59 protein-coding genes and 2 tRNA genes (1 of these 61 cut by a window edge) are annotated in these 54,365 nt (G+C 58.5%); 34 read left to right on the top strand and 27 right to left on the bottom strand.

Going from position 1 to position 54,365, the window contains the following annotated elements; translation table 11 throughout:
* Positions 1–208: 208 nt before the first annotated feature.
* Positions 209–649: a YkgJ family cysteine cluster protein gene (locus ACWKV5_RS08765; protein ID WP_123435589.1), complete on the top strand. Its 441-nt coding sequence runs from the start codon at positions 209–211 to the stop codon at positions 647–649.
* Between the two features lie 187 nt (positions 650–836).
* On the opposite strand, the gene typA is transcribed toward ACWKV5_RS08765, so the two are convergent.
* Both typA and thiI read right to left on the bottom strand, forming a co-directional pair.
* Positions 837–2,657 carry a translational GTPase TypA gene (gene typA / locus ACWKV5_RS08760; protein WP_090176728.1) on the bottom strand — a complete coding sequence of 607 codons (1,821 nt, stop codon included), beginning with the start codon at positions 2,655–2,657 and terminating at the stop codon, positions 837–839.
* A gap of 139 nt (positions 2,658–2,796) precedes the next feature.
* The gene (gene thiI, locus ACWKV5_RS08755; RefSeq protein ID WP_483840964.1) at positions 2,797–4,251 is read right to left on the bottom strand and encodes a tRNA uracil 4-sulfurtransferase ThiI; all 1,455 of its coding nucleotides are present in this window, start codon (positions 4,249–4,251) and stop codon (positions 2,797–2,799) included.
* Positions 4,252–4,581: 330 nt separating this feature from the next.
* Here thiI and glnA point away from each other — a divergent pair, with 330 nt between their 5' ends.
* The 7 genes from glnA to ntrC all read left to right on the top strand — a co-directional run bounded on the left by glnA (position 4,582) and on the right by ntrC (position 11,331).
* On the top strand, positions 4,582–5,988 hold the full coding sequence (gene glnA / locus ACWKV5_RS08750) for a type I glutamate--ammonia ligase (RefSeq protein WP_483840963.1): 1,407 nt from the start codon (positions 4,582–4,584) through the stop codon (positions 5,986–5,988).
* 195 nt (positions 5,989–6,183) lie between these two features.
* Complete coding sequence (locus ACWKV5_RS08745; protein WP_483840962.1) at positions 6,184–6,792, top strand: hypothetical protein; 609 nt, start codon at positions 6,184–6,186, stop codon at positions 6,790–6,792.
* Positions 6,793–7,006: 214 nt separating this feature from the next.
* Positions 7,007–7,429 (top strand): cupin domain-containing protein, encoded by a 423-nt coding sequence (locus tag ACWKV5_RS08740; RefSeq protein WP_483840961.1) that lies wholly within the window; start codon positions 7,007–7,009, stop codon positions 7,427–7,429.
* 26 nt (positions 7,430–7,455) lie between these two features.
* The gene (locus tag ACWKV5_RS08735) at positions 7,456–7,965 is read left to right on the top strand and encodes a DUF4124 domain-containing protein (protein ID WP_483840960.1); all 510 of its coding nucleotides are present in this window, start codon (positions 7,456–7,458) and stop codon (positions 7,963–7,965) included.
* The gene (locus tag ACWKV5_RS08730) at positions 7,962–8,582 is read left to right on the top strand and encodes a DUF4124 domain-containing protein (protein ID WP_483840959.1); all 621 of its coding nucleotides are present in this window, start codon (positions 7,962–7,964) and stop codon (positions 8,580–8,582) included. The genes ACWKV5_RS08735 and ACWKV5_RS08730 overlap by 4 nt, the downstream gene beginning before the upstream one ends.
* Before the next feature lie 230 nt (positions 8,583–8,812).
* Positions 8,813–9,898, top strand: coding sequence for a nitrogen regulation protein NR(II) (gene glnL, locus ACWKV5_RS08725; protein WP_008024908.1), 1,086 nt, complete (start codon positions 8,813–8,815; stop codon positions 9,896–9,898).
* The gene (gene ntrC, locus ACWKV5_RS08720; RefSeq protein WP_027922162.1) at positions 9,895–11,331 is read left to right on the top strand and encodes a nitrogen regulation protein NR(I); all 1,437 of its coding nucleotides are present in this window, start codon (positions 9,895–9,897) and stop codon (positions 11,329–11,331) included. Before glnL ends, ntrC begins: the two co-directional genes overlap by 4 nt.
* Positions 11,332–11,945: 614 nt before the next feature.
* Here ntrC and ACWKV5_RS08715 read toward each other — a convergent pair.
* Positions 11,946–12,386 (bottom strand): hypothetical protein, encoded by a 441-nt coding sequence (locus ACWKV5_RS08715; protein WP_483840958.1) that lies wholly within the window; start codon positions 12,384–12,386, stop codon positions 11,946–11,948.
* Between ACWKV5_RS08715 and ACWKV5_RS08710 the strand changes: the two genes are divergently transcribed.
* Positions 12,385–12,840 (top strand): tRNA (cytidine(34)-2'-O)-methyltransferase, encoded by a 456-nt coding sequence (locus ACWKV5_RS08710; RefSeq protein ID WP_123435449.1) that lies wholly within the window; start codon positions 12,385–12,387, stop codon positions 12,838–12,840. The genes ACWKV5_RS08715 and ACWKV5_RS08710 overlap by 2 nt on opposite strands.
* Before the next feature lie 131 nt (positions 12,841–12,971).
* On the opposite strand, the gene secB is transcribed toward ACWKV5_RS08710, so the two are convergent.
* Genes secB through ACWKV5_RS08695 form a run of 3 tightly spaced genes read right to left on the bottom strand, consistent with a single transcriptional unit; the run spans position 12,972 to position 14,174 of the window.
* The gene (gene secB / locus ACWKV5_RS08705) at positions 12,972–13,463 is read right to left on the bottom strand and encodes a protein-export chaperone SecB (RefSeq protein ID WP_077432292.1); all 492 of its coding nucleotides are present in this window, start codon (positions 13,461–13,463) and stop codon (positions 12,972–12,974) included.
* A gap of 41 nt (positions 13,464–13,504) precedes the next feature.
* Entirely contained in the window at positions 13,505–13,759 is a 255-nt protein-coding gene (grxC, locus tag ACWKV5_RS08700; protein WP_008149430.1) for a glutaredoxin 3, read from the bottom strand.
* Between the two features lies 1 nt (position 13,760).
* A complete protein-coding gene (locus tag ACWKV5_RS08695) occupies positions 13,761–14,174 on the bottom strand; it encodes a rhodanese-like domain-containing protein (protein ID WP_027922167.1) in 414 nt (137 codons plus the stop codon).
* A gap of 154 nt (positions 14,175–14,328) precedes the next feature.
* On the opposite strand from ACWKV5_RS08695, the gene gpmI reads away from it, so the two are divergent.
* The 4 genes from gpmI (at position 14,329) to ACWKV5_RS08675 (ending at position 19,528) form a co-directional block, all read left to right on the top strand.
* Positions 14,329–15,858, top strand: a complete 1,530-nt coding sequence (gpmI, locus tag ACWKV5_RS08690; protein ID WP_483840957.1) for a 2,3-bisphosphoglycerate-independent phosphoglycerate mutase — start codon at positions 14,329–14,331, stop codon at positions 15,856–15,858.
* A gap of 241 nt (positions 15,859–16,099) precedes the next feature.
* A complete protein-coding gene (locus ACWKV5_RS08685) occupies positions 16,100–17,398 on the top strand; it encodes a murein hydrolase activator EnvC family protein (RefSeq protein ID WP_483840956.1) in 1,299 nt (432 codons plus the stop codon).
* A 32-nt stretch (positions 17,399–17,430) separates the two neighbouring features.
* Positions 17,431–18,750 (top strand): S41 family peptidase, encoded by a 1,320-nt coding sequence (locus tag ACWKV5_RS08680; RefSeq protein ID WP_483840955.1) that lies wholly within the window; start codon positions 17,431–17,433, stop codon positions 18,748–18,750.
* A gap of 1 nt (position 18,751) precedes the next feature.
* Positions 18,752–19,528 carry a divergent polysaccharide deacetylase family protein gene (locus ACWKV5_RS08675; RefSeq protein WP_483840954.1) on the top strand — a complete coding sequence of 259 codons (777 nt, stop codon included), beginning with the start codon at positions 18,752–18,754 and terminating at the stop codon, positions 19,526–19,528.
* A gap of 127 nt (positions 19,529–19,655) precedes the next feature.
* Here the strand turns inward: ACWKV5_RS08675 and ACWKV5_RS08670 are convergent, their stop codons facing one another.
* The 7 genes from ACWKV5_RS08670 to ACWKV5_RS08640 form a co-directional block, all read right to left on the bottom strand.
* The gene (locus ACWKV5_RS08670) at positions 19,656–20,411 is read right to left on the bottom strand and encodes a substrate-binding periplasmic protein (RefSeq protein WP_483840953.1); all 756 of its coding nucleotides are present in this window, start codon (positions 20,409–20,411) and stop codon (positions 19,656–19,658) included.
* 77 nt (positions 20,412–20,488) lie between these two features.
* Positions 20,489–21,259 carry an imidazole glycerol phosphate synthase subunit HisF gene (hisF, locus tag ACWKV5_RS08665; protein WP_007897430.1) on the bottom strand — a complete coding sequence of 257 codons (771 nt, stop codon included), beginning with the start codon at positions 21,257–21,259 and terminating at the stop codon, positions 20,489–20,491.
* Between the two features lie 9 nt (positions 21,260–21,268).
* The gene (gene hisA, locus ACWKV5_RS08660; RefSeq protein WP_017336056.1) at positions 21,269–22,006 is read right to left on the bottom strand and encodes a 1-(5-phosphoribosyl)-5-[(5-phosphoribosylamino)methylideneamino]imidazole-4-carboxamide isomerase; all 738 of its coding nucleotides are present in this window, start codon (positions 22,004–22,006) and stop codon (positions 21,269–21,271) included.
* Positions 22,007–22,048: 42 nt separating this feature from the next.
* On the bottom strand, positions 22,049–22,306 hold the full coding sequence (locus ACWKV5_RS08655) for a DUF2164 domain-containing protein (protein WP_050682512.1): 258 nt from the start codon (positions 22,304–22,306) through the stop codon (positions 22,049–22,051).
* On the bottom strand, positions 22,307–22,945 hold the full coding sequence (gene hisH, locus ACWKV5_RS08650) for an imidazole glycerol phosphate synthase subunit HisH (protein WP_310266503.1): 639 nt from the start codon (positions 22,943–22,945) through the stop codon (positions 22,307–22,309).
* The gene (gene hisB / locus ACWKV5_RS08645; protein ID WP_003218037.1) at positions 22,945–23,538 is read right to left on the bottom strand and encodes an imidazoleglycerol-phosphate dehydratase HisB; all 594 of its coding nucleotides are present in this window, start codon (positions 23,536–23,538) and stop codon (positions 22,945–22,947) included. The genes hisH and hisB overlap by 1 nt, the downstream gene beginning before the upstream one ends.
* 269 nt (positions 23,539–23,807) lie before the next feature.
* On the bottom strand, positions 23,808–25,472 hold the full coding sequence (locus ACWKV5_RS08640) for an OFA family MFS transporter (RefSeq protein WP_483840952.1): 1,665 nt from the start codon (positions 25,470–25,472) through the stop codon (positions 23,808–23,810).
* 222 nt (positions 25,473–25,694) lie between these two features.
* On the opposite strand from ACWKV5_RS08640, the gene ACWKV5_RS08635 reads away from it, so the two are divergent.
* The 6 genes from ACWKV5_RS08635 (at position 25,695) to ACWKV5_RS08610 (ending at position 30,718) form a co-directional block, all read left to right on the top strand.
* Entirely contained in the window at positions 25,695–26,099 is a 405-nt protein-coding gene (locus ACWKV5_RS08635; protein WP_483840951.1) for an acetyl-CoA sensor PanZ family protein, read from the top strand.
* Positions 26,100–26,178: 79 nt separating this feature from the next.
* Positions 26,179–28,404 (top strand): AsmA family protein, encoded by a 2,226-nt coding sequence (locus tag ACWKV5_RS08630; protein WP_483840950.1) that lies wholly within the window; start codon positions 26,179–26,181, stop codon positions 28,402–28,404.
* Positions 28,401–29,468 carry an A/G-specific adenine glycosylase gene (gene mutY / locus ACWKV5_RS08625; protein ID WP_483840949.1) on the top strand — a complete coding sequence of 356 codons (1,068 nt, stop codon included), beginning with the start codon at positions 28,401–28,403 and terminating at the stop codon, positions 29,466–29,468. Before ACWKV5_RS08630 ends, mutY begins: the two co-directional genes overlap by 4 nt.
* Complete coding sequence (locus ACWKV5_RS08620; protein ID WP_010464608.1) at positions 29,465–29,737, top strand: oxidative damage protection protein; 273 nt, start codon at positions 29,465–29,467, stop codon at positions 29,735–29,737. The genes mutY and ACWKV5_RS08620 overlap by 4 nt, the downstream gene beginning before the upstream one ends.
* Positions 29,738–29,840: 103 nt before the next feature.
* Positions 29,841–29,916: transfer RNA gene (locus ACWKV5_RS08615), tRNA-Phe, on the top strand.
* A 340-nt stretch (positions 29,917–30,256) separates the two neighbouring features.
* A complete protein-coding gene (locus ACWKV5_RS08610; protein ID WP_483840948.1) occupies positions 30,257–30,718 on the top strand; it encodes a DUF4234 domain-containing protein in 462 nt (153 codons plus the stop codon).
* Positions 30,719–30,774: 56 nt separating this feature from the next.
* Here ACWKV5_RS08610 and ACWKV5_RS08605 read toward each other — a convergent pair whose 3' ends face one another.
* The gene (locus ACWKV5_RS08605; protein WP_483840947.1) at positions 30,775–31,221 is read right to left on the bottom strand and encodes a carboxypeptidase regulatory-like domain-containing protein; all 447 of its coding nucleotides are present in this window, start codon (positions 31,219–31,221) and stop codon (positions 30,775–30,777) included.
* A 264-nt stretch (positions 31,222–31,485) separates the two neighbouring features.
* Between ACWKV5_RS08605 and ACWKV5_RS08600 the strand changes: the two genes are divergently transcribed.
* From ACWKV5_RS08600 to ACWKV5_RS08585, 4 genes are all read left to right on the top strand, one after another.
* The gene (locus ACWKV5_RS08600) at positions 31,486–32,544 is read left to right on the top strand and encodes a PDDEXK nuclease domain-containing protein (protein WP_483841185.1); all 1,059 of its coding nucleotides are present in this window, start codon (positions 31,486–31,488) and stop codon (positions 32,542–32,544) included.
* A gap of 69 nt (positions 32,545–32,613) precedes the next feature.
* On the top strand, positions 32,614–33,588 hold the full coding sequence (locus ACWKV5_RS08595; protein WP_483840946.1) for an alpha/beta hydrolase family protein: 975 nt from the start codon (positions 32,614–32,616) through the stop codon (positions 33,586–33,588).
* A gap of 30 nt (positions 33,589–33,618) precedes the next feature.
* On the top strand, positions 33,619–34,035 hold the full coding sequence (locus ACWKV5_RS08590; protein WP_483840945.1) for a hypothetical protein: 417 nt from the start codon (positions 33,619–33,621) through the stop codon (positions 34,033–34,035).
* Positions 34,036–34,041: 6 nt separating this feature from the next.
* Positions 34,042–34,494: a hypothetical protein gene (locus ACWKV5_RS08585; protein ID WP_483840944.1), complete on the top strand. Its 453-nt coding sequence runs from the start codon at positions 34,042–34,044 to the stop codon at positions 34,492–34,494.
* A gap of 76 nt (positions 34,495–34,570) precedes the next feature.
* Here ACWKV5_RS08585 and ACWKV5_RS08580 read toward each other — a convergent pair whose 3' ends face one another.
* On the bottom strand, positions 34,571–34,897 hold the full coding sequence (locus tag ACWKV5_RS08580; protein ID WP_027922187.1) for a hypothetical protein: 327 nt from the start codon (positions 34,895–34,897) through the stop codon (positions 34,571–34,573).
* A 379-nt stretch (positions 34,898–35,276) separates the two neighbouring features.
* On the bottom strand, positions 35,277–36,668 hold the full coding sequence (gabP, locus tag ACWKV5_RS08575; protein ID WP_027922188.1) for a GABA permease: 1,392 nt from the start codon (positions 36,666–36,668) through the stop codon (positions 35,277–35,279).
* A 552-nt stretch (positions 36,669–37,220) separates the two neighbouring features.
* Between gabP and ACWKV5_RS08570 the strand changes: the two genes are divergently transcribed.
* The 9 genes from ACWKV5_RS08570 to ACWKV5_RS08530 all read left to right on the top strand — a co-directional run bounded on the left by ACWKV5_RS08570 (position 37,221) and on the right by ACWKV5_RS08530 (position 44,439).
* Positions 37,221–37,994, top strand: a complete 774-nt coding sequence (locus ACWKV5_RS08570) for an ABC transporter ATP-binding protein (protein ID WP_483840943.1) — start codon at positions 37,221–37,223, stop codon at positions 37,992–37,994.
* A gap of 13 nt (positions 37,995–38,007) precedes the next feature.
* Complete coding sequence (locus ACWKV5_RS08565) at positions 38,008–38,754, top strand: ABC transporter substrate-binding protein (protein ID WP_140668107.1); 747 nt, start codon at positions 38,008–38,010, stop codon at positions 38,752–38,754.
* A gap of 78 nt (positions 38,755–38,832) precedes the next feature.
* A complete protein-coding gene (locus tag ACWKV5_RS08560; protein WP_483840942.1) occupies positions 38,833–39,528 on the top strand; it encodes an ABC transporter permease in 696 nt (231 codons plus the stop codon).
* The gene (locus tag ACWKV5_RS08555; RefSeq protein WP_123435418.1) at positions 39,525–40,214 is read left to right on the top strand and encodes an ABC transporter permease; all 690 of its coding nucleotides are present in this window, start codon (positions 39,525–39,527) and stop codon (positions 40,212–40,214) included. The genes ACWKV5_RS08560 and ACWKV5_RS08555 overlap by 4 nt, the downstream gene beginning before the upstream one ends.
* Positions 40,195–41,427, top strand: coding sequence for a methyltransferase (locus ACWKV5_RS08550; RefSeq protein WP_483840941.1), 1,233 nt, complete (start codon positions 40,195–40,197; stop codon positions 41,425–41,427). The genes ACWKV5_RS08555 and ACWKV5_RS08550 overlap by 20 nt, the downstream gene beginning before the upstream one ends.
* Positions 41,428–41,770: 343 nt before the next feature.
* Positions 41,771–42,595: an FkbM family methyltransferase gene (locus ACWKV5_RS08545; protein WP_483840940.1), complete on the top strand. Its 825-nt coding sequence runs from the start codon at positions 41,771–41,773 to the stop codon at positions 42,593–42,595.
* A gap of 77 nt (positions 42,596–42,672) precedes the next feature.
* Positions 42,673–42,748, top strand: a tRNA-Thr gene (locus ACWKV5_RS08540).
* Positions 42,749–42,935: 187 nt separating this feature from the next.
* Positions 42,936–43,148: a hypothetical protein gene (locus tag ACWKV5_RS08535; RefSeq protein WP_483840939.1), complete on the top strand. Its 213-nt coding sequence runs from the start codon at positions 42,936–42,938 to the stop codon at positions 43,146–43,148.
* Between the two features lie 301 nt (positions 43,149–43,449).
* Entirely contained in the window at positions 43,450–44,439 is a 990-nt protein-coding gene (locus ACWKV5_RS08530) for an Abi family protein (protein ID WP_483840938.1), read from the top strand.
* A 73-nt stretch (positions 44,440–44,512) separates the two neighbouring features.
* Here the strand turns inward: ACWKV5_RS08530 and ACWKV5_RS08525 are convergent, their stop codons facing one another.
* From ACWKV5_RS08525 to ACWKV5_RS08515, 3 genes are read right to left on the bottom strand one after another with little or no spacing between them, the layout of a single operon-like run.
* Positions 44,513–45,223: an SDR family NAD(P)-dependent oxidoreductase gene (locus ACWKV5_RS08525; protein WP_483840937.1), complete on the bottom strand. Its 711-nt coding sequence runs from the start codon at positions 45,221–45,223 to the stop codon at positions 44,513–44,515.
* Positions 45,224–45,267: 44 nt separating this feature from the next.
* Complete coding sequence (locus tag ACWKV5_RS08520) at positions 45,268–45,924, bottom strand: DsbA family oxidoreductase (protein ID WP_483840936.1); 657 nt, start codon at positions 45,922–45,924, stop codon at positions 45,268–45,270.
* Positions 45,921–46,142 (bottom strand): tautomerase family protein, encoded by a 222-nt coding sequence (locus ACWKV5_RS08515; protein WP_046031263.1) that lies wholly within the window; start codon positions 46,140–46,142, stop codon positions 45,921–45,923. Before ACWKV5_RS08515 ends, ACWKV5_RS08520 begins: the two co-directional genes overlap by 4 nt.
* Positions 46,143–46,369: 227 nt before the next feature.
* Here ACWKV5_RS08515 and ACWKV5_RS08510 point away from each other — a divergent pair, with 227 nt between their 5' ends.
* Positions 46,370–46,573 carry a hypothetical protein gene (locus tag ACWKV5_RS08510; protein WP_483840935.1) on the top strand — a complete coding sequence of 68 codons (204 nt, stop codon included), beginning with the start codon at positions 46,370–46,372 and terminating at the stop codon, positions 46,571–46,573.
* A 61-nt stretch (positions 46,574–46,634) separates the two neighbouring features.
* On the opposite strand, the gene ACWKV5_RS08505 is transcribed toward ACWKV5_RS08510, so the two are convergent.
* Genes ACWKV5_RS08505 through ACWKV5_RS08490 form a run of 4 tightly spaced genes read right to left on the bottom strand, consistent with a single transcriptional unit; the run spans position 46,635 to position 50,761 of the window.
* Entirely contained in the window at positions 46,635–47,408 is a 774-nt protein-coding gene (locus tag ACWKV5_RS08505; protein WP_483840934.1) for a DeoR/GlpR family DNA-binding transcription regulator, read from the bottom strand.
* Between the two features lie 55 nt (positions 47,409–47,463).
* Positions 47,464–48,465, bottom strand: a complete 1,002-nt coding sequence (gene pdxA, locus ACWKV5_RS08500) for a 4-hydroxythreonine-4-phosphate dehydrogenase PdxA (RefSeq protein ID WP_046031370.1) — start codon at positions 48,463–48,465, stop codon at positions 47,464–47,466.
* Between the two features lie 5 nt (positions 48,466–48,470).
* The gene (locus ACWKV5_RS08495; protein ID WP_483840933.1) at positions 48,471–49,751 is read right to left on the bottom strand and encodes a four-carbon acid sugar kinase family protein; all 1,281 of its coding nucleotides are present in this window, start codon (positions 49,749–49,751) and stop codon (positions 48,471–48,473) included.
* A complete protein-coding gene (locus ACWKV5_RS08490) occupies positions 49,748–50,761 on the bottom strand; it encodes a 2-keto-3-deoxygluconate permease (RefSeq protein ID WP_077432267.1) in 1,014 nt (337 codons plus the stop codon). Before ACWKV5_RS08490 ends, ACWKV5_RS08495 begins: the two co-directional genes overlap by 4 nt.
* A 1,137-nt stretch (positions 50,762–51,898) precedes the next feature.
* Between ACWKV5_RS08490 and ACWKV5_RS08485 the strand changes: the two genes are divergently transcribed.
* Positions 51,899–52,825 (top strand): LysR family transcriptional regulator, encoded by a 927-nt coding sequence (locus ACWKV5_RS08485; RefSeq protein WP_483840932.1) that lies wholly within the window; start codon positions 51,899–51,901, stop codon positions 52,823–52,825.
* Here ACWKV5_RS08485 and ACWKV5_RS08480 read toward each other — a convergent pair.
* The 4 genes in view from ACWKV5_RS08480 to ACWKV5_RS08465 are tightly spaced (at most 46 nt apart) and all read right to left on the bottom strand, a layout consistent with a single transcriptional unit that may run on beyond the window.
* Positions 52,742–53,059, bottom strand: coding sequence for an AzlD domain-containing protein (locus tag ACWKV5_RS08480; protein WP_483840931.1), 318 nt, complete (start codon positions 53,057–53,059; stop codon positions 52,742–52,744). The genes ACWKV5_RS08485 and ACWKV5_RS08480 overlap by 84 nt on opposite strands.
* Positions 53,038–53,757: an AzlC family ABC transporter permease gene (locus ACWKV5_RS08475; RefSeq protein WP_046031272.1), complete on the bottom strand. Its 720-nt coding sequence runs from the start codon at positions 53,755–53,757 to the stop codon at positions 53,038–53,040. Before ACWKV5_RS08475 ends, ACWKV5_RS08480 begins: the two co-directional genes overlap by 22 nt.
* Positions 53,754–54,167 (bottom strand): GNAT family N-acetyltransferase, encoded by a 414-nt coding sequence (locus tag ACWKV5_RS08470; RefSeq protein WP_483841184.1) that lies wholly within the window; start codon positions 54,165–54,167, stop codon positions 53,754–53,756. Before ACWKV5_RS08470 ends, ACWKV5_RS08475 begins: the two co-directional genes overlap by 4 nt.
* A 46-nt stretch (positions 54,168–54,213) precedes the next feature.
* Positions 54,214–54,365, bottom strand: the 3' portion of a protein-coding gene (locus tag ACWKV5_RS08465) for a 2OG-Fe dioxygenase family protein (RefSeq protein ID WP_483840930.1). The gene runs 598 nt beyond the window's last position; only the last 152 of its 750 coding nucleotides appear in the window; its start codon lies off the right edge, out of view; the stop codon is at positions 54,214–54,216.

Below are 54,365 nucleotides of genomic sequence, written 5' to 3'. Positions count from 1 at the left end.
CGCTGGGGGCTCTGGTTCGGCAGTTTTTCCTGATAGTGCGAGATAGCTCGGCATTACATTGTCGTGTGCCTGAATCAATGCAGGGGCCGTGCCGGATTAACGGTGCTTTTTGGCTGGTACAGAAAAAATCTGGCGAAAGGTTGTTCAAAAATCCACCAGTCCCGGTATGATCGCGCGCCCTGATGCACGTAGCTGGTAACAACCGATGATGAAGCCCAACCTGATCGCCGCCGCTGAGATCGATCGCCTCGATACCTGGGCCAAGTACTCTGCGCCGATGTGCGGTTCCTGCGTGTCCAGTTGCTGCACGCTGCCGGTCGAGGTCAAGATCAAGGATCTGATCCGTATCGGCATCGTCGACGAATTCGAGCGCGGCGAGCCGGCGAAGAACATCGCCAAGCGTCTGCAGAAGGAAGGGATCGTCGAGCGTTACAGCCAGAAGACCGAGATCTTCACCCTCCAGCGCATGAGTAACAACGACTGCCTGTACCTGGATCGTAAGAGCCGTCTGTGCACTATTTATGAAAAGCGCCCGGATACCTGCCGCAATCACCCGAAAATCGGTCCGCGGCCTGGGTATTGCGCGTACAAACCGAAAGAAGTGGTGCGCGAGACCAGCGAGAGCCGTCGGCCGCTCGATAAGTTCTAACCAAAAATCTTCGTTGTCTGACAGGTCCTCTTCGCGAGCAGGCTCGCTCCCACATTGAAATGCGCTCCCCAGTGGGAGCGAGCCTGCTCGCGAAGGGGCCAGCGCAAACACTACACATACCCCAGACAAACAAAAACGCCCCCGACCTTGCGGTCGGGGGCGTTTTTTTGTCAGCTAACTAAATGACTTAGTTACCGGACTTCTTCGCAGCGCGGGTACGCTCGCTTTCGCCCAGGATCTTCTTGCGAAGACGGATGGACTTAGGAGTGACTTCGCACAATTCGTCTTCTTGAACGAATTCCAGAGCCTGCTCCAGAGTGAAGCGGATAGGCGGAACCAGAGCGATGGTTTCGTCTTTACCCGAAGCACGCATGTTGTCGAGCTTCTTGCCTTTGGTTGGGTTGACGCCCAGGTCGTTGTCGCGGCTGTTGATGCCGACGATTTGACCTTCGTACACGTCTTCACCGTGACCCAGGAACAGTTTGCCGCGAGCTTGCAGGGTTTCCAGCGAGTAAGTCAGAGCCTTACCGGTAGCAACCGACACCAGCACGCCGTTCTGACGGCCGGACATGTCGCCGGACTTCATCACGTCGTAACGGTCGAAGATCGAGGTCAGGATGCCTGCACCGGAGGTCAGGGTCAGGAACTCGTTACGGAAACCGATCAGGCCACGAGCCGGGATGTTGTACTCAAGGCGCACACGGCCCTTGCCATCCGGAACCATGTTGGTCAGGTCGCCTTTACGGATACCGATCTGTTCCATGATCGAACCTTGCGATTCTTCTGGCAGGTCGATGGTCACGTTTTCGTACGGTTCGTGCTTCACGCCGTCAACCATGCGGATGATCACTTCCGGACGACCAACACCCATTTCGAAGCCTTCGCGACGCATGGTTTCGATCAGTACCGAGAGGTGCAGCTCACCACGGCCGGAGACTTTGAACTTGTCGGCGGTGTCGCCTTCTTCAACGCGCAGGGCAACGTTGTAGAGCAGTTCCTTGTCCAGACGTTCCTTGATGTTACGGGAAGTCACGAACTTGCCTTCTTTACCGCAGAAAGGCGAGTCGTTTACCTGGAAGGTCATGGAAACGGTTGGTTCGTCAACGGTCAGCGGCTTCATCGCTTCGACGTTCAGTGGGTCGCACAGAGTGTCGGAGATGAACAGCTGGTCGAAGCCGCTGATGCAGACGATGTCGCCGGCAGCTGCTTCTTCAACGTCGATACGGTGCAGACCGTGGTGACCCATCAGCTTCAGGATACGACCGTTGCGCTTCTTGCCGTCGGCGTCGATAGCGACAACCGGAGTGTTCGGCTTGATGCGGCCACGAGCGATACGGCCAACGCCGATAACACCCAGGAAGCTGTTGTAGTCCAGAGCGGAGATTTGCATCTGGAACGGACCATCGCGGTCGACTTTCGGCGCAGGTACGTTGTCGACGATCGACTGGTACAGCGGGGTCATGTCTTCAGCCATGTCGGTGTGTTCCAGACCGGCAATGCCGTTCAGGGCCGAGGCGTAGACGACTTTGAAGTCCAGCTGTTCTTCGGTAGCACCGAGGTTGTCGAACAGGTCGAAGATCTGGTCCAGAACCCAGTCCGGACGCGCGCCTGGACGGTCAACCTTGTTGATGACCACGATTGGACGCAGGCCGGCTTCGAAAGCCTTCTTGGTCACGAAACGGGTTTGCGGCATAGGGCCGTCTTGAGCGTCAACCAGCAGCAGAACGGAGTCAACCATCGACATTACGCGTTCAACTTCGCCGCCGAAGTCGGCGTGGCCCGGGGTATCCACGATGTTGATGTGGTAGCCGTTCCAGTTGATGGCGGTGTTTTTCGCCAGAATGGTAATACCGCGCTCTTTCTCCTGGTCGTTGGAGTCCATCACGCGCTCGTCGTTGAGCTCGTTGCGCTCCAGGGTGCCGGATTGACGCAAGAGTTTGTCTACCAGGGTGGTTTTACCATGGTCAACGTGAGCAATGATGGCGATGTTGCGTAGATTTTCGATCACTTGTGTATCTCGATCAGAGGATTCGGTGTGCTGACAAGTCTTGGCAGCGATTAACAGTAGAGTCAGGCCTTGCCGTTACAGCTTGACGGCAGAGTCGGGGGGCCGGTGACGCAGGCCACAGGCATACAGCCCCGGGCTCTTAGCTCGGTCGATAAACGCGCACATTGGCATGCCCCTCACTGAGCAAATGGTGGGCATGCAGGCGACTCATCACGCCTTTGTCGCAATACAGCAGGTACTGGCGAGTAGGGTCCAGTTCCTTGAAACGAGCGTTCAATGCATAGAAAGGCATCGCTTGTACCTCGATACCAGCCAGGGCCAGCGGATCATCTTCAGCGGCATCCGGGTGACGGATGTCGATGATGATTTGCCCCGCCAGCGCTTCGCTGACTTCTTCAATCTGCAAGTCCTGGCCCAATTCGTCGATTACGCGATCGATCGGCACCAGTTTGGCGTTCTCGAGCGCACGCTCAAGGACCGCCATGTCGAATTCTTTCTCTTCATGCTCCACGCGCGGACGCTTGGCGTGGGTCTTTGGGTTCACCGAGATGACCCCGCAGTATTCCGGCATGTGCTTGGCGAAATCGGCAGTCCCGATTTCGTTGGCCAGGTCGATGATGTCCTGCTTGTGACTGGCGATCAGCGGACGCAAGACCAGCTTGTCGGTCACGCAGTCGATCACGGACAGGTTCGGCAACGTCTGGCTCGACACCTGGGAAATCGCTTCACCGGTGACCAGCGCTTCAATCTCCAGCCGATCAGCAATACGGGAAGCAGCGCGCAACATCATACGCTTCAAAACTACACCCATATGACTGTTATCGACTTTCCCGAGAATTTCTCCCAGAACTTCCTCGAACGGCACACTGACAAATAACACGCGTTGGGAGCTTCCGTACTTCTTCCAGATGAAGTGCGCGACTTCCATGACGCCCAGTTCATGGGCCCTTCCGCCCAGATTGAAGAAGCAGAAATGGCTCATCAGGCCACGGCGCATGATCTGGTACGCCGCCACGGTGGAGTCGAAGCCGCCGGACATCAGCACAAGCGTCTGTTCCAGTGCACCCAGCGGATAACCGCCGATGCTGTTGTGCTGGTTGTGGATCACAAACAACCGTTTGTCGCGAATTTCGATGCGAACTTCGATTTCCGGCGCTTTCAGCGAGATTCCGGCGGCGCCGCACTGACGACGCAGTTGGCTGCCGACGTATTTTTCGACGTCCATCGAGCTGAATTCGTGCTTGCCGGCGCGCTTGCAGCGCACCGAAAAGATCTTTCCGGCCAGGGACTCACCGAAGTGCTGCTCGCACTTGGCGACGATGTCGTCGAAATCGCCCAACGGGTATTCATCGACCTGCAGGAAATGCGCGATGCCCGGCATGCAGCTCAGGCGCTCGGTCATCTCCTTCAGGGCTTTGGGCTCGCTGACGCGGGTTTCCAGCTCGAGATTGTCCCACACACCGTTCACCACCACGGCCGGGTCCAGGTCGCGGAGCACGGTGCGGATATTTTTAGCCAATTGGCGGATGAAACGCATCCGTACCGGGCGGCTCTTGATGGTGATCTCGGGGAAGACTTTTACGATTAGTTTCATGAAAACAGCGCGCGCTGGGCCAGCCGAAAAAGGGGGGCGCGGATTATAGCGGAAATTGCTCAAGGTTTAACCAGTTAATGTGCAGAAGGTTTTGCGCGCACCAAAACGGGTCATTTATGGATTTTAACGCTACATTGTAGGGCGAGATTTCTCCTCCGAACTCGCCTTGTGCCTTTATAAGCGTGAAATTGGGGCAAAAAACCCATGGTGGGGCACTGGCATGCAATTTGCTCCCTTGTGAGGCAGGTTGCCTTGGCAGAGTATTCGCGCCGGCATCACCCACATTCCAAGGGCATCCACTACCAAGCCCGAAGCCACCCGGAGGACACTATGTCGAAGTCGGTTCAACTCATCAAAGATCATGACGTCAAATGGATTGATCTGCGCTTCACGGACACCAAAGGCACTCAGCACCACGTGACCATGCCGGCTCGCGACGCGCTGGATGACGCTTTCTTCGAAGAAGGCAAAATGTTCGACGGCTCCTCCATCGCTGGCTGGAAAGGCATCGAAGCCTCCGACATGATCCTGCTGCCGGACGACAGCACTGCCGTCCTCGACCCGTTCACCGAAGACCCAACGCTGATTCTGGTCTGCAACGTGATCGACCCTTCGACCATGCAAGGCTATGACCGTGACCCACGCGCCATCGCCCATCGCGCCGAGGAATACCTGAAGTCGACCGGTATCGGCGATACAGTATTCGTTGGCCCGGAGCCAGAGTTCTTTATCTTTGATCAAGTGAAGTTCAAGTCGGACATCTCCGGCTCGATGTTCAAAATCTTCTCGGAACAAGGCTCGTGGATGTCCGACCAGGACATCGAAGGCGGCAACCATGGCCACCGTCCAGGTATCAAAGGCGGTTACTTCCCGGTTCCACCGTTTGACCACGACCACGAAATCCGTACCTCCATGTGCAATGCCATGGAAGAAATGGGCCTGACCATCGAAGTTCACCACCACGAAGTGGCGACTGCCGGCCAGAACGAAATCGGTGTGAAGTTCAACACCCTGGTTGCCAAGGCTGACGAAGTTCAGACCCTGAAGTACTGCGTACACAACGTTGCAGTTGCTTACGGCCGCACCGCGACCTTCATGCCTAAGCCTCTGTACGGCGACAACGGTTCGGGTATGCACGTTCACCTGTCCATCGCCAAAGATGGCAAGAACACCTTCGCTGGCGAAGGCTATGCCGGCCTGTCCGACACCGCCCTGTACTTCATCGGCGGCATCATCAAGCACGGTAAGGCCCTGAACGGCTTCACCAACCCGTCGACCAACTCCTACAAGCGTCTGGTCCCAGGTTTCGAAGCACCGGTAATGCTGGCCTACTCGGCTCGCAACCGTTCCGCTTCGATCCGTATTCCTTACGTGTCCAGCCCTCGCGCTCGCCGTATCGAAGCCCGCTTCCCGGATCCAGCAGCTAACCCGTACCTGGGCTTCGCTGCACTGTTGATGGCTGGCCTGGACGGCATCCAGAACAAGATCCACCCAGGCGATGCTGCTGACAAAAACCTGTACGACCTGCCGCCTGAAGAGGCGAAAGAGATCCCACAAGTTTGCGGCAGCCTGAAAGAAGCCCTGGAAGAGCTGGACAAAGGTCGCGCGTTCCTGACCAAAGGCGGCGTGTTCTCCGATGACTTCATCGACGCTTACATCGCTCTGAAAAGCGAAGAAGAAATCAAGGTCCGCACCTTCGTACACCCACTGGAATATGAGCTGTACTACAGCTGCTGATCCGGTAGCGCCTGCACACGCGGCGTAACAAATTGGCCTCCTTTGGGAGGCCTTTTTATTTGTAAAAAAAACAAGCACTTGGATTGAGAACAGAGCGCTCGCCGGGGTTAAACCCAGAAGCGCACCCGCCAATGGGTTCGCCAATCGCACGCAACCCTCTACCATCCGCCGCATTCTCTCCCTGCGGTTTTTGCGATGAACCTTCCCCGCACCAATTTTTTCTCGTTAACGCTGTTGCTCTGCGTCCTGACCGGCACTCAAGCCGCTGAAAGCCTCTTGCCTGCCGACGCTCACGAAGAAGCATGGCGCGTAGTGAAACCAGATCCGGACGCCCCGCTAGTCAGTGCGCGCCTGAACGGTCAAGCGAGCCACGGAAACAAAACCAGCGCAGCCATGCTGCAAGTCAGCTGTTATCGCTCTCCCGTGCGCCGCCCTGTTATCACACTGCTGACCTCGACGGATGAGCTGGGCTTCAACCCCGATGCCTTTGAAGGCCCTGACGCCCGATCCACCGGCCCCTTGAGCCTCAAAACGGGAATACTTGCGCCCCGCGACTATTCGATAAACGGCTTTTACACGAGTGCGCTTCCGCCATCAGACAAATTGCTCTTCAACTTTTACATGCCAACCAATCGGCAAGGGTTGAATGACTGGACCCACAAAGGCGCGCGGGGCCAATCGCTGACGCTGACACTACCGTCAACGATAAAAGGTGATCCACCGCTGACCGCCAGGTTTGTCCTGCCGCAAGACGACAGCAAATTGCGCAAGATAATCGGGCCTTGCATGAAAGATTCTGAATGAGCCTTCCAGGGCGACCGGGTGCAGTGGATGAGGTGATTTTTTTGAACGCCGCGTAGATTGCCTGATGGTTACGCGGCCAGTTTCAGACGTTTTTTTTGACGCATTTTCCAACAATAAAATTCGCCTTCCCCTCGGCCGCACGCAGTATCTTGCGGCATCAATCGCTGTGAATGATTCGCAGCCTGTCCACGGAATGGACTCAAAGGAAGGATCGATGAAAACCTACTCACTCAGGACAATACTGGTCGTGCTCGGCGCCCTTACCCTGCAGGGCTGCAGCACCACGGCCGAGCCCACGAAAATCGAACGAGAAATCCTGCTCAAGAGCAGTCAGTCGTGGGACAACTCACCTTACATGCGCTATCTGGATGCCACACCCGAGCTGACCGTGCTCAAACTCAAGATACCGGCCAACACCCAACTGCCCTGGCACATCCACCCTATTCCCAATGCGGGCTATGTCCTCTCCGGCGAGCTGATTATCGAGAGCAGGGACAACGGCCAGACCACACGCGTCAAACAAGGTGAAGCCGTGGCGGAAATGGTCGATATTGCCCATCGCGGGGTCACCGGCGATGAACCGGTAGAACTTATTGTGTTCTATGCTGGCAGCGAAGGTATTCCACTGTCGGAGTAAATCCTTGCTGCTCACAGGGAGTCTGAATGCGGCCACTTTTAATGCTTTTGCTGCTGTTCTTCGTCTATCCCGTGACGGCCCAAATCTACAAATACACCGACGCCGACGGCAACACCGCCTACAGCAATCAACCGCCCGATGGCGTCACGGCCCAGCCGGTTGAATTGCCGCCGCTCAATAGTGTTGAGCGCCAGCCACCTCCTGCACCGCCTACCGACACCGTAAACAATCGGCAGCCTCACAGCGCCTATGAGGTGCTGCAACTGACTGGCTTGCCCACCGAGGAAGCCCTGCGCGCCAATAACGGTACCTTCACCGTCAGCGTCCTAATCAAGCCGCGCCTGCAAGCACCGCATCTGTTGCGATTGCTGCTGGATGGCCAGCCGTATGGGCAATCGAGCAATGTGCCGATCTTGCAACTGGTGAACATCGACCGGGGTGAACACAGCCTGGCGGTGCAGGTGATCAATGGCGAGGAGGTCCTGCAGCAAAGTCCGAGCGTCACGTTCACCGTGCAACGGGTGCACAAGCCATGAAGCTGTGGCTGCTGATCGCCTGTTTGATCGCCTTCCCGGTGTCGGCTGAGGTCTTCACTTACGTCGACGCCCAAGGCAATCGCGCCTTCACCGACCAGCCACAACACGGCAACGCCAAACGCGTGCCGCTGGCGACCAGCAACCGCATGGCTGCCCAACCCTCCACTGGGAAACCGCTGATCGCCGCGAACCCGCCCGACGAGCAAGCACTGTTTCACTACGACTTGCTGCGCATTCTGGTGCCGGAGCCGGACGCGACGATCCGCAGCAATGCCGGCGAAATTATTGTCAGCGTCACCAATGAACCCGGTCTGCAACCGGGTCATCGCTACCGCCTGCTGCTAGACGGCCAACCCACCGCCGAACCCGGCCCGAGCCCGGTTTTCCCCCTGACCAATATCGATCGCGGCAGCCACAACCTGTCAGTGGAAATCCTCGACGAACAAGGCCGCACCATCGAACGCACGGCCAATCAGCCCTTCCACATGCTGCGCACCTCACTCGCACAACAACGCCGGGTCAAACCCTGCACCCTCGCCGACTACGGCCAACGGCCGGAATGCCCCCTCGAAGACAAACCGGAAGAAGAAAAAAATCCCTTCCTGCGTTTGTTCTAACGTCGTTCAGCTTTGCGCACTATATTGGTGCGATAGGGTGCACCGTACCCACATCGCAACCCATTTTGGTTCGAAAGTACCCGCGAAAGCTGGCAGAACGCCACGCAAACGAGCGTCAAACGCCCGTTTCAGGCCTTAATTGCTTCTTTTCGGAGCCTTGGTTTGGTTTTTGCATTTTCCCCGCATCAGCGCTTGTTTCTCGCGCACGCTCCGCTCCAAAAGAGGTCCTGATGACCATTAGCGACGCACTACACCGCTTGCTACTCGACAACCTGACCACCGCCACCATCCTGCTCGACGCCGAACTGCGCCTCGAGTACATGAACCCGGCGGCGGAGATGCTGCTGGCCATCAGCGGCCAGCGCAGTCATGGGCAGTTCATCAGCGAGTTGTTCACCGAATCCACCGAAGCGCTGAATTCCCTGCGCCAGGCGGTCGAGCAGGCGCACCCGTTCACCAAACGCGAAGCGATGCTCACCGCCCTCACCGGCCAGACCCTGACCGTCGATTACGCGGTCACGCCGATCCTGGCCAACGGCGCCACCATGCTGTTGCTGGAAGTTCATCCCCGTGACCGCCTGCTGCGGATCACCAAGGAAGAGGCGCAGTTGTCGAAGCAGGAAACCAGCAAGATGCTGGTGCGTGGTCTCGCCCATGAAATCAAGAATCCGCTGGGCGGGATTCGCGGCGCCGCGCAATTACTCGCGCGCGAACTGCCCGAAGAAAGCCTGCGCGATTACACCAACGTGATCATTGAAGAAGCCGACCGCCTGCGAAACCTCGTCGACCGCATGCTCGGCTCGAACAAGTTGCCGTCGCTGGCCATGTGCAACGTCCACGAAGTGCTGGAGCGCGTCTGCCATCTCGTGGAAGCCGAAAGCCAAGGCTGCATCACCTTGGTGCGCGACTACGACCCAAGCATTCCGGATGTGTTGATCGACCGCGAACAAATGATTCAGGCGGTGCTGAACATCGTGCGCAACGCGATGCAGGCCATCAGCAGCCAGAACGAGCTGCGCCTTGGCCGCATCAGCCTGCGCACCCGCGCCATGCGCCAGTTCACCATCGGCCACGTGCGCCATCGCCTGGTGACCAAGATCGAAATTATCGACAACGGTCCGGGCATTCCTGCGGAACTGCAGGAAACCATCTTCTTTCCCATGGTCAGCGGTCGTCCGGACGGTACCGGGCTGGGCCTGGCCATTACCCAGAACATCATCAGCCAGCACCAGGGCTTGATCGAATGTGACAGCCACCCAGGCCACACCACTTTCTCGATCTTTCTGCCACTGGAACAAGGAGCCACATCGACATGAGCCGTAGTGAAACCGTGTGGATCGTCGATGACGACCGTTCTATCCGTTGGGTCCTGGAAAAAGCCTTGCAGCAGGAAGGCATGACCACGCAAAGCTTCGACAGCGCCGATGGCGTGATGAGCCGCCTGGCGCGCCAGCAACCGGACGTGATCATCTCTGACATCCGCATGCCGGGTGCCAGCGGCCTGGACCTCCTGGCACGGATTCGCGAGCAGCACCCACGGTTGCCGGTCATCATCATGACCGCTCACTCCGATCTGGACAGCGCTGTCGCGTCCTATCAGGGTGGCGCGTTCGAATACCTGCCCAAGCCGTTCGATGTCGATGAAGCCGTTTCCCTGGTCAAGCGCGCCAATCAGCACGCTCAGGAACAGCAAGGCCTGGAAGTCCCGGTCGCCCTGACCCGTACCCCGGAAATCATCGGCGAAGCACCGGCGATGCAGGAAGTGTTTCGCGCTATCGGGCGCTTGAGCCACTCCAACATCACCGTGCTGATCAACGGCGAATCCGGGACCGGTAAAGAGCTGGTCGCACACGCCCTGCACCGTCACAGCCCACGGGCGGCCTCGCCGTTCATCGCGCTGAACATGGCGGCGATTCCAAAGGACTTGATGGAGTCCGAGCTGTTCGGCCACGAAAAAGGCGCGTTCACCGGCGCAGCCAACCTGCGTCGCGGTCGCTTTGAACAGGCGGACGGCGGCACGCTGTTCCTTGATGAAATCGGCGACATGCCGGCCGACACCCAGACCCGTTTGCTGCGGGTACTGGCCGACGGCGAGTTCTACCGCGTTGGCGGTCATGTGCCGGTGAAGGTCGATGTGCGAATCATCGCCGCCACTCACCAGAATCTGGAAACCCTGGTGCACGCCGGGAAATTCCGTGAGGACTTGTTCCACCGCCTCAACGTGATCCGCATCCACATTCCGCGCCTGTCGGACCGCCGCGAAGACATCCCGACTCTCGCCAAGCACTTCCTCAGCCGCGCCGCGCAAGAACTGGCGGTCGAACCGAAGCTGCTGAAAAGTGAAACCGAGGAATACCTGAAGAACCTGCCGTGGGGCGGCAACGTCCGTCAGCTGGAGAACACGTGCCGCTGGATCACGGTGATGGCATCGGGTCGCGAAGTGCATATCAGCGACCTGCCGCCTGAGCTGCTGAGCCTGCCGCAGGATTCGGCGCCGGTGACCAACTGGGAACAAGCGCTGCGCCAGTGGGCCGATCAGGCGTTGGCGCGTGGTCAGTCGAGCCTGCTGGACACCGCCGTGCCGGCTTTCGAGCGGATCATGATCGAGACCGCCCTCAAACACACCGCCGGCCGCCGCCGCGATGCTGCGGTCTTGTTGGGTTGGGGGCGTAATACCCTGACGCGCAAGATCAAGGAATTGGGGATGAAGGTGGATGGCGGGGATGATGATGAGGGAGATGAGGGTTAAGCAACCTTCAGCTCTTCGCTGAAAGTTACATCCATTCGCGAGCAGGCTCGCTCCCACAGTGGATTTTCAGTGTTTTCACCTTCGAGTGAACACCACCGAACCCTGTGGGAGCGAGCCTGCTCGCGAAGGGGTCATTTAATCCAACATTGAAGCTGACTGGACCACCGCTTTCGCGAGCAGGCTCACTCCTACATTTAGAGCTTTATGCACCGACTGAATGCACCGTGAACCGCAATCGCGCACAAACACTGATCCATCACCCCATCGCCTTTCGCAATCGAACCCCTATCGAAAAAACACGAAAGCCCCGGAATACGGGGCTTTCGACGTTTCTGCGCGGCTTTCTGTTTCAACTTGTTAAAAACTGGCACGCCACCTGCAATAGTCCATTCAGTGATTCAGTTCACTACCCGGTTTCGGGGACCTTGGTACAGGCAGGCCGGGGATTCCCCTCTTTACATCGGGCTCACACCGCACACGCGACGAGCCCACCCGTTTTGGGGCCCTTGATACAGGCAGGTCAGGGGTTCCTTCTTTACACCGGGCTCACGACGCAATGCGTGAGCCCCGCCGTTTTGGGAACCTTGGTACAGGCAGGCCGGGGATTCCCTCTTTTATTGCTCCCGGAGATGGATCTCCAGCCGCCAGCGGTCATCGACCTCGCTACCGGCCCATTCGCCTTGCAGCGGCCGGGCGGCCACTACCGACAGCAACAACCCCCCATCACTCAAACGAACTCGCCAATTGACGTTTTTATCGTCAAGCCTGAGCTGACCTTTCTGCGCTTTGCCTTCAGCCTCGAACAGCAGCGCGAGGCTACCGTCGACAAACTCGCCGTGGCTCTTGGGTTCGTTGTTGAACCACACGACCAGGCCGTCGCTGGTGACCTCCACTTGCTGCAAGACAGTCGGGTCGGGCGCGGTCAGGCGACCGATCATCAGCCCCACCATCATCCCGACAATCGCCAACGAACCGAGCACGCGCGGGAATAGTTTCGAACGAGGGTCCTTTGGCGGCGTAGAATGCCCGTCATCTTTACCTTCGGAGCCGTGCATGTTTCACGTCATCCTTTTTCAACCAGAAATTCCGCCGAATACCGGCAACGTTATCAGGCTGTGCGCCAACAGTGGCTGCCACCTGCATTTGATCGAGCCGCTAGGCTTCGAGATGGACGACAAGCGCCTGCGCCGGGCCGGCCTCGACTACCACGAGTACGCCACCCTGCAACGCCACGCCGACCTCGCCAGCTGCCTGGAGAGCCTTGGCCATCCGCGGTTGTTCGCCTTCACCACCAAGGGTTCGCGACCGTTCCACGATGCCAGCTTCGCCGAGGGCGATGCCTTCCTGTTCGGTCCTGAAAGCCGCGGCTTGCCGCCTGAAGTGCTCGACGCCCTGCCCGGCGAACAACGCCTGCGTTTGCCGATGCGTGAAGGTTGCCGCAGCCTGAACCTGTCCAACACCGTGGCCGTCGCCGTGTATGAAGGCTGGCGCCAGCTCGGTTTCAAATAACAGCGCATAACAAATGTGGGAGCGAGCCTGCTCGCGAAAGCGGCGTGCCAGGCGACGTTACTGTCATCTGACACTCCCTATTCGCGAGCAGGCTCGCTCCCACATCAATATTGCTTTGGTGCTTCGAACGCTTACTGAACGGTCGGAGTCTCGCCAGCAGCCTGCATGCGTTGCAGTTCTTGTGCGTACAGCGCGTCGAAGTTCACCGGTGCCAGCATCAGGGCCGGGAACGAGCCACGGGTGACCAGGCTGTCCAGGGTTTCGCGAGCGTACGGGAACAGGATGTTCGGGCAGAACGCGCCAAGGGTGTGGCTCATCGAAGCGTCGTCCAGGTTCTTGATCAGGAAGATCCCGGCCTGTTGCACTTCAGCGATGAATGCCACTTCGCCGTTTTCACCGTTCTTCACGGTCACGGACAAGGTCAGCACAACTTCGTAGAAGTCGCTTTCCAGGGGCTTTTGACGGGTGTTCAGATCCAGACCGACGCTCGGCTCCCACTGCTGGCGGAAAATCGCCGGGCTTTTCGGGGCTTCAAAGGACAAGTCACGTACGTAGATGCGCTGCAAGGAGAATTGCGGTGCGGTTTCTTCTTCGCTAGCTGCAGTGTTCTGTTGGTCAGTCATCTCAGATCCTTTCTGATCTTGGGGTCTTATAGGGAAGGTATTCAGGCCTTGAGCATGGCGTCGAGCTTACCGGCGCGCTCAAGGGCAAACAAATCATCACAACCACCAACATGGGTGCTGCCGATCCAGATCTGCGGCACGGACGTACGTCCGGCTTTCTGAGCCATGGCGGCGCGCACCTGCGGCTTGCCATCGACCTTGATCTCTTCGAAGGCCACGCCTTTGTTCTCGAGCAGGTACTTGGCTCGCGAGCAGTAAGGGCAGTAATCGCTGGAATAGACGACGACGTTGCTCATATCACTTCACCAGCGGCAGGTTGTCGCCCTTCCAGCTGGAAATACCACCGGAGAGCTTGGCGGCGGTGAAGCCGGACTTCATCAGTTCGCGGGCATGAGTGCCGGCGGTCTGGCCCAGGGCGTCGACCAGAATGATGGTCTTGGCCTTGTGCTTTTCCAGTTCGCCGATGCGCGCGGTCAGTTTGTCGTGAGGAATGTTCAACGCGCCAACGATGTGACCGGCGGCGAAGTCCTTGTTCGAACGGATGTCGATCACGACGCCTGCGTCCTTGTTGACCAGCCCGGTCAGTTCACCGGTACTCAGGCTACGGCCGCCGCCCTGCATTTGATAGGCAATCAGCGCCGCCAGCAGTACGACGAAGATACCGACAAGAATGTAGTGGTTAGTGGCAAATTCAATCAGGTGAGCAACCATCGAAGGAGGTTCCAGGGCGTTAAAATGTCGGCCAGTATACACAGCCACTATGGTGGGCCAAACCCCGTCCGGCGGTGACGTGGCCGGAACTTCGCTTTAAACTGCGACTCCCTTTTTTCATTGCCCTCTTTTAACTCAGCCACGAGTGGAATCCATGACTACCACGCCTAAACCTTTGGTCCTGATTATTCTCGATGGCTTCGGTCACAGTGAGAGCCCTGAATCCAATGCCATCTTTGCCGCGAAGAAGCCCGTGCTGGACCGTTTGTGGGCCACCGTGCCCAACGGCCTGATCTCCGGCAGCGGCATGGACGTTGGCCTGCCGGACGGTCAGATGGGCAACTCTGAAGTCGGCCACATGAACCTCGGCGCCGGCCGCGTGGTGTATCAGGACTTCACCCGCGTGACCAAATCGATCCGCGACGGTGAGTTCTTCGAGAATCCGACAATCTGCGCCGCGGTGGATAAAGCCGTTGCCGCCGGCAAAGCCGTGCATTTCATGGGCCTGCTGTCCGATGGCGGCGTTCACAGCCACCAGGACCACTTGATCGCCATGGCGGAACTGGCCTACAAGCGCGGCGCTGAAAAAATCTACCTGCACGCCTTCCTCGATGGCCGCGACACCCCGCCGAAAAGCGCCCAGTCGTCCATCGAACTGCTCGACGCGACCTTCCAGGCGCTGGGCAAAGGCCGGATTGCCAGCATCATCGGCCGTTACTTCGCCATGGACCGCGACAACCGTTGGGACCGCGTGTCCCAGGCCTATAACCTGATTGTCGACGGCAACGGCGAGTTCAACGCTGCCACCGCCCAGGAAGGTCTGGAAGCCGCTTACGCCCGTGGCGAGAGCGACGAATTCGTCAAAGCCACCTCCATCGGCGAGCCGGTCAAGGTCGAAGACGGCGATGCCGTGGTGTTCATGAACTTCCGCGCCGACCGCGCCCGTGAGCTGACTCGCGTGTTCGTCGAAGACGGTTTCAAGGAATTTGAACGCAGCCGCCAGCCGAAACTGGCCGGTTTCGTCATGCTGACCCAATACGCCGCGAGCATTCCTGCGCCATCGGCCTTCGCCGCCGGCAGCCTGGAAAACGTACTGGGCGACTACTTGGCGAAAAACGGCAAGACGCAACTGCGCATCGCCGAAACCGAGAAATACGCGCACGTGACCTTCTTCTTCTCCGGCGGTCGTGAAGAACCGTTCCCGGGCGAAGAACGCATCCTGATCCCTTCGCCAAAAGTCGCCACCTATGACTTGCAGCCTGAGATGAGCGCCCCGGAAGTCACCGATCGCATCGTCGATGCCATCGACAACCAGCGTTACGACGTGATCGTGGTCAACTACGCCAACGGCGACATGGTGGGTCACAGCGGCGTGTTTGATGCCGCGGTGAAAGCCGTTGAATGCCTGGACCTGTGCGTCGGCCGCATCGTCGAAGCCCTGGAAAAGGTCGGTGGCGAAGCGTTGATCACTGCCGACCACGGCAACGTCGAGCAGATGGCTGATGAATCCACCGGCCAGGCGCACACCGCGCACACTACCGAGCCGGTGCCGTTCATCTATGTCGGCAAGCGTGACCTCAAGGTCCGTGAAGGCGGCGTGCTGGCGGATGTGGCACCGACCATGCTGATGCTGATGGGCCTGGAAAAACCGGCGGAAATGACCGGGACATCGATTCTGGTGTAACCCGGCCTATCAGGCGCAGCTATACCCCGTGGGAGCGAGCCTGCTCGCGAATGCGCAATGTCAGTCAACATCAACGTTGCCTGATGCACCGTATTCGCGAGCAGGCTCGCTCCCACAGTGGTTTTTGGGTGTTTTCAGGGGCAACGTTGCTCCAGTTATCACACAGCCCCAATTGGGCATTTTTTTTGCCACGCTTGGCGGGCATACTAGGCCGTCCCTTTCCCTGGTGTCGCCCGCCTCTATGCTCCGCGTCCTGATAGCCCTTGCACTGACTTGCCTGCTCCAACCGGCTTTTGCTGACGAGCGCGAGCAAACCCAACAACAGTTGGACGCCACGCGTCAGGACATTGCCGAGCTGAAAAAACTGCTGGGCAAGCTCCAGGAAGAAAAATCCGGTGTGCAGAAAGAGCTCAAAGGCACCGAGACGGAAATGGGCAAGCTCGAGAAGCAGGTCGATGCCCTGCAAAAAGAGCTGAAGAAAAGCGAATCCGAGCTGCAGCGACTCGATGCAGAGAAAAAAAAACTCCAGAGCGCGCGCACTGAACAGCAACGACTGATCGCCATTCAGGCCCGAGCGGCCTATCAGAACGGCCGTCAGGAGTACCTGAAGCTGCTGCTGAACCAGCAGAACCCGGAAAAATTCGCCCGCACCCTCACCTACTACGACTACCTGAGCCAGGCCCGCCTGGAGCAGCTGAAGAATTTCAACGAAACCCTGCGCCAATTGACCAATGTCGAAAAAGACATCGACGCCCAACAGGCGCAGTTACTGGTGCAGAAGAGCAGCCTCGACACTCAGCGTGATGAACTCGACAAAGTCCGCAAGGAACGCCAGCAAGTCCTGGCCAAGCTCAGCGACGACGTAAAGGCCCGCGACCAGAAACTGGCATCCCGCGAGCAAGATCAGGCAGACCTGTCTAAAGTCCTTAAAACCATTGAAGAAACCTTGGCTCGCCAGGCCCGTGAGGCAGAAGAAGCGCGGCAAAAAGCGCTGATCGCCCAGCAGGAAGCCGAAAAAAAGCGTTTACGTGAGGCCCAGGCGGCTGCAGACGCAGAGACCACCGACGCCCCACGCAAACCGGTTAAATCGACACCCGGCGCACTGGTTTCAAGTTCAGGCGAGACCTTTGGCGGCCCTTTCGCGTCAACTCGGGGAAAACTTCCCTGGCCGGTTGATGGTCGACTGTTGGCACGCTTCGGCGAATCCCGTGGCGACGATGCCCGCACCAAATGGGACGGCGTGATGATCAGCGCTTCCGCCGGCAGCCAGGTGCATGCCGTGCATGGCGGTCGTGTAGTGTTTGCCGACTGGTTGCGTGGCGCCGGGCTGCTGGTGATTCTCGACCACGGCAACGGTTTTTTGAGTCTTTATGGTCACAACCAGACGCTGCTCAAGTCTGCGGGTGACGTGGTAAAAGCCGGTGAGTCCATCTCCACTGTCGGTAACAGCGGCGGGCAGGACACACCAGCACTGTATTTCGCAATTCGTCAGCAGGGTCACCCGAGTGATCCGGCGCAATGGTGTCGCGCGCAAGGATAAGCACGCTACCTAATTTCAGGAGTTCGTTAGACATGCTGCATTTGTCCCGCCTTACCTCGCTGGCCCTGACGATCGCCCTGGTGATCGGCGCGCCTCTGGCGTTCGCCGCTCAACCGGCCCCGGCAGTCGCGCCTGCGGGCACTGCCGCGACGACCAAGGCACCGTTGCCGCTGGAAGAATTGCGCACCTTTGCCGAGGTCATGGACCGGATCAAAGCGGCCTATGTCGAACCAGTGGACGACAAGACCCTGCTGGAAAACGCCATCAAAGGCATGCTCAGCAACCTCGATCCGCACTCCGCCTACCTGGGCCCGGAAGACTTCGCCGAACTGCAGGAAAGCACCAGCGGTGAATTCGGTGGCCTGGGGATCGAAGTCGGCGCCGAAGACGGTTTCATCAAGGTGGTTTCGCCGATCGATGACACACCCGCCTCCAAGGCAGGCATCCAGGCCGGCGACTTCATCGTCAAGATCAACGGCCAGCCGACTCGCGGCCAGAGCATGACCGAAGCCGTGGACAAGATGCGCGGCAAGATCGGCCAGAAAATCACCCTGACCCTGGTGCGCGATGGCGGTACGCCGTTCGACGTCACCCTGGCCCGCGCGATCATTCAAGTGAAGAGCGTGAAGTCGCAGCTGCTGGAATCCGGCTACGGCTACATCCGCATTACGCAGTTCCAGGTCAAGACCGGCGAAGAGGTCTCCCAGGCCCTGGCCAAACTGCGCAAGGAAAACGGCAAGAAGCTCAACGGCATCATCCTCGACCTGCGTAACAACCCGGGTGGCGTGCTGCAGTCCGCAGTGGAAGTGGTCGATCACTTCATCAAGAAGGGCCTGATCGTCTACACCAAAGGCCGTATCGCCAATTCCGAGCTGCGCTTCTCCGCGACCGGCAAGGACGAAAGCGAAGCCGTGCCAATGGTCGTGCTGATCAACGGCGGCAGTGCCTCGGCGTCCGAGATTGTGGCCGGTGCCTTGCAGGATCAGAAGCGCGCGGTGCTGATGGGCACCACCAGTTTCGGCAAGGGCTCGGTGCAAACCGTGCTGCCGCTGAACAACGACCGCGCACTGAAGATCACCACTGCGTTGTACTTCACGCCGAACGGCCGCTCGATTCAGGCCCAGGGCATCGTTCCGGACATCGAAGTGCGCAAGGCCAAGATCACCAACGAGCAGGACAGCGAGTACTTCAAGGAAGCCGACCTGCAAGGTCACCTGGGCAATGGCAACGGCGGTGCCGACAAGCCGACCAGTTCCAGCGGCAAACCCAAGGCCATGCCGCAGGATGATGATTACCAGTTGGCCCAGGCCTTGAGCCTGCTCAAAGGGTTGAGCATCACGTCCGGCCGCTGAGATGTTTCAGCGGTTTATCCTGGGTTTATTGCTCTGCCTGGCGGGTGTTGCTCACGCAGCCCCCGTCGACACGGCCCCTCAAAAAGCTTATCTCAGCCTGATCATCGATGACCTGGGGCAGAACCTGCCCCGGGATCGCCGCGTGCTGGCCCTGCCCGGCCCGGTGACCACGGCGATCATGCCTGACACACCCCACGCCACCGAGTTCGCGCGCGAAGCCCATCGCGCCGGCAAAATCGTCATCCTGCACATGCCCATGGACCCGGCCAACGGCCCGTTTGCCTGGCACCCCGAATTGCCCATTGAAGAACTTGAGAAACGTCTGAACGCGGCATTCAAGGTCGTGCCCTACACCGCGGGCATCAACAACCATATGGGCAGCCGCATGACCGCACAGCAACCGGCCATGGCCTGGTTGATGGCGGACTTGCAGCAACGCCACAAATTCTTCGTCGACAGCCGTACCAGCGCGCAAACCGTCGCTGCTGCCGAGGCGCAGAAAATCGGGTTGGCGAGTGTTTCGCGGGATGTGTTCCTGGATGACGAACGCACCGAGGCGGCCATCTTCACGCAACTACAGACGGCGATCAGCCTGGCGCGAAAACAGGGTTCAGCGGTGATGATCGGGCATCCTTATCCGCAGACACTGGCGGTGCTGGAGCGCGAGTTGCCGAAGCTGAAGGCTCAAGGAATTGAGTGGATTGATATCAAGCAGATGATCAGTGTGCGGGGTAACCGCGCGACGGCGGCCCATGGCAAGGATGGCGTCTACCGCTGAGCCGCTACCCTAATAAAACCTGTGGGAGCGAGCCTGCTCGCGAAAGCGGTATGTCAGCCAACAATGATGTCGACTGACACGCCCTCATCGCGAGCAGGCTCACTCCCACATTTTTGATCAATGGGTATCAGAGATACCGCGCCATGATCTCGTCCACCTTGCCTTCCTTACGCAACTGATCCAGCGCGGCCTGAAGCTTGGCGACCATCTCGTCCGGCACGTCTTTGTTCAACGCCAGATACAACTCGGCGCTGTTGAAGCGCAACACGGTTTTCAGACCATTCACGCCTTCCTGTCGCGCCAGGTAACGCCCGGCCGGGTCACCGGTGGCCCACAAGTCGATCTGGCCGCTAACCAACTTCTTCGCGTTGTCCTGATCGCGCAGCACCACGATCGGATTCAATCCCTGCTTGCCCAGCGTCTCGGCAATCGCATCACCTTTGTACGCGCCAATCTTGTATTTGCGCGCGTCATCCAGCGTTTCAAGGCTGATCTTGCTGTCAGCCTTGGCCAGCATGATCCAGTCATCCGGGCCAATCGGGCCAACCCACTTGAAGAGCTTCTCGCGGTCGGGCAAACGCGCCATCACGAACACGCCGTAACCGGGCTTTTCCAACGCGAGTTTGTAGATTCGCTCCCAAGGGAAACGTAGCGTCAGGCTGTAAGTGATGTCGGCACGTTTGAACATCTCGCGGACGATGTCGACGGCGATGCCGTTGATGTTCTCGTCTTGAGCGAAGTTTTTGCCGTTCTTCGCCATGTTGTACGGCGGGAAGTTTTCCGTCAGCAACACCATGTCAGTGTCGGGACTTTCTGCGGCACGCGCTCCGCTGATAAACAACAGAGAGGCGCTGGCGAGGACAAGAAGAAGGCGTTTGAGCATGTCTGGCTACCGAAATCCATGGCGTACCCAAGAGTGCCTTGAGCCCGCCATGATGTCCACTGGCCTGTATCGTTTGTTTAGCGCATCACGATGCCGCGATGGGCCATGTAGGCCTTGGCTTCCTGCACGGTGTATTCGCCGAAGTGGAAAATACTCGCCGCGAGTACCGCGCTGGCGTGGCCTTCGAGGATGCCGTCGGCCAAGTGCTGCAGGTTGCCGACGCCGCCAGAGGCGATCACCGGAATGCCCAGCGCATCGCTGATGGCGCGTGTCACGCCCAGGTCGAAGCCGTTTTTCATGCCGTCCTGGTCCATGCTGGTCAGCAGGATTTCGCCGGCACCAAGGCCTTCCATTTTCTTCGCCCATTCAACAGCGTCGAGGCCGGTAGGCTTGCGGCCGCCATGGGTGAAGATTTCCCAGCGCGGGGTTTCGCCCGGGCCGGAGACCTTCTTCGCATCGATGGCAACCACGATGCACTGCGAACCGAAATGCTGCGCCGCCTCGCCCACAAATTCCGGATTGAACACCGCAGCGGTGTTGATCGAAACCTTGTCCGCGCCGGCATTCAGCAAGTTGCGAATGTCCTGCACGGTGCGCACGCCACCACCCACGGTCAGCGGGATGAACACCTGGCTGGCCATGCGCTCGACGGTATGCAACGTGGTATCGCGACCGTCGACGCTGGCAGTGATGTCGAGAAAGGTAATCTCGTCAGCGCCCTGCTCGTCGTAACGACGGGCGATTTCCACCGGGTCACCGGCGTCGCGAATGTTCTCGAACTTCACACCTTTGACGACCCGGCCGTTGTCCACGTCCAGGCAAGGGATGATGCGTTTGGCCAGCGCCATGGTCAGTCCTCAGCCTTTGTACGAATCGCAGAAAGCTTGCGCTTCAGCGACGTCGAGGGTGCCTTCGTAGATCGCCCGGCCGGTGATCGCGCCGATGATGCCTGGCGCCTTGGCGTCGAGCAGCGACTTGATGTCACCGAGGTTGTGAATACCACCGGAAGCGATCACCGGAATGCGCGTGGCAGCGGCCAGCGCGGCGGTGAACGGTACGTTGCAGCCCTGCATCATGCCGTCTTTGGCGATGTCGGTATAAACGATCGCGGACACGCCGTCGGCTTCGAATTGCTTGGCCAGGTCGATCACCTGAACGGTGCTGATTTCAGCCCAGCCGTCGGTGGCGACAAAACCATCCTTGGCATCCAGGCCGACAATCACTTTGCCCGGAAACGCGCGGCAAGCTTCAGCGACGAAGGCCGGGTCCTTCACGGCTTTGGTGCCGATGATCACGTAGCTCACGCCGGCCTTGACGTAGTGCTCGATGGTTTCCAGCGAGCGGATACCGCCGCCGATCTGGATCGGCAGGTTCGGGTAGCGCTTGGCGATGGCGGTGACCACTTCGCCATTGACTGGCTGGCCTTCGAAAGCGCCGTTCAGGTCGACCAGATGCAAACGACGGCAACCGCCCTCCACCCACTTGGCAGCCATGCTCACCGGGTCATCGGAGAACACTGTGGAATCTTCCATGCGGCCCTGGCGCAGACGAACACAGGCACCGTCTTTGAGATCGATAGCGGGAATAATCAGCATCTGGCAAACCTTCAAATTCGAGTATTCAGCTTCGCTCGGAAATCAGTTTTTCTCGAGCGCCCACAAGTCGCTTTCGATGCTTTCGAACCTCTCTTTGAGGTGCGTCTGCACATCGAAAATCGCCCTGTTGTAATAGTGCGGAGCAATTTCACGGGTAAACAGCTCAAGGATTTCGGCCGCTTCGAACGAACCCAGGTCCAGTTCGAAGCGATCCTCCATGAAGCGTTTGATCTTCTGGTTGGCCTCGTTCTCCTGTTCAGGAGTGAGGGTCAGGATCGGTGGCTTCTTCTTGACGGCCATTTACCAGCGACCATCCCACGCGGCGAAGTTCTGCAGTAATTGCAGGCCGTGGGTATGGCTCTTCTCCGGGTGGAACTGCACGGCGAAACGCGAGCCATCGGCCAGCGCCGCGGCGAAATCGACACCGTAGTGACCGCCGCCCACCACCTGCCGCGCATTGCCGGCAGCGATGTAGTAGCTGTGCACGAAGTAGAAACGCGCCAGGTCCGGAATGTTGTGCCACAGCGGATGCGTGACCGTCTGCTTCACTTCGTTCCAGCCCATGTGCGGGACTTTCAAGTGTTCGCCGTCTTCATGCAGGTCTTTGCCGAAGAACTTCACCGCGCCGGGGAACAGGCCGATGCAGTCGACACCGTCGTTCTCTTCACTGCTGTCGAGCAAGGCTTGCATGCCCACGCAGATGCCGAGGAACGGGCGGTCCTGGCTGACTTCTCGCACCAGCGAGTCGAAGCCCAGGCGACGGATCTCCGCCATGCAATCGCGAATCGCGCCGACGCCGGGAAACACCACCCGGTCGGCTTCGCGTATCACGTCGGCATCGCTGGTGATCAGGACCTTGCCGGCACCGACGTGCTCGAGGGCCTTGGCCACCGAGTGCAGGTTGCCCATGCCGTAATCGATAACCGCGACCGTCTGCATTACAGAACGCCTTTGGTCGACGGCATCTGACCGGCCATGCGGTCATCGAGCTCAACGGCCATGCGCAGGGCGCGGCCGAAAGCCTTGAACACGGTTTCGATCTGGTGGTGGGTGTTGGTGCCACGCAGGTTGTCGATGTGCAGGCTGACCAGCGCGTGGTTGACGAAGCCCTGGAAGAATTCCTGGAACAGGTCAACGTCGAAACCACCGACGGTAGCGCGGGTATACGGCACATGCATCTGCAGGCCTGGGCGGCCGGAGAAGTCGATCACCACGCGCGACAGCGCTTCATCGAGCGGCACGTAGGCGTGGCCGTAGCGACGGATGCCTTTCTTGTCGCCGATGGCTTTGGCGAAGGCCTGACCCAGGGTGATACCGACGTCTTCCACTGTGTGGTGGTCGTCGATATGCAGGTCGCCCTTGCTGACAATATCCAGGTCGATCAGCCCGTGACGGGCGATCTGGTCCAGCATGTGCTCAAGAAAAGGAACACCGATATCAAATCGGGCCTTTCCGGTGCCATCCAGGTTGATCGAGGCTTTGATCTGGGTTTCCAGAGTGTCGCGCTCGACTGACGCCTTACGTTCGGCCATCACCAGCTCCGCAAAATCATTGGGCGAAAAAGGCAGCCATTATAGGCACGCGACGCCGAAACAGAAACACGAGAGGTGATATCGCTGACGGACAGAACCCCGTGTTGTCGGGGATAGACATGTCCATACAAGCCATTTGCACACACCACAAAACAAATGTGGGAGCGAGCCTGCTCGCGAAGTGGCCGTCACATTCAACATCTCTGTCGACTGTCAGACCGCATTCGCGAGCAGGCTCGCTCCCACAAGGGGTGATGCGTTTACTTAACTTAGTGGAACAACACTGCGGTCTTTTGCAGAGTCACCCAAACACCCCACGCCAACGGAATACCCACCACCAGCCATGCAGCCACCGCCAACGGCTTGGTGCCCGGCGCAGCTTTCCACTCCAGCACGGTGCTGCTGTCAGCACCTTTGTCGTGGCCCAGCGCCTGTTCGGCAGCCAGTTCAGCGTCGGTCATGAAGTACTTGTCAGCCACTGGACGCACCAGCAGGTTGCACAGGAAACCCAGCACCAGCAGGCCGGCGAGGATGTACAAGGTGATGTCATAAGCGGCGGCGCGTTCAACGCCGATGCTCAGCTGATACTCACGCAGGTAGTTCACCAACACCGGACCCAACACGCCCGCCGCTGCCCATGCCGTCAACAGACGACCGTGGATCGCGCCGACCATTTGCGTACCGAACAGGTCCGCCAGATACGCCGGGACCGTCGCAAAACCACCGCCGTACATCGACAGGATGATGCAGAACGCCGCCACGAACAGCGCAACGCTGCCCAGATGACCAAGGTTTGGAATCAGTCCATACAGGGCAAAGCCCAGGGCGAAGAATACGAAATAGGTGTTTTTGCGACCCAGGTAGTCCGAGAACGAGGCCCAGAAGAACCGGCCACCGATGTTAAACAGGCTCAGCAAACCGGTGAAGCCGGCAGCAATCGCCGCAATCGAAGCCAGTTGCCCGGCGTCCAGTTGACCGAATGGCAGGTCCACGCCGATCAATTTGCCGCCGAACACTTCCTGCAACAGCGGCGACGCCATGCCGAGAATGCCGATACCGGCGGACACATTCAGGCACAGCACCAGCCACACCAGACGGAACTGCGGAGTTTTCCACGCCACATTCACGTGAACGTGACGGTGAGTGATCATCGCATTCGAGGCTTTTTTCGCCGGAGCGGTCCAGCCCTCAGGCTTCCAGCCAGTTGGCGGAACGCGGTAGGACAGTGCGCCACCGATCATGAACACGAAGTAGATCGCGGCCATCACCAGGAAGCTCTGCCATACGCCCACGCTTTCTGCCGAAGCGAAATGGCCCATAAGGGCTGCGGCCAGCGGAGCACCGACCATCGCGCCACCACCGAAACCCATGATCGCCATGCCGGTCGCCATGCCGCGCTTGTCCGGGAACCATTTGATCAGCGTCGAAACCGGCGAGATATAGCCCAACCCAAGGCCGATACCGCCAATGACCCCGGAGCCGACCCACATCAGCCAAATCTGGTGGGTATAGATCCCCAGCGCCGAAATCAGCAGACCACCGCACCAGCACAGCGCCGATACAACACCAGCCTTGCGCGGCCCGGCGTGTTCCAGCCAGCCGCCCCAGATCGCTGCCGAGCAGCCGAGGAAGATGAAGAACAGGGTGTAGATCCAGCCGAGCATCGAGATCGGCCAGTCGCATTGCGAGGAGAAAACCTGCGAGATGAAGCTCATGTCCGGCGCACAAGCCACCGGCTTGGTCACGCCCAAGGCTTTGGACAGTGGCAACCAGAACACCGAAAAGCCGTAGGCCATGCCGATGCAAAGGTGGATGGCCAACGCAGCCGGTGGTACCAGCCAACGGTTGAAACCGGGCTTGGCGATGATCCGTTCCTTGGACAGGAACGCAGGCTGGCCGGCGTTGAGGCCGTCCGCCGTGATGCTCGTAGTCATTGTGTATCCCCCAATTATTAGTAGGGTTCGCCAGCCACTCCTCACCCCCGACCTTTATGCGCACGCATGACCGTTTTGTTGGGTGAAGTGCCTTTTTGTGCGACATCTGGTCGCAGCGGGACGGACGAACGGGCAAAGGTTACCATTTGCACGTGACAGAAAAACCAAACTGATATCACCTTTTGTAAGTCATCTGTTCTCGTACCTCTTTTAGGAGACGCCATGCCGATCATTGTCGAACCGCTGAACGAGGTCACTTATCAGGATCAGCAGGATCTGCAAAAAATTTACCGCGACGCTCCAGACTGGCTGTACGCCCCGTTTTCCGGGGATGTACAGCTGATCGAAAGCTGTTTGCGGGACGGTTCGCTGATCGCCGGACGCTTCAATGATCGGCTGCTGGGCGCCGCGCGTTTGCAACGGCACCCGGACGTTTGGCACTTGTCCCAACTTTGCGTACGAAAAATTACCCGGCGCCGTGGCGTCGCCGAGCGTCTGGTGAACGAAGCGCAGAAAATGGCCTCTGAATCCGGCGCCACCCTGCGCCTGCTGGCTCCCGCCGGGCATCTTGAAGCTCAGGCCCTGGCAGCCAAGCTGAAACTGCCGCTGGATGTACTGCCCGCGTGATCGCCTGACCGGTCGTCCGCTGCGGAGCGCTATACTCCCCGGCTAAATTTCGAATTCGACTAACTACAAGGACTCGCCCATGAAAGCGTTCGGCAAAATCCTGGGTCTGGTGCTTCTCGGGCTGTTGCTGATCATTGTGGCGCTGGGCTTTGCCCTGACCCACCTCTTCGATCCCAACGACTATAAAGACGAGATTCGCCAGATTGCCCGCGACAAGGCCCACATCGAGCTGACGCTCAATGGCGACATCGGCTGGAGCCTGTTCCCGTGGCTGGGCCTGGAGTTGCACGACGCCAGTGTCGCGACCCTGGTCAAGCCGACCGAGCCGTTCGCCGACTTGCAGATGCTTGGCCTGTCAGTGCGCGTGTTGCCGCTGCTGCGCCGCGAAGTGCAAATGAGCGATGTCCGCGTCGAAGGCCTGAACCTGCGCCTGACCCGCGACAAGGACGGCCATGGCAACTGGCAGGACGTCGGCAAGGTCCCGGCGCCAGCCACTTCGGCCACGACTCCGGCGACGCTTGGCGAACCCGCACCAGAAGCCACCGTTCAAGTGGAAAAGCCGCCTCAGCCCGCTCGCCTGGACATCGACAGCCTGACCGTCAATAACGCCCGCGTTGAGTACAACGACGAGCAGACGGGCAAGCAGTTCAGCGCCGAGAGCATTCAGCTCAGCACCGGCCCGGTCCACGACTCGACCAATATTCCCGTCAAACTCACCGCGTTCCTCGGCACCAATCAACCGGTCCTGCGGGTGCGCACCGAGCTCAATGGCGAGCTGCGTTTCGAACGCGCCTTGCAGCGCTACAAGTTTGAAGACATGAAACTGTCCGGCGAAGTCGCGGGTGATCCGCTGCAGGGCAAGACCATGACCTTCGCCGCTCAAGGGCAATTGCTGCTGGATAAAGCGGCGAACGTCGCCGAATGGACCGGCATCAAGATTTCCGCCAACCAACTGCGTGCACTGGGTGAACTCAAGGTCAACGACCTCGACAAGACTCCGCAGATCAGTGGCGGCATTTCGATTGCCCAGTTCGACCTGGCGAAATTTGTCGACAGCATCGGCCAGAAATTGCCGGCGATGGCCGAAGGCAGCCTGAGCAACGTCGAACTGGCCAGCCGTGTGGCCGGCACACCGACCAGCGTGTCGTTCGACAACATCAACCTGAAAATCGACGGCAGCACCTTCAGCGGCCGCATCGCTGTCGAAGACTTTGCCAAGCAATCGCTACGCGCAGCCCTCAAGGCTGACACGTTCAACGTCGATCGTTATCTGCCACCGAAATCCGCCGAAGCCAACAGTGCGACACAAGTGCGTCAGGCCGAAGTCGCCAGCACCGAGGCCGACGCCATGGCCGGCGCAGGCAGCACACCGCTGCCGGAGTCGCCGACCAAGACAGCGTGGAGCACCGAACGCCTGTTGCCGGTCGAGCGCTTGAGCAAACTCGACGTGGACGCCGACCTGACCTTTGGCCAGTTGACCCTCGACAAGCTGCCGATCAACAACGCAGCGCTCAAGGCCAGCGGCCAGGGCGGCCTGCTGACCCTGGAGAACCTGCGCGGCGATCTGTACGAGGGCAACTTCGAAGCCAAGGGCACCCTCGATGTGCGCCAGGAGGTTCCTGCGCTGAACATGCAGACGCGCATCAGCAAAGTGCCGGTGGAAAAAATCCTCGAAAGCCAAGGCAAGAATCCACCGGTCAAAGGCCTGGTGACACTCAACAGTGCGCTGACCGGCAGCGGCAACAGCCAGAAAGCGCTGATCGACAGCCTCAACGGTACCGCCAGTTTCGTCATCAACAACGGCGTGCTGCTCAATGCCAACCTTGAACAACAGCTGTGCAAAGGCATCGCCACCCTGAACCGCAAAACCCTCAGCGGCGAGCCGCGGGGCAAGGACACTCCGTTCCAGGAACTCAAGGGCAACCTGACCTTCCGTAACGGCGTGGCCAGCAACCCGGACCTGAAAGTGCGCATTCCGGGCATGACCGTGAATGGCGACGGCGACGTCGACCTGCGCGTGCTGGGCATGGATTACCGCGTCGGCATCATCGTCGAAGGCGACACCAGCGCCATGCCGGACCCGGCCTGCCAGGTCGGCGACAAGTTTGTCGGTGTCGAGTGGCCGCTGCGTTGCCGGGGTCCGCTGGAGCTCGGCGCCAAGGCCTGCCGTCTGGATAACGAACGCATGGGTCAGGTCGCGAGCAAAATGGCCGGCGACAAGATCAGCGAAAAAATCGACGAGAAGCTGGGCGACAAGGTCAGTCCTGAATTGAAAAACGCATTGAAGGGGCTGTTCAAGCGATGAGATCCGAGCAGTTTTCAACGGCGGTGCTGGATTGGTACGACCGCCACGGCCGCCACGATTTGCCTTGGCAACAGGGCATCACGCCGTATCGGGTGTGGGTCTCGGAAATCATGTTGCAGCAAACCCAGGTCAGCACCGTGTTGAATTACTTCGACCGCTTCATGGCTTCGTTGCCAACGGTCGAAGCCCTGGCCGCTGCGCCGGAAGACGAAGTGCTGCACCTGTGGACCGGCCTCGGTTATTACACCCGCGCACGCAATCTGCAGAAGACCGCAAAAATTGTCGTCGCTGAATACGGCGGCGAATTTCCTCGCGATGTTGAAAAACTGGTTGAACTGCCGGGCATCGGCCTGTCCACGGCCGGCGCCATCGCCAGCCTGAGCATGGGCCTGCGGGCACCGATCCTCGATGGCAACGTTAAACGCGTCCTGGCGCGCTTTACTGCGCAAGAGGGTTATCCGGGGGAGCCGAAGGTCGCCAAACAGCTGTGGGCGAACGCTGAGCGCTTTACGCCGCATGATCGGGTCAACGCCTACACCCAGGCGATGATGGATCTGGGCGCCACGCTGTGTACGCGCAGCAAGCCGAGTTGCCTGCTCTGCCCGCTGGAAAAGGGCTGCGAAGCGCACATGCTCGGCCTCGAAACCCGCTACCCCATCCCCAAACCGCGTAAAACCGTGCCACAGAAGCGCACGCTGATGCCGATGCTCGCCAACGGGGAAGGCGCGATTTTGCTTTACCGCCGGCCTTCCACGGGCCTGTGGGGCGGTCTGTGGAGTTTGCCGGAGCTCGATGACCTCGACGACCTGCAACATCTGGCCGCGCAGCACTCACTGGAACTGGGCAGCCAACAGGCACTGCCAAGCCTTGTGCATACGTTCAGCCATTTCCAATTGTCCATCGAACCCTGGCTGGTCCATGTCCAGGAGGCCGGCCATCACGTGGCCGAGGCCGACTGGCTCTGGTATAACCTCGCCACCCCGCCGCGCCTGGGCCTTGCCGCCCCGGTCAAAACCTTGCTCGAACGCGCGGCCGCCGTATTGAACGCAGGAGAGTCGTCATGACCCGCACCATCATGTGCCGCAAGTACAAAGAAGAATTGCCCGCCCTCGAACGCGCTCCCTTCCCGGGCGCCAAAGGCCAGGACATTTTTGACCACGTCTCGGCCAAGGCCTGGGCCGACTGGCAAAAGCACCAGACCCTGCTGATCAACGAAAAGCGCCTGAACATGATGAACGCCGAAGACCGCAAATATCTTCAGGGCGAGATGGACAAGTACTTCTCCGGCGAGGAATACGCCAAGGCTGACGGCTACGTGCCGCCGGCTGAATAATCCCGATTTCTCGGGGGTCGGATCGTAAGCGACGGTAATAATTAAATTTTTTTTGAAAACTTTCTTGACGACCCCCTGAAAAACCAGTTTAATGCGCCCCGTTGCCCAGATAGCTCAGTCGGTAGAGCAGGGGATTGAAAATCCCCGTGTCGGCGGTTCGATTCCGTCTCTGGGCACCAAATACCGAAAACCCTGAATCGCAAGATTCAGGGTTTTTTTATGCCTGCGATTTGATAACCGCCTCTGAAACCTGCAGTGCATCCCCCCTGAAAAACAAATCCACCTTTATTGCTCTGGCTCGATGATGGCTCCGTGCTATTATTTTTTCCGTTACATGGAAGACGACCTACATTGATCCCGATGCCCCCGCATCCGAATCAGTCGATACAGGATCGAGACAGCGCATGGAGTGCGTGCTTTTTCACCCCCTCCCCGCAAAACACTGCCCTCCCCTGCTGGACATATGTAGCCAGTCTTGCAAGCACGTCCTCCTCTCGAAATCCTGAACATGGAACAGTTATGTCTGACATCAATGAACTCAAAGACAAGATCAACACTAAAACCTTGAATATGGTTTTGCTGTCGGCCGCAACCGTTGGGCTGTACCTGTTGCTGTGGCTGGTCAGAACCAATCAGAAAATCAGCGAAACCACCAAAATCAAACTGGTCGACAACACCTACATCATCTGGCTGGCCGTCTGCCTTGGCTGGAGCGGCGCTTTGTCCAATTCGGGTGAGGTACTGTTCGATGCGCTGTCCGGCATTCTGATCATTGCCTCCAACGCGCTGTACATCGTCTGGGCGTTCAAAGCCAAGAATGCCTTGTCGGAATATGCCCTCAGCGAACACAAAATCGATCTGCGGATGAACGCGTTCTACACGTTCTTCCTGAACGTTTTCTACATCAACTACTGCATCAACGACCTGCCTGAAGAGCAACGCAAGCAACTGATCCTGCGTGGCTCGACGACACAAGCCTGATTCAGGGTAATGGACGGGCAGCCCCCAGTGGCCGCCCGTCTGATCTGTAGCCTTCCTTATTCACTACTGTTCCAGTGGAACACCAGATTCCTCGCGCCAGCACTGCCTATATCCGTCGTGTCACGTTTCGCTTCACCGTTGCGCGTTGCCACGACCGTGTACTTGCCGGCAGGTAATTGGATGTAAACCAGAGGACCCGCCTGACTCAGCGTCAGCACCGGCCCTTTAGCGTTCTGGACCAGCAACTGCACGTCCGGAATGTATTCGTCTTGCGGACCGACCGAGAAGGTCATGTGCAGGTTGTAGCCAGTCGTTTGCTGGATGGCTTTGGCCTCATCCTCGCCGATACCACCGGAGAGGTAAGAAATCCCGTTTTGTTCCTGCCGCTGAACTTGCACGCCAGTAGCATCGACCGGGTCGAGACTGGCGCCATTCAACATCGCTGGAAACGCCAGGACACCGACAGCAACAAGGGACAACATGAATGCATGGACGTGTTTCATGATGACGACTCCCGGGCTCCTCAGAACCCTCTCATCCCCTTGAGTTTTGATTTCCCAGACGCCGTTCCGGTTTTAGATTGATTTGATCTTGGGTTCACTGCGAAACGGACTACACCCTGTATTCCACAAATACGTCCTGTCATGGGCTGGGTCCTGCAAAACGTATCCGGCATTTCCTTCCGGATTAGCAGCGGCGTACTGCATCGCTACCCCATGCGCTCTGGGCATCCTCTTTCGCTTGCTTCTCCAGCCGCGGAAGACTTCATGACCCTCGTCCGAACCGATGACACGCAACACCGACAACTCACCTCATTGGTGGACAACCTTGGCGAACTGATCCGTCAGGCACGCCTTAAAGCGCTGCGAGCGGTCGATACGGCTCAAGTGCAAACCTGCTGGCAGATCGGGCGGCATATTGTCGAATTCGAGCAGGAGGGGGCTCGTAGGGCTGGTTATGGGAAGCAGTTGTTGGCGACGTTGGCCAAAGCCCTGACTGCCGAGTTTGGGAAAGGTTTTGACGCGTCCAACCTTCGCTATATGCGCCAGTTCTATCAAGCCTTCCCGATTTGTGACGCACTGCGTCACGAATTGAGCTGGACCCACTACCGAAGGCTTCTGCGCGTCGACAACGACCATGCTCGTCATTGGTACATGAACGAGTCAGCCCTTCAGAATTGGTCGAGTCGCGCTCTGGAGCGCCAGATAAACACGCTGTATTACGAACGTCTGCTGGCAAGTCGCGACCGGTCCGCTGTCAGGGAGGAAGCCGCCAACAATATTCAGGAAATGGTCTGTAACCCAAGAGACTTCATTCGGGATCAGGTTGTGCTGGAGTTTCTAGGCCTGCCCAATGCGGGCCTGATCCTGGAAACCGAACTCGAACAGGCATTGATCAACCACCTTCAGAGCTTCTTGCTCGAACTGGGTAAAGGCTTCGCCTTCATCGCCCGTCAGCAACGCATCAGTACCGACAGCAAAGACTTTTACATCGACCTGGTGTTTTACAACTACCTGCTCAAGTGCTTTGTGATCTTCGATCTGAAGCGCGGCGAACTGACCTATCAGGATATTGGCCAGATGGATATGTACGTACGCATGTACGACGAACTCCGGCGTGGACCGGAGGACGGGCCGACTGTCGGCATCATCCTCTGCGCAAAAAAAGATGAATCAGTGGTGCGCTTTTCGGTACTGGAGGGCCATGAGCAACTGTTCGCCAGCAAGTACAAACTGGTGTTACCGAGTGAAGAGGAACTTCGAGCAGAGCTGGACCGGGAACGGACCCTGCTTGAGGAGCGGCTGCTCAATCCGAAGCGCCGATAGACATGGGCGGATTGTCCACAAACACCATCAAGACTATCGTTGGCACCTACGCGCAAAGGTACGTCACCGATGAATTTCAAGGACACGCCTGCTCTGGCCCCGACTCAGATCGAGCTGCCATTGCCTGCCACCCCACCCGGCGCTCCCTTCAAGGAGACCGCCGCAGACGGCTTCATCCTCGGTGGCTTCACCTGGCGGCACACCTCGCCAGACCCGGCCCGCCCCGTCGTGATCATCAACGCCGCGACCTCGGTTCGCTGCCGCCACTACTCACGTTTCGCTGATTACCTGTTCGCCAACGGGTTCGATGTCATCACCTACGATTATCGGGGCATTGGCGAATCTCGTCCCGCCTCGCTCAAAAACCTCGACGCTTCATGGACCGACTGGGGCGCGCTGGACTTTGAGGCGATGCTCAAGCGCGCTGAGCGTGAATTCCCGGGGCAGCCCATCGATGTCGTTGCCCACAGCTTTGGCGGCTGTGCAGCGGGGCTGGGGGCGTCCGGACATGTCATTCGACGGATGGTGACGGTCGGCGCGCAATTCGCTTACTGGCGCGACTATGCCCCCGCCCATCGCTGGCGGATGTTCGGCAAGTGGCACGTGCTGATGCCGTTGATGACGATGCTCCACGGCTACTTCCCCGGCAAGCGCCTCGGCTGGCTGGAGGACACGCCCGCCGGCGTGGTTCGTGACTGGAGCACGCCTACCGACCGCTTTGAAACACGCCCCAGCGGTCGGCGCCTGCATCGCGGAACCGGTCAATTACCCTTCGAACGCGTCAGCGCAAACATCCTCGCGATCAGCGTCAGCGACGATCCTTACGGTACGATTTCGGCCATTGAACGCCTGCTCGGCTACTTCACTCACAGCACCCGCACCCACCTGCGAATCACCCCGCAAGACATCGGCGAAGAAGAAGTCGGACATTTCGCCTTTTTTCGCAGCGCATACCAAGCCACACTATGGCCCATTGCATTGTCCTGGCTGCAATACGCCGAACTGGCCCCCGACACACCCGGGCGGCGAGTCCCGCGCAGCTGAGCCCTCTCAACACATTACGGAACGACGTCCATGGCCTCCGCCAACAAGCAGAACAAACGCGCCACCCGCGCCAAAGCCAAGGCCAAGCAGAACCGCACCCAACGTGCCGCTGCGCCGGTCGAGCTGGACCCGAACGACGATCGCATCGACTTCGAATCGGTGGACCTGACCGAGTTGTTCAAGAAAATGATCGACGCCGAAAAGACCAGCCAGCAAGCGATGTGCGTGGCATTCCTGGAAGACCCGCTGCTGGAATTGGTCTATGAACAGGAAGGCGAAGAAGGCGCGATGGACTTCATCCTCGCCGCGCTGATCGAGTACCGCCAATGGTCAACCGAAGTCGGTGAGGCCGGCGCCCTGGCGTGGATCGAATCACCAGCCTTCCAGGCTGACTATGTCGCAGCGTCCGATATCATCGCCGCGCAAACCCAACAGAAAGCAAACTGAGCTCCCATGGCATCCCTGAACAAGCAACAGAAACGCGCCAAGCGCGCAAAGGCCAAAGCCAAGCAAATCAACATCCACGGCCGCAAACCCGCCGCGCTGGACGATGACCTGGACGAAATCGGCGAGCCGATCCCGGAATACACCCTGGCGATGTTCAGCAAGATGCACGACGCCGAAGCCATCAGCCGCAGCGACATGCTTCAGGTCCTGCTGTCGGATCTCGCCGGCATCATCAGCGACCATCCAGACTTGCTGGACATGGAAAACGCCGACAACGAAGCCATGGCCGCCACCCACCTGGCCGCCGACATGCTGCTCGACTACCGCATGTGGGCTGATGGCATGGACCGGGAAACGGCTCAGGCCTGGCTGACCGATCCGCAGTTCATCACCGACTTCGGTAATGCGCTGGACAGCTATCGTCAGACGCTGGATGCGCAGGAAGAAAAGAGCGAATAAACGCGTTTGGCAGAAACAAAAAACGGCCGCTCGTCATCACTGACAGCAGCCGTTTTTTACGCCTTCAAACCAACAATCAGGCAGCAACACCTTCCAGACGCGGGATATCAAAGCCGAGCTTGGCACTGGCATAGCCCAGTTCGCCTTTGGCGATGGACTGAGCCTTGTAACCGTCATTGATCAGGTCCTTCACGTACAGCTTGTTGTAGATGAACATGAACACGAGGTTGCTGAGGCTGAAGGTGAAGCAGGCCACAACGAACATGATCGCTGCCCACTTGAAGTCGCCACGGAACAAGGCCGGGAAAAAGCCAAAGAAAAATACGGTCCACGAGAAGCCGATTGGCGCTTCTTTCATGGCACCGGTATTCGGGTTTTTGAACACAACCGATGTAAACGCCATGCCTGTCTCCTTGATGCCCCAATGGGTTGGCTGAATGGCCGGGCTAGCTCCATGCAACGCTGATCTGATCTACCGCTTGAACGGCAGGCACACGCAAATGCATCTGTGAACACACCGCAGATGAAGGAGCAGGCAAGAAAGGGTCGGGGGGCTTTTAGCCGCAAAGGCTGAGGGCGTCGAACAATCCGTGTCCTGAAACTCCATCGCATCCCGTAACAGCGGGATACACATTCGACGCAAAGGCTACTATCTTGCCATCATCGTGTCTATCCGCTTACTACCCAATAAAGCACTTGAAGAAAGGCAAAAAAACGACCGCGATCATCTCTGATGGCGGTCGTTTCGGTGTTTCAACATCAATTGGCTCGAGTCAGATCTCTCAGCGCGCCAAGGCTGCGCTCAGCTTCTCATTGTGACGACGGCGAGCCACCAGCACGCCTGCCGCGACTACCAAAAGCGCCAGCAGGCCGGTCGCGAGAATCTCTACGCGATGGGCTTCCTGGAACAACATGATGGTCAGGGCCGCCACGATGAAGATGATCACCGCGTAGGTCAGGCCCGGGAACAGCCACATGCTGAAGGCGATTTTCTCACCGCGAGCCATGCGCTGTTTACGCATGCGCAGTTGCGAAATGGCGATCACCAGGTACACCAGCAGGGCGATGGCGCCGGAGCTGGCCAGCAGGAATTCGAACACCGCGGCCGGGGCCACGTAGTTGGCGAATACCGCGAGGAATGCAGCGCCGGTGGACAGCATGACGGCCCAGTACGGGGTGCCGCTCTTGTTGGTGCGCTGGGAAACGGCCGGTGCATCACCGCGCTTGCCCAGGGAGAACATCATGCGCGAGGCGGTGTACAGCGCCGAGTTCAGGCAGCTGGTCACAGCAACCAGAACCACGATGTCGACGATCAGCTTGGCATTCGGGATGCCCATGCGCTCAAGCACAGTCTGGTACGAACCAACGCTGGCCAGGATCGGGTCGTTCCATGGCACCAGGGCCACAACGATGAAAATCGATACGAGGTAGAACAAGCCGATCCGCCAGATCACCGAATTGGTGGCCTTGGAGATTTGCTGACCAGGGTTCTTCGATTCCGCGGCCGCGATGGTCACGATCTCGGTGCCCATGAAGGAGAACATGGTGGTCAGGATCGCGCCCAGTACCGCGCCCATGCCGTTTGGCAGGAAGCCTTGGGTGTCGAACAGGTGCGAAACGCCGCTGACCTGGCTGCTTGGCAAGAAGCCGAAGATAGCCATAACGCCGAGGGCGATGAAACCGATGATCGCCACAACCTTGATCAGGGCGAACCAGAATTCGAACTCACCGTAGTTTTTAACGCTGAACAGGTTAGTCACCGTCAGCAGCAGGGTGATGATCAGCGTGAAAGCCCAGATCGCCACGTTCGGGAACCAGGCGTGCAGGATGGTTGCGGCGGCGTTGGCTTCCAGCGGGATAACCAAGACCCAGAACCACCAGTACAACCAGCCGATGGTGAAACCGGCCCAGTGACCGATCGCGCGATCGGCATACGTCGAGAAGGAGCCGGTGTCCGGCGAGGCAACGGCCATTTCGCCGAGCATGCGCATCACCAATACGACCAGCATGCCGGCGGCGGCGTAAGCCAGCAGCACGGCCGGGCCTGCGGCGGCGATGGCGTGACCCGAGCCTACGAACAAGCCGGCGCCGATTACCCCGGCAATCGACAGCATGGTCACATGACGCGGTTTGAGCCCCTGTTCGAGGCCATTGGAGCTTGGGGTACTGCTCATTGAAACTACCTTTGTAAGGAAAAGCGAATGCGTGCATCCCGCCTCAATTTCTTTCTCGTAAAAAGAAACCAACGGGGCGTTCTGGATTCTGTACGCAATAATTGCGCCAAAATGTTTCAAAGCCGTCTACCACGGCGATCTCATCCAGACCGGACAGTCATCGCAACCCATTGAAAATAATGGCACTTTGCCAAAGCGTTACCCTGCGACCCACTTTCAAGAACGAATCTGCGCACCGGAAACACACCCGGAAAATGCTAGACGCACAATAAAAGTGCAGAACAGGAACGTTTGGCCGGTTAGCGCTTCCAACACCCCGCCAAAGCTGGCAACATCGCGCCTTTTTTTACGCGACACCCGCCGGGCAACTGGTTCAAACGGCTGTTCGGTTGATAGCAGCGCGACAGTCTGCTGTAGCGATGCGACAACCTGCCACGTCACGTCCGTTTACCGCCCGCCGCGCTGTTGGCTGCCATTCAAACGCTATGCTAGCTTGGCCGCCTCGCCAGGAAGGCTGCCAACAGCAGGAGCAAAACACTATGAGGAACGCACATGGCTGAGGCCGCGCCCGCGCTTGAAATCCGCAACTTGCACAAACGCTACGGACAGCTTGAGGTGCTCAAAGGCATCTCGCTGACCGCCCGCGACGGCGACGTGATCTCGATCCTGGGTTCTTCCGGTTCCGGCAAGTCCACGTTCCTGCGTTGCATCAATCTGCTGGAAAACCCGCACCAGGGTCAGATCCTGGTGGCTGGCGAAGAACTCAAACTCAAGGCCGCGAAGAATGGCGAACTGGTCGCTGCCGATGGCAAGCAGATCAACCGCCTGCGCAGCGAGATTGGTTTTGTGTTTCAAAACTTTAATCTCTGGCCGCACATGAGCGTGCTCGACAACATCATCGAAGCGCCGCGTCGCGTGCTCGGTCAAAGCAAAGCCGAAGCCATCGAAGTCGCCGAAGCCTTGCTGGCCAAGGTCGGCATCGCCGACAAGCGCCACGCCTACCCGGCGCAATTGTCCGGTGGCCAGCAACAACGCGCGGCCATCGCCCGCACGTTGGCGATGCAACCCAAGGTGATCCTGTTCGACGAGCCGACTTCCGCCCTTGACCCGGAAATGGTCCAGGAAGTACTTAATGTCATCCGCGCACTGGCTGAAGAAGGCCGCACCATGTTGCTCGTGACCCATGAAATGGGCTTTGCCCGTCAGGTCTCCAGCGAAGTGGTGTTCCTCCACCAGGGCCTGGTAGAAGAGCAAGGATCGCCACAGCAGGTGTTCGACAACCCGCTTTCGGCGCGCTGCAAACAATTCATGTCCAGCAACCGCTAACGGAGCTACCCGCATGCAGAACTTCAAAAAAGTCTTCCTGGCTGCCGCCGTCACCCTGGCGTTCAGCGCCGGTGCCATGGCCGAAACCCTGAAGATGGGCATCGAAGCGGCCTACCCGCCGTTCAACAACAAAGATGCCAGTGGCAATGTCGTCGGCTTCGACAAGGAAATCGGCGACGCCCTGTGCGCCAAGATGAAAGTCGAATGCACCGTGGTCACGTCCGACTGGGACGGCATCATTCCGGCCCTGAACGCCAAGAAGTTCGATTTCCTGATCTCCTCGATGTCGATCACCGACGAGCGCAAGCAAGCGGTCGACTTCACCGACCCGTACTACTCCAACAAGCTGCAGTTCATCGCGCCTAAAGACAAAGAATTCAAAACCGACAAGGCTTCCCTGCAAGGCAAAGTGATCGGCGCACAACGTGCGACCCTCGCCGGTACCTGGATGGAAGACAACATGGAAGGCGTCGAAGTCAAACTCTACGACACCCAGGAAAACGCTTACCTGGACCTGACCTCCGGTCGTCTGGACGGCATCCTCGCCGACAAATACGTCAACTACGAATGGCTGAAAAGCGACGCCGGCCGGTCTTACGAGTTCAAGGGCGACCCTGTGGAAGAAAGCGACAAAATCGGTATCGCTGTACGTAAAGGCGACCCGATCCGCGCGAAGCTGAACCTCGCCCTGAAGGAAATCGTCGAAGACGGCACCTACAAGAAAATCAACGACAAGTACTTCCCGTTCAGCATCTATTGATTCTGACCTGCCGGACCGGCGCCGTTCGCTAACGGTGCCAGTCCATGGCATTGCCTGCCGCGATTTGAAAAGAAACCCATGACTATCGATCTCTACGGATTCGGCCCGGCGCTCGCCGCTGGCGCGCTGATGACTGTAAAACTGGCACTCTCGGCCTTGTGTCTGGGGCTGGTGCTCGGTTTGCTCGGCGCCTTGGCCAAGACATCCCCGTACAAGCCGTTGCAATGGCTTGGCGGCACATATTCGACACTGGTTCGCGGCATCCCGGAATTGCTCTGGGTGCTGCTGATCTACTTCGGCACGGTCAACCTGATGCGTGCCCTGGGCGAGTTTTTCGGCAATCCCGATCTCGAACTCAATGCCTTCGCTGCCGGCGTGATCGCACTGGGGCTGTGCTTTGGCGCCTACGCCACTGAAGTGTTTCGCGGCGCGATCCTGGCGATTCCCAAAGGTCACCGTGAAGCCGGCGTGGCCTTGGGCCTGTCGAAATTCCGCATCTTTATCAAACTGATCATGCCGCAGATGTGGCGCATCGCCCTGCCGGGCCTTGGCAACCTGTTCATGATCCTGATGAAAGACACCGCGCTGGTGTCGGTCATCGGCCTGGAAGAAATCATGCGTCACGCGCAAATCGGCGTGACCGTGTCCAAGCAACCGTTCACCTTCTATATGGTGGCCGCGTTCATGTACCTGGGCCTGACCGTGCTCGCCATGAGCGGCATGCATTTGATGGAACGACGTGCCGCTCGCGGCTTCGCGAGGAGCACCCAATGAACTGGGAAGTCATCATCAAGTGGCTGCCGAAACTGGCCCAAGGCGCAACGCTGACCCTGGAACTGGTGGCCATCGCCGTGATCGCTGGTTTGCTGCTGGCTATTCCGTTGGGCATCGCGCGCTCGTCGCGGCTTTGGTACGTGCGGGCATTTCCCTACGGCTATATCTTCTTTTTCCGTGGCACGCCGTTGCTGGTTCAGCTGTTCCTCGTCTATTACGGCCTGGCGCAGTTCGATGCGATTCGTAACAGCTCGATGTGGCCGTACCTGCGCGATCCGTTCTGGTGCGCCACCGCGACCATGACCCTGCACACCGCAGCCTACATCGCCGAGATCCTGCGCGGTGCGATCCAGGCGATTCCGCCGGGTGAAATCGAAGCGGCGCGCGCGTTGGGCATGTCCCGCGCCAAAGCGCTGTTCTACATCATCCTGCCGCGTGCCGCGCGCATCGGCCTGCCGGCCTACAGCAACGAAGTGATCCTGATGCTCAAGGCCAGCGCCCTGGCCAGTACCGTGACCCTGCTGGAACTGACCGGCATGGCCCGCACCATCATTGCCCGGACCTACCTGCCGGTGGAGATCTTCTTCGCCGCAGGCATGTTCTATCTGTTGATGGCTTACGTGCTGGTTCGCGGCTTCAAGCTGCTGGAGCGCTGGTTGCGCGTCGATGCCTGCCAAGGGCGTTGATTCCTCCCGCGTGCTGACGGGCGAGGACCTGCTCGCCCGCTTCACCGCGCTGGATGCTTTCTTGATTAAGCATCAAGCGCTGTGGAAACCTCGTCCGTTTACTCATCTGCAACTGCCTTGGGAAACGTCCTACCCGGAGTTGGCACTTTGGCTACGGGGACGGTCGCTGGATGACGCAGAACTTGCTCACAACCAACCTTGTTTGCTGGATGCGCCGGAGCCGTTTGCTTCATTGGCGGCGTTGTCCCTTGAATTGAGTTCTGTGGGTGAGTTACCGACGCATTCGCTGCAAGCGGCCGGGCATCGGCTGAACGTCGATGTGCCGGGGCGCAAGTGGCAACAGATCGAGGCGTTTGCCAGTCGCCTGTCCTTTGCGGTGCCTCCGAAGCATTGGCTGGACTGGTGTTCGGGCAAGGGCCACTTGGGTCGGCGTTTGCTGCAAACCGGGCAACAACTGACCTGCCTGGAATACGACCCGGCCCTGGTGGCCAGCGGGCAGGCACTCAGCCAGCGTCATCAATTGCGGGCGCTGCACGTCGAACAGGATGTGCTCGCGCCTGGCGCCGCGAATTTATTGAATGTTGATCACACCCCGGTGGCGCTGCACGCCTGCGGTGATCTGCATGTGCGGCTGATCCAGCTCGCCAGCGCGGCGGGTTGCAAACAGTTGGCCATCGCGCCGTGTTGTTATAACCGGATTAATCATTCGGCCTATCAGCCGCTTTCCTCGGTCGGTTTGCGATCCGACCTACAACTGTCCCTCGACGATCTCGCCCTGCCCATGAGCGAAACCGTCACCGCTGGCGCTCGCGTGCGACGTCAACGCGACACCTCCATGGCCCGGCGCCTGGGGTTCGACTTGCTGCAACGGCAACTGCGCGGCGTCGATGAATACCTGCCTACCCCCTCACTGCCGAGTGCCTGGCTGGAAAAATCCTTTGCCGAGTACTGCCATCATCTGGCCGCACTGAAACAGTTATCCACAGTCGGCTCGCAAGACTGGTCCGCTCTCGAAGCCGCTGGATGGCAACGCTTGGCGCAAGTACGCAATCTGGAGCTGCTGCGCGGACTTTTCCGACGCCCGTTGGAGCTTTGGCTGGTCCTCGACCGAGCCGTTTTCCTTGCCGATCAGGGGTACAACATTCGCCTCGGGACCTTCTGCGAAACCCCGCTCACGCCACGTAATTTCCTGCTCTTGGCGGAACGCCCGTAAAAGCCACAGCCTGTGGATAACTCTGTTGATGAAATTATCGTGGATCCAATATCTACAGCTGTTTCAAGGGTGAAACGGAACTGTTCATTTTTCGTACACACACGAAAAAATCCTGAAAAACAGGGATTTGCGCACAAATGAGAACAGGTCCACAAAAACACTGGTGAGCGCAGAATGCCACCGCCGCCGTTGTGCATAAGCATTCAACGCAAAGGACATAAGCGCCTAAACCCGGACCTCAGGCGGGGAAAATTGCACCGCCTCCCGACTCTTGTTATACAAACACGCAAGGACGCCATCAGCGCGGCCACGAACAAGAAAATTCGACCGACAGGATGCGACAGTGACGTTCATTTCCTACGCACAGAACTTCGAAGACATACGCCTGTGGCGCGCCCTCAAAACCGTCGAGAACGGCTTCTATATCGACGTCGGCGCCAACGACCCCACCCATGACTCGGTCACCAAAGCGTTCTACGACCATGGCTGGACCGGCATCAACATAGAACCGATGCCCAACTACTACGAAGCCCTGTGCCAGCAACGTCCCAAAGACACCAATCTGCAATGCGTGGCCGGCGAAAGCGCCGACAGCCTGACCTTCTACGGCATCGCCGGCACCGGCCTCTCGACCGTCGACCCGGCCATGGCGCAAATGCACAAAGATGCCGGCATGGACGTGCGCAGCCAAACCGTCCAGTCCCGCACCCTGACCTCCATCTGCGAAGAACACGCACAGGGCCGCCCGATCCACTTCCTGAAAATCGACGTCGAAGGCCACGAAGAAACCGTGCTGCGCGGCATGGACTTCACCCAGTGGCGGCCGTGGGTCATCCTCATCGAAACCCCGTGGGACCGCGACCAGACCTGGGAAACCCTCGTCACCGACGCCGGCTATCAGTCCATCCTGTTCGACGGCATCAACACCTATTACCTCGCCGAAGAACATCTGAATCTGAAACCCGCCTTCGACATCCCGCCCTGCAACCTGGACGAATTCCAGTTCTGCAAAGGCCACAACTTCAGCCACCCCGTCGGCGACGCCGAACAGCAACTCGCCGCCGCCCTGCAACGCGCCGAACAGGCCGAAGCACAGCTGCGCGCGATGCAAAACAGCCGCACCTGGCAAGCCCTCCAGAAACTCAAGAAAACCCTGCTGCGCGCCTGACCTGACGCCTGCGCAAAAATAGTCTGAATTCAGGGGTTTACAGAACCAATCCAATCGCTATAATCGTCGCCCAACACGCCGGTATAGCTCAGTTGGTAGAGCAACTGACTTGTAATCAGTAGGTCCCGGGTTCGACTCCTGGTGCCGGCACCATACGCAACATCGAAAAAGGCTCACCGAAAGGTGGGCCTTTTTTGTTTGTGGGGCGCATCCAATTCTGATACCGCGCATCTACATACCTCCCCGAAACGATGAGCGGTTACGGTCGAAAAGCTGTGAAGCGGCATAATGACAGCAGTGCTTATGCACAACCCTCTCCGCCGTTGCGAGCCCCTTTGTAATGAACACCGAACGACGTTACTCGATCATCCTGGAGCACAGCGCCGAGGTGCTGCTGGAACATGCACCCATGGCGCAGATAGAGGCATTTTGGGACGCCAACGATACCCGCTACTTCGGGTTGCGCATGGAGGACGAGCACAGCGCGCACGCACGAGTGATTGTTACGGACGAAGTCCCCGACGACGAAGATTTGGAGCTTTTTTGTCTGTAGCAAATGTTGCGGGCAACATACAAAAAGCCCTCGTAGAAATACGAGGGCTTTGTTGTTTCTGGGGTTTGGAGACAATCCCCGGAACGCCAACACATTGGCTGCTACAGAAGCCAACAAAACCTTGCCTCCAGCGCCAAACCAAACATTGTCTGCGCACCTGCACGTTACAAATTCGCGCCAGTGCAACGTTGACGGGGTCTCACACCTACCTATAATGCACCCCAACACACCCGCCAAGCCTAGGTTGACCCAGTCAGCAAGCTCAAATCGTGCGGGTTTTTTTTGCCTGGAGAAAAGCTACATGAGGTCCTTCGACAAACCGGCCCTCAGCGTAGAACAGCAATTGGAACTGCTAAAGCAACGAGGCCTGCAAGTCGCTAACAACGACCGGGCCATGCGTTTCCTCGAAGTGGTCACGCTGTTTCGCCTGAGCCCCGATATGCGCCCCTTCCAAGAGCAAGGGCCAGAACATACCTTCAAACCCGGTAGCACTCTGAAAGCCGTAGTCGACATCTACCGATTTGATGGCTCGTTGCGACGCATAACCATGGACGCCATCGAGAGGGTCGAGGTCGCCATACGAGCAAGCATCAGCAGCCACATGTGCCCCAAGTATGGGGCTGACTGGATCGCCAATGCCTCGGTGTTCTCCTCGTCCTATTCGCACACCGAACTCTTACGCCCCCTTCGAGACAAGTTGAGCAAAGAGCGAAATAAATTCGAACGTGAAACAGACCGTATCAAGAAAGGGCGACAGGACGACGACCTTCAGCAGCAGAGAATCGAAAACCGCATGCGTGATAATTATTTTCGATACTACGACGCGACCTATGTCTTTCCCGAACTGCCGCCCGCATGGGCGATTCTTGAAGAACTCAGTCTCGGTACGGTATCCACCCTATTCAATGCCATAGGCAGAAGTGCCGACAAGAAAGCTATTGCCGCCAGATTCTGTCTGCCGTTCGATGTATTGGCTTCGTGGCTCCACACCTTGACCTTCATACGAAACTGTTGCGCCCACCACTCGCGGTTATGGAACAGAGAACTCTCAATTCGGCCCTCGCTACCCAAAGAGTGGAATATCCCAAACGCAGCTGCCAGCAGACCTCAGCCCAAACAGCGGCTTTATATCGTATTGACGATCCTCGCGTATCTAACCCATTTGATCAGTCCCGACAGCCAGTGGAAACCTCGTGTCGCAGAAATCATGGAGCATCTGGAATCAACGAATTTAAGCCTGATGGGCTTTCCTGGCGATTGGAAACGTCAACCGCAATGGCACTTGGAATAAGAACCCGAAGTAAAAAAAAGCCCTCGTAGAAATACGAGGGCTTTGTTGTTTCTGGGATTTGTGAGCCAAGCTTTTAGTGACCAGCGCTCTGCCCACCATCCACGTGCAGAATCTCACCAGTAACAAAGTTCGCGCTATCCAGATAAACAACCGCCTGAGCAATGTCGCTGATCTCGCCCATATGCCCAACCGGGTGCAGATTCCCCAGCGCTTCATGCGTTTCCTCGCCATGCATCGGCGTCTTGATGATGCCTGGCGAAACCGCATTCACCCGAATCCCGCGCTTGGCGTACTCAATCGCCAAGGACTTGGTCGCTGCATTCAAACCACCTTTAGTCAGCGAAGCCAGAACCGATGGCACACCATCAACGGCGTGGTCCGTCAGACTAGTGGTGATGTTAACCACATGGCCTTTGCCTTGCTTTTCCATCTCGGTGATCGCGAGTTGGGTGATGTAGAAGAAGCCATTCAAGTTCACCGACAACACATTGGCGTAGTCTTCAGCGGTGTACGCAGTGAACGGCTTGGCGATGAAGATCCCGGCGTTGTTGACCAAAGTGTCGATGCGGCCAAAACGTGCGATCGCTTCACGGATCACTTGCTGCGCAACAGCCGGGTCGCCGATGTCGCCCGCCACGGTAAGGATGTCCGGGTCGGTAGACGGCTTGATCGAACGCGAAGTGGCGACAACCTTGTAATCCAGATCACGGAACGCTTTGACCATGCCTGCGCCGAGGCCTTGGGATGCGCCGGTAATGACGATGACTTTTTTCGAATTGCTCATGATGAACCTCTGCTAATTAAAAGATGATTTAAAAAAGTAAGTAATCAGGCTTCGGCGGGGGCCTTGGCCATTTGTCTCAGCATTTGTTCGTAGTACTCGACCGACTGCGAACCGGACACCAGGTGACGACCGTTAAGGATCATGGCCGGGACGGAGTTGATGCCGTGCTGGCGGTAGAACTCCTCAAGCTCGCGCACTTCTGTCGCGAACGCACCGGATGCCAACACCTCTTGCGCAGTTGCCTCATCCAGTCCTGCTTCCCCGGCCAGACGAGCCAGGGTTTCGCGGTTGCTCGGGTTCTGGCCGTCGGTGAAGTAAGCGCGCAACAGGATCTTCTTCAACTCGATCTGCCGACCTTCCTGCAACGCCCACAACAGCAACCGGTGCGCATCAAACGTGTTGTAGAAGTGCGTGCGCTTCTCCAGATCGAAGGTGAAACCGATGGCCGCGCCACGTTCGATTTGCATGGCTTTGCCGGCGGCGACGTCTTCGGCGGTGCGTCCATACTTGCGCATTAAATGCTCAACAGCTTTTTCGCCGACTGCCGGCATGTCCGGGTTCAACTCGAAGGGCTTGAAGGTCAGCGCCACCGACACTTCACCGGCCACGTTCTCGATCGCTTGCTCCAGCGCCGTCGCGCCCAATGCGCACCACGGACACACCACGTCGGAGATGAAGTCGATGGAGACGGACGCGGTCATGACTTGCCCTCCGCCTCAGCCAGTTTTTTGCGGTACTGGGTGGTAGTGATGCCGGCGTAGCCCCAGTTATCGGTGTCGACTTCCTCGATCACGATGTGGGTCAGGTGCGGATCCTTTTTGAGGACGCGTTCCAGGGTTTCAGTGATTTCGGCGATCACCTGAGCTTTCTGCTCTGAGGTAACGCCATCGCGGGTGATGCGAACGCTGACAAAAGGCATGAGGGAATCTCCAGTGACCTGCCCTTCGGAATGAATGGGTAGGCGTTGGAGTTCAATGTAGGGAGTTAGCTGGAGGGGATAAAGGTGGGGGCGGGAACATCATTAGTTACTTGGTGTAATGATTTCCTCGCTGGGAGGCATTAAAACTGTTTGCATCAAAAACGATTGATCGGCCAACTTCCATTTACCGCGACGTTTAGATATCGCCCAAAAATGGAGAAGTGCTCATGACAATTCGATTTTTCGACAGCCCGTTCCATGTCACGCACGACGAGGAAATCGCCAATAAAATGGTGGGAGAAGTGGAGCTGTCGATAGTCGCCGATTGCCCCCAAAAACCTGGCGTCGAAGAAGATGAGGCCGGCGTCATGGACGTGGGTCATTCAGGGAGACAACTACCGTTTGAGTGCAAAAAAAGGCGTTGCTTGTGAGAATTTTGGGGCCGCTTCGCAGCCCAGCGGGAGCAAGCTCCCTCGCCACAGAGGTGAGCAATCAAGCGACGTCGACGGTTTCCACCGTGATCTGCTTAAGCGCATAAAACGGCGCTAGCGCAGCTTCATCTGCGGTGGAACCGGTGATCAACCGCCACTCCCGCTCAATCGGCGTCCAATGCTGTTGCCGCGCGCGGCCGAGTTTGTCGGTGTCGGCGAGGACAACAATCTGCGCCGCACGCTTGATGATGCATTCCTTGAGATACGCCTGCTGCGCACTCGCTTCACACAAACCAAACTCCGCGACCACACCGTCCGCACCCAGAAAGGCCTTGTCGACGCTCAGCCGGCTCAACGTCAGTTCCGCCAACGGCCCCAATGTGCTCATGCTCGAACTGCGCAGATCGCCGCCGATCAGGGTCAGGCGCACGCCCGGCGCGTTGGCCAGGGTCATCACCGCCAGCAGATTATTGGTCACCACATGCACGTCTTGCCGTGAACACAAATGGTGAGCCAGCGCGGCGCAGGTGGTGCCGCCATCGAGCAATACGGTATCGCCATCCTGAACGTGAGCCGCCGCCGCTTGGGCGATGGCGTCTTTCTGTTCCCACTGGCTGGTTTTGCGTTCTTCGAGGGAAGCTTCCGGCTCATGAACGCCAACCACCGAAGTCGCGCCGCCGTAGGTGCGCACCAGGTGCCGCTGTTTGGCGAGCATGGTCAGGTCACGTCGCACGGTCGCTTCCGAGACCCCGAGCGCCGCGCTCAATTGCTCGACGTTGGCATCGCCAATGCGTACGAGATCGAGGATGGCGCGGTGGCGTTCGGAGGCTTTCATGGCGGGTCTCGTTGTGTGGACGGTGGTCGATCTTACACGACAGCGCCCATGCGCCTCATCCCCGTCGCGTGGCAAGCTCCGCACCCTGGCGCAGCGCTTCGAGCAGGCTGCGTTCATCGGCGATGCCCTTGCCGGCGATATCGAAAGCAGTGCCGTGGTCGACCGAAGTGCGGATCACGTCCAGGCCCACGGTCACGTTCACACCGGCTTCAAGCCCCAGCACTTTGACCGGGCCGTGGCCCTGGTCGTGATACATCGCCACCACCAGGTCGAAGTCGCCGCGCCCGGCGCGGAAGAACAGCGTATCGGCGGGCAGCGGGCCGGTCACGTCGAGGCCGCGTTCCTGCAACAGCTTCACCGCAGGGATGATCTTTTCTTCCTCTTCGCCATAACCGAACAGACCGTTTTCACCGGCATGCGGGTTGATCCCGCACACGCCGATTCGTGGCTTGGCAATGCCGGCCTTGATCAGCGTCGCGTTGCCGCGCTCGATGGTGCGCTGGACCAGGCCCGGTTCGATCTTGCGGATCGCGTCGATGATCCCGATGTGGGTGGTGACGTGAATCACCCGCAGCTGCGGCGCCACCAGCATCATCGAGACTTCGTCGACGTTGGTCAGGTGCGCGAGCATTTCGGTGTGGCCCGGGTATTTGTGGCCGCCGGCGTGCAGCGCTTCCTTGTTCAATGGCGCGGTGCAAATGGCATCAATCTGGCTGGCCTCGGCGAGTTGCACAGCGCGGGCGATGTATTGATAAGCGGCGTCACCGGCGATGGGCGACAGTTCACCGAACGGCAGGTCGTCGGGGATCAGGTCGAGGTCGATGCAGTCAATGGTGCCGGCCTCGTACAACGCTTGGGAGGCGTCTTCGATGCGGCGCACTTTGGCGCTGCCGCCGACGATGACGTTGGCCTGCTCCAGGCGACGGGCATCGCCGATCACCAGTGGTCGGCATTGCTGGTAGACGATGTCATGAGTCAGGCTCTTGACGATGATTTCCGGGCCGACGCCCGTGGCGTCGCCCATGGTGATGCCGATGATGGGGAGGTAGTTGTTCATAGTGTTCATTGGAGTCCTTGGATTCGTGTGCGTTTGGACGGGGAGCGATTGGCGTTGTCGCTCAAGTGTTGCCATGCCGCATACAAGGCGTGATCGGTGCCGAACGCGCCTGCCTTGGTAACGATGCCGGGACGATGGCCCTGCCGGGAAACGGTCGGGCGGGCGAAGGCGACGCCGGCTTCGATTTCCGTCAGCAGTTGCAGGCTGTCGATGCCGACGGTGGTCAATATGGCCCGCGCCGTCTCGCCACCCGTGGCGATCAAGCCGCCGATTTTGGCAAAGTGTGGCTCTACCAACACGGCCAGCAGGGTCGAAAGTTGCGCGCCCTCCTGGGGATCGAACGCTTCATCGCGGCCGATGCGCAGCAGCAGGTCACTCCAGCCGTCCAGTTGCTCGCCGATGCGCGCTTGCCACGTCGCCCAATCGACATGCGTTGTGCCCTGGCGAAGGACCTCGGGCGGTACGACCAATTCGCTGACGCCGCCACGCTCCTTGAGCAGTGCGCATTGCCGGTCGCAGACACCGGAAAGGCTGCCGACGAGTATCAGGATAGGCGCCTGACTTTTTTCGACGGCATCCGGTTCGATGGTCGTGAAACCTGTTTCGCTGAAGTCAGGAAGACCGGCTATTTCCCGAGCGAGACCACCCGAACCGATCCAGAACAGCGGCTGTTCCATCGACGCGGTCAGGCGAGCGAGGGTCAGCAGGTCATCTTCGGTTTGTGCGTCGACGATCAACGCCTGCGTGCCGCTGCGGGCGACTTCGATAATGTGCTGTGCGAGCGCATTTTCGTTGCCGCGCAAGGTGTCGAGGTCCAGCTTCGCGGTGCTCAGGCCCGCGGCGATGAGCATCACTTCGACGTCAGCCGGGCGGTCGGCGTTTTCGAGTTTCCAGGTGTCGGTGGTTTCCAGTGGCTGGCCGTTCACGAACACCCGACCGCCACGCAACGTACGCCCGGTGGCGGGAAACGCCGGGGCGACGATGGCCAGGCCTGCCAACGGTTGCAGGGCAGCGACTTCGGCCGCCCAGTTGCCGCGCAAGGTCGAGTCAATCTTTTTATACAGTCGCTGCCCAGGTTGATGCAGCGCTTTAAATGCAGCGACGGTGCGCTCGGCGGCCCGCTCCGGAGAGAGGCGTCGAGTGTCCGTATCGGCCGCAATCACCTGAGCGTCAGCCTTGTCATTCAAAGGGTCGAGCGTGACCACCGTTTGTAGCCCCGCGCTCGCAAAACCGATGGCGCAATCTGCCGCGCCCGACAAATCGTCCGCGATGATCAGAATCCTCATCGCAAGGCCTCCTGCTTTTGAGGCTCGATCTCCGGTTCAGGGATAACGACGGGATTGCGTTGTTGCACGCGCTTTGCAACGGCGGCGGTGAGCAGCGGCGCGAGAATCGCGGTCACTACGACACAAGCAGCGACCAATATGGTCGCGCTCTTGGCCGCTTCTGCGTACACCGGATTGGCCGCCGCGATCAGTGCTGGCACGGCGGCGGCGTTCCCGGCGGTAGTGGCCGCTGCGACGCCGGCGACGCCAGTGCCACCGGTCAAACGGTCAGCGAAGAACAGCGGGATACCGGTCAACACGACAACCGCAACACCCATTCCCAGACCGAGCAAACCGGCCTGCCAGACGTTATGCAAATCCAGGCTGGCGCCGAGTGCCAGGGCGAAGAACGGGATCATCACCGGAACGGCTTTGGCCAGAAAATCGCGCATGTCACGGTCAAGATTGCCCAACAACATGCCCAGGGCCAGCGGCAGAATGCTGCCCACCAGCGTCGGCCACGGGAAGGCCGACAGGCCGGCGATACCCAAGGTGACCATCGTCAGAAAAGGCCCGGACTCCAGGGACATGACCGAGTAGGCACCGACGTCTTCGGATCGACCGTATTGCCCCATCAGCGCCATGTACAACCCGCCGTTGGTGTCGTTCATCGCAGCAACGATCGCCAGCGTGGAAATACCGGCGAACAGCCCTGACGAAACCGGCTGCTCACCCAGAAAGTGCCCAAGCACAATGCCGATCAGGACAGCGATGCCGACTTTGGTGATGAGCAGCGTGCCGCCCTTCTTCAGCAGGTAAGGCGTGGCCTTGATGTTGATGCTCGCGCCCATGCAAACGTAGAACACCGCGAGGATGGGTAATGCCCCGGTGAACAGCGCATTGGTGAAAGAGCCGAAAAACTTCGGTGTATCGGGAAGAAAGGTAGCCACCAGCGAACCGATCAGCAGCGGGACAATCATCATGCCGCCAGGGATGCGTTCTATGGTGCGCTTGATAGGAATTTGGGCCACGAGGGTCTCCTTTTATAATTGTTTGGCAAGACGTTTATCACCTCGAAACTGACTGAATCGATCACGCAGTGATTAATTCAGTCAAATTTATCTTAGGCTTTCGTCAAAAATTGCGCAAATCAATGATTCAAATGATCGTTTTGATCATTTGTGGTGGAGGAGCCTGCTGTGACAGGTGAATTTATGCCCTCGTTGAAAAGAGGTAACAAGGTGTAAACCTTAATCGGGACGAGCCACCGCGCGCTTAAAAGCCCCGAATTGCTCGAGGCTTTTAAGCTTGAGGACATCGTTAGTAATTTCGGCCCTCTGCATAAAAATGAGTTTTCGTGCATAAAAACGATCATAAAACTGCCTGTTTGCATAAAACCGTTTCGAAATCGTCAAATTTATCCGGATGGTCGACTCAATATCTTCAAGTTGACGCCGACGTCACAAGTGGCAGAGAGTCGGTCCAAGAGCGCGAAACCGACTGCCATCGGGTGGCGATAGTCGGCGTTAGGAACCCCGTTGATGACCTGGAGATCAGCGCTCGGGTGAGACCTCTTCTCCTCTGCTTGAGGGAGCACAATATCAAGCAACCTCTTCAAGAAAAGCAGCCTATCAGGCTGCTTTTTTTGTTTGTGGGGAAGACATCGTTGATAAACCAACATCCCATGCCGATGCTTGTTTAGTGCCTGGTCCAAGACGTGATTGAGATCGACTGCACTTGGTTGGTGCGGGCAAATGCCTTGATATCCAATGGGCTCAAATTCGGAGAAAAATCTCGAATTGATGAGTCGATATTTCAGCGAAACAAGTCAGGGATGGAAATCAGGCGGGTTCTCTTTTTGACTGGGAGACGTCCGGTAGCCGTGCAGGTAGCGGCGTTCTTATACGTACGAAATGGCGCGACCTTATGAAAACAAAACGCAAAAAAATGCCCAAACCTCCCGGTCCGAGCATTCTTTGACCCCGATTACCCACCCTCCCCAGAAAACCCTCGATCCTGCGCAACCCTCCAACCATCGGACGCCCGCATCATTTCGCTACTAAACTCGGGACAAGCGGGTTCAGGTGCAGGATTATAGCCAGCACGTATCGCCCAACCGACGGCCAGGTACTCAACAATAGCCAGCCCACTTTAGAGGGCATTACCCAATGGATAGCAGAACCCTACGCAACCTGATGCGCATTGTGCAGACCGGCTCATTGTCGGCGGCGGCAGAGCATTCCTGTTTAACGGTGCAGGCATTGGCTGCGCAGTTGAACAAGGTTGAAGAGCAGTTTGGTTTTCGGTTGTTTCGTCGCTCCAACAAGGGGTTGACCCTGACCACGCAGGGCACGGAGCTCACGCCTTTCATGGACAAGGTGTTAGTGGCCACGCGGCAACTCGAAGAAAAAGTCGCCGCGTTGAAAGAGCCTGGGCAGCGCACGCTCAGGGTGGCGCTGAACACGACGCTTTCGTCTGACTTCAATCGGCGAATGATCGGACGCCTGATTGAGGTGTTTCCCGACTATCAGCTGGAGTTCAGCTACGCCGAGTCGATGGAGAACCTCAGCAAGCTGAAGAACGAAGACTTCGACCTGGCGGTGTTGATCGGCCCGCAGCAGCCGGGATTACCGAGCATTATCCTGCCCGACGTCCAGGTGCAGGTGGTCGGTGCCCATTGCGGCCAGGAACATGATCCGCTGGTGATGCTTGGCAACAAGTTTCAGGTTCGGCCGGCTGACGATTGTCCGTACTCCCACAGCTTCTTGCGCTTTCTCGACGCCGGTCTTGGCAATTACGAGTCGAACAAGCGGATGGTCTACTCCTGCAGTGAAACGTTGACGCTGTCGCTGATCACGCAAATGGATGGCCTCGGCATGGTGTCCCGTGATGCGGCCCAACGTAACGGCTTGACCATTTTCCCTGGCTTCGAAGATGCCCTCGAAGTGCGGTTGGCGGTCAATAACCCTGAGTTGTCGGGCCAGGCGTTGCACGATGTGGTCGACCTGCCGCTACAGGAACGAACCGAGCGCAATGTACGCAGCCGTTCCCACCGCAACGGAGAGAAAGAGGTTTTTGCTGAAGTACGCACATAACAACGTCGGAATCGCGGCATAAAATTCCGGGCGATCGAGCTGCACGTGCTGATCCTTGATCAACAACGGCGTAACGCTGATGGCAGCGACGATCGCCACCGGCAAGTATTCCAGCGCACGGGCGACGAAGGGCGGCCAATGGTCGGTGTTGACTTGCAGCGGCAGCGCACGCGGCAGGAAGGTCACGGCCATCATCAGGACGACGACCAGAATCAGGAACGTTTGGTCAGGCATACACCCACCCCGCAGCCCACAAAGGTGGCGATGAATACGTTGAACGGCGAGCTGCCGACCAGGCTCAGTGCGCCCATGCAGGCGACAGCAGCCAGTGCAGCGATGAGTTTATTACGCGTATTGCACAGCGAAACCAGGACGTAGAGCATCATCGCCGTCAGCGCGTAGTCGAGCTGATACTTGATCAAGTGCGCCGCGTACTGCGCGCAAATCGCCCCGAGCAAACCGCCGAGCACCCACGACGTGTGGCAAAACAGATTGAAGCCAATCAGGTAGCGCACATTGACCGGCGCGCCTTTGCCCAGTTTGACGCTGTGGAAAGCGAACGATTCATCGGTCAACCCACCCGCGTAACACCAACGCTCAAGACGACTAAGTCCCATCGCCTGCAACGCCTTGGCCATGTAAACGGACATCAGCATGTGCCGCGCGTTGATCAGAAACGTGGTCAGGACGATGGTGGTCAGCGACGCGCCGCTGGTAATCAGCGCCAGCGCAGCGAACTGCGAAGCACCGGCATAGACAAACAGGCACATGGCGACCGGCAACCACACTGGCATCCCGGCATTGACCGCCATCAGGCCGAACACGAACGACACCGTGAAATAGCCCGCCACTACCGGGCTGGCTTCTGCAAAGGTGCGCGAACGTTGTTGCGGCCCGACCATCAGCGGACGGCTGCTGGACGTCTCATTCATAGATCCCTCTCAAATGTTCTTTCGCCGCGTGGCTCATAAAACCCTTGGGCACTCCAAAAGCGTTGGCCGGCGAGGTTGGCATCGTCGACAAACAGGAACATGCGCAGCACGCCCACGCGTTTCATGTCCGCCGAGGCCACTTCAACCAGCCGTTGACCGACGCCCTGGCTGCGATACAACGGGCTCACCGCCAAATGGTTGATCGTGCCGCGACTACCCAGCATGCCGCCGAGCACCGCGCCGACAATTTCGCCGCTGGTGTCGAGCGCGATGAAGGCGGTGGTGGTCTTTTGCACCAACACACCGCGCAGGCACTTGGCGTCCTGCCATTCGCAGAAGGACACCTCTTCGAATTGCCGGAAGAAGCGCTCCAGGCGCTGTGCGTCCTTGGCTGTCGTACGCCTCAACATCACCGGTGCAGGGCACTCGGCGAGGTTGATCGCGGCGTTGTACTGCTCAGCGAACAATGTCGAAAGCGGTCCCGGGCCGCGAGAAGGAAATCGCCAGAATTTGCCGATAGGCCATGGCGTGGGAATGGGTGTTGCGCGCCGGCGTGACGTAGTGGCGCATGTCCCGATCCAGGAAGTAAGTGGTATCGAGAATGTCCG

This window comes from Pseudomonas oplopanacis, assembly GCF_057128725.1.
Note: the sequence above shows the minus strand (reverse complement) of the source record. Positions and strands in the feature narration are given on the sequence as shown.

What these genes read in the sequence shown, in the direction of transcription:
- ACWKV5_RS08765 (WP_123435589.1), top strand. Translation starts at nt 209, where the DNA reads ATGAAGCCCAACCTGATCGCCGCCGCTGAGATCGATCGCCTCGATACC.
- thiI (WP_483840964.1), bottom strand. Translation starts at nt 4,251, where the DNA reads ATGAAACTAATCGTAAAAGTCTTCCCCGAGATCACCATCAAGAGCCGC.
- glnA (WP_483840963.1), top strand. Translation starts at nt 4,582, where the DNA reads ATGTCGAAGTCGGTTCAACTCATCAAAGATCATGACGTCAAATGGATT.
- ACWKV5_RS08745 (WP_483840962.1), top strand. Translation starts at nt 6,184, where the DNA reads ATGAACCTTCCCCGCACCAATTTTTTCTCGTTAACGCTGTTGCTCTGC.
- ACWKV5_RS08740 (WP_483840961.1), top strand. Translation starts at nt 7,007, where the DNA reads ATGAAAACCTACTCACTCAGGACAATACTGGTCGTGCTCGGCGCCCTT.
- ACWKV5_RS08735 (WP_483840960.1), top strand. Translation starts at nt 7,456, where the DNA reads ATGCGGCCACTTTTAATGCTTTTGCTGCTGTTCTTCGTCTATCCCGTG.
- ACWKV5_RS08730 (WP_483840959.1), top strand. Translation starts at nt 7,962, where the DNA reads ATGAAGCTGTGGCTGCTGATCGCCTGTTTGATCGCCTTCCCGGTGTCG.
- glnL (WP_008024908.1), top strand. Translation starts at nt 8,813, where the DNA reads ATGACCATTAGCGACGCACTACACCGCTTGCTACTCGACAACCTGACC.
- ntrC (WP_027922162.1), top strand. Translation starts at nt 9,895, where the DNA reads ATGAGCCGTAGTGAAACCGTGTGGATCGTCGATGACGACCGTTCTATC.
- ACWKV5_RS08710 (WP_123435449.1), top strand. Translation starts at nt 12,385, where the DNA reads ATGTTTCACGTCATCCTTTTTCAACCAGAAATTCCGCCGAATACCGGC.
- ACWKV5_RS08715 (WP_483840958.1), bottom strand. Translation starts at nt 12,386, where the DNA reads ATGCACGGCTCCGAAGGTAAAGATGACGGGCATTCTACGCCGCCAAAG.
- secB (WP_077432292.1), bottom strand. Translation starts at nt 13,463, where the DNA reads ATGACTGACCAACAGAACACTGCAGCTAGCGAAGAAGAAACCGCACCG.
- grxC (WP_008149430.1), bottom strand. Translation starts at nt 13,759, where the DNA reads ATGAGCAACGTCGTCGTCTATTCCAGCGATTACTGCCCTTACTGCTCG.
- ACWKV5_RS08695 (WP_027922167.1), bottom strand. Translation starts at nt 14,174, where the DNA reads ATGGTTGCTCACCTGATTGAATTTGCCACTAACCACTACATTCTTGTC.
- gpmI (WP_483840957.1), top strand. Translation starts at nt 14,329, where the DNA reads ATGACTACCACGCCTAAACCTTTGGTCCTGATTATTCTCGATGGCTTC.
- ACWKV5_RS08685 (WP_483840956.1), top strand. Translation starts at nt 16,100, where the DNA reads ATGCTCCGCGTCCTGATAGCCCTTGCACTGACTTGCCTGCTCCAACCG.
- ACWKV5_RS08680 (WP_483840955.1), top strand. Translation starts at nt 17,431, where the DNA reads ATGCTGCATTTGTCCCGCCTTACCTCGCTGGCCCTGACGATCGCCCTG.
- ACWKV5_RS08675 (WP_483840954.1), top strand. Translation starts at nt 18,752, where the DNA reads ATGTTTCAGCGGTTTATCCTGGGTTTATTGCTCTGCCTGGCGGGTGTT.
- ACWKV5_RS08670 (WP_483840953.1), bottom strand. Translation starts at nt 20,411, where the DNA reads ATGCTCAAACGCCTTCTTCTTGTCCTCGCCAGCGCCTCTCTGTTGTTT.
- hisF (WP_007897430.1), bottom strand. Translation starts at nt 21,259, where the DNA reads ATGGCGCTGGCCAAACGCATCATCCCTTGCCTGGACGTGGACAACGGC.
- hisA (WP_017336056.1), bottom strand. Translation starts at nt 22,006, where the DNA reads ATGCTGATTATTCCCGCTATCGATCTCAAAGACGGTGCCTGTGTTCGT.
- ACWKV5_RS08655 (WP_050682512.1), bottom strand. Translation starts at nt 22,306, where the DNA reads ATGGCCGTCAAGAAGAAGCCACCGATCCTGACCCTCACTCCTGAACAG.
- hisH (WP_310266503.1), bottom strand. Translation starts at nt 22,945, where the DNA reads ATGCAGACGGTCGCGGTTATCGATTACGGCATGGGCAACCTGCACTCG.
- hisB (WP_003218037.1), bottom strand. Translation starts at nt 23,538, where the DNA reads ATGGCCGAACGTAAGGCGTCAGTCGAGCGCGACACTCTGGAAACCCAG.
- ACWKV5_RS08640 (WP_483840952.1), bottom strand. Translation starts at nt 25,472, where the DNA reads ATGACTACGAGCATCACGGCGGACGGCCTCAACGCCGGCCAGCCTGCG.
- ACWKV5_RS08635 (WP_483840951.1), top strand. Translation starts at nt 25,695, where the DNA reads ATGCCGATCATTGTCGAACCGCTGAACGAGGTCACTTATCAGGATCAG.
- ACWKV5_RS08630 (WP_483840950.1), top strand. Translation starts at nt 26,179, where the DNA reads ATGAAAGCGTTCGGCAAAATCCTGGGTCTGGTGCTTCTCGGGCTGTTG.
- mutY (WP_483840949.1), top strand. Translation starts at nt 28,401, where the DNA reads ATGAGATCCGAGCAGTTTTCAACGGCGGTGCTGGATTGGTACGACCGC.
- ACWKV5_RS08620 (WP_010464608.1), top strand. Translation starts at nt 29,465, where the DNA reads ATGACCCGCACCATCATGTGCCGCAAGTACAAAGAAGAATTGCCCGCC.
- ACWKV5_RS08610 (WP_483840948.1), top strand. Translation starts at nt 30,257, where the DNA reads ATGTCTGACATCAATGAACTCAAAGACAAGATCAACACTAAAACCTTG.
- ACWKV5_RS08605 (WP_483840947.1), bottom strand. Translation starts at nt 31,221, where the DNA reads ATGAAACACGTCCATGCATTCATGTTGTCCCTTGTTGCTGTCGGTGTC.
- ACWKV5_RS08600 (WP_483841185.1), top strand. Translation starts at nt 31,486, where the DNA reads ATGACCCTCGTCCGAACCGATGACACGCAACACCGACAACTCACCTCA.
- ACWKV5_RS08595 (WP_483840946.1), top strand. Translation starts at nt 32,614, where the DNA reads ATGAATTTCAAGGACACGCCTGCTCTGGCCCCGACTCAGATCGAGCTG.
- ACWKV5_RS08590 (WP_483840945.1), top strand. Translation starts at nt 33,619, where the DNA reads ATGGCCTCCGCCAACAAGCAGAACAAACGCGCCACCCGCGCCAAAGCC.
- ACWKV5_RS08585 (WP_483840944.1), top strand. Translation starts at nt 34,042, where the DNA reads ATGGCATCCCTGAACAAGCAACAGAAACGCGCCAAGCGCGCAAAGGCC.
- ACWKV5_RS08580 (WP_027922187.1), bottom strand. Translation starts at nt 34,897, where the DNA reads ATGGCGTTTACATCGGTTGTGTTCAAAAACCCGAATACCGGTGCCATG.
- gabP (WP_027922188.1), bottom strand. Translation starts at nt 36,668, where the DNA reads ATGAGCAGTACCCCAAGCTCCAATGGCCTCGAACAGGGGCTCAAACCG.
- ACWKV5_RS08570 (WP_483840943.1), top strand. Translation starts at nt 37,221, where the DNA reads ATGGCTGAGGCCGCGCCCGCGCTTGAAATCCGCAACTTGCACAAACGC.
- ACWKV5_RS08565 (WP_140668107.1), top strand. Translation starts at nt 38,008, where the DNA reads ATGCAGAACTTCAAAAAAGTCTTCCTGGCTGCCGCCGTCACCCTGGCG.
- ACWKV5_RS08560 (WP_483840942.1), top strand. Translation starts at nt 38,833, where the DNA reads ATGACTATCGATCTCTACGGATTCGGCCCGGCGCTCGCCGCTGGCGCG.
- ACWKV5_RS08555 (WP_123435418.1), top strand. Translation starts at nt 39,525, where the DNA reads ATGAACTGGGAAGTCATCATCAAGTGGCTGCCGAAACTGGCCCAAGGC.
- ACWKV5_RS08550 (WP_483840941.1), top strand. Translation starts at nt 40,195, where the DNA reads ATGCCTGCCAAGGGCGTTGATTCCTCCCGCGTGCTGACGGGCGAGGAC.
- ACWKV5_RS08535 (WP_483840939.1), top strand. Translation starts at nt 42,936, where the DNA reads ATGAACACCGAACGACGTTACTCGATCATCCTGGAGCACAGCGCCGAG.
- ACWKV5_RS08530 (WP_483840938.1), top strand. Translation starts at nt 43,450, where the DNA reads ATGAGGTCCTTCGACAAACCGGCCCTCAGCGTAGAACAGCAATTGGAA.
- ACWKV5_RS08525 (WP_483840937.1), bottom strand. Translation starts at nt 45,223, where the DNA reads ATGAGCAATTCGAAAAAAGTCATCGTCATTACCGGCGCATCCCAAGGC.
- ACWKV5_RS08520 (WP_483840936.1), bottom strand. Translation starts at nt 45,924, where the DNA reads ATGACCGCGTCCGTCTCCATCGACTTCATCTCCGACGTGGTGTGTCCG.
- ACWKV5_RS08515 (WP_046031263.1), bottom strand. Translation starts at nt 46,142, where the DNA reads ATGCCTTTTGTCAGCGTTCGCATCACCCGCGATGGCGTTACCTCAGAG.
- ACWKV5_RS08510 (WP_483840935.1), top strand. Translation starts at nt 46,370, where the DNA reads ATGACAATTCGATTTTTCGACAGCCCGTTCCATGTCACGCACGACGAG.
- ACWKV5_RS08505 (WP_483840934.1), bottom strand. Translation starts at nt 47,408, where the DNA reads ATGAAAGCCTCCGAACGCCACCGCGCCATCCTCGATCTCGTACGCATT.
- pdxA (WP_046031370.1), bottom strand. Translation starts at nt 48,465, where the DNA reads ATGAACAACTACCTCCCCATCATCGGCATCACCATGGGCGACGCCACG.
- ACWKV5_RS08495 (WP_483840933.1), bottom strand. Translation starts at nt 49,751, where the DNA reads ATGAGGATTCTGATCATCGCGGACGATTTGTCGGGCGCGGCAGATTGC.
- ACWKV5_RS08485 (WP_483840932.1), top strand. Translation starts at nt 51,899, where the DNA reads ATGGATAGCAGAACCCTACGCAACCTGATGCGCATTGTGCAGACCGGC.
- ACWKV5_RS08480 (WP_483840931.1), bottom strand. Translation starts at nt 53,059, where the DNA reads ATGCCTGACCAAACGTTCCTGATTCTGGTCGTCGTCCTGATGATGGCC.
- ACWKV5_RS08475 (WP_046031272.1), bottom strand. Translation starts at nt 53,757, where the DNA reads ATGAATGAGACGTCCAGCAGCCGTCCGCTGATGGTCGGGCCGCAACAA.
- ACWKV5_RS08470 (WP_483841184.1), bottom strand. Translation starts at nt 54,167, where the DNA reads ATGTTGAGGCGTACGACAGCCAAGGACGCACAGCGCCTGGAGCGCTTC.